This is a genomic window from Methylobacterium sp. Leaf93 (assembly GCF_001422345.1).
GTDB lineage: Bacteria > Pseudomonadota > Alphaproteobacteria > Rhizobiales > Beijerinckiaceae > Methylobacterium > Methylobacterium bullatum.
The window spans coordinates 114,455-156,317 of the sequence record NZ_LMMS01000002.1; the positions used below are offsets into that span (position 1 = coordinate 114,455).

Consider the following 41,863-nt stretch of genomic DNA (forward strand, 5'->3'; position numbering starts at 1 on the left):
GAGAGAGGTCGCGCACCACCCCGGAGCCCTTCTCGTAGAGGCCGCCGAGCTTGTACTGCGCCGGGGCGTAGCCGGCACCGGCCAGGGCCTCGAACAGCTTCGCCGCCACGGCGAAATCGCGCGGCATGCCGCGCCCTTCGAGGGCGCGGGAGGCGAGGTCGTAGACGGAGGCGCCGTCGCCTTCGAGGGCGGCCTTGCGAAGCTGCGCGAGCCCGGTGGGCACGGCGCCGAGATCGCCCGCCAGGTCGTGCAGCGCGGCGACCTTCGGCACGGTGCGCTGGAGCGGCCGAGAGGCGGCTTCGGCCGGAGCGGTCGCCGGGACGGTCGGCGGCGGCGCGACGTCGGAAATCGACTGGGTGGTCTCAGGGTCGGGCCGAGCGGTCGTTTCCGCGCCGGCCGGAGAAGCGCTGGCCGGAGAGGTGCCGGCCGTCGCGGTGCTGGAGGCCTTCTCCGGGCTCTCGGAGGGTTCGGCCGGAGCCGCCGTCGTCGCGGCGATTTGCGGCGCGGACGCGTCGGCACCGCTACGGCGGGTGTTGATGGCCTGCAGCGCTCCGAGTGCCAGGACGATGGCGGCGAGGCCGAGGAGCAGCGGCTTGCGGCGCTTGTCCAGTTCGGCGCGCAGCCGCGCGCCCCGCCCGGGGACGGGGGCTTCCGCGGCGTTGTCGGGTGAAGGCCGACCGCGCATCCCGGGCGAGCGGGCAGCCTCGGCCGCCTCGTTCTGCGCCGCCTGCGCTGCGCGCCGGGCGGCGGCGATGAAGCTCGTCTTGATGTCGCTCTCGGTCGGCGCGGCAGCATCCGTCGCGGCGTCCGCGGGACGATCCGGGCTCGGACGCCGGGTGCCGGGCTCCAGCGGCAGGTCCGTCACATGGCCGAGTTCGAAGGATTGCGTCGAGGGGCTCACCCGCAGGGGTTCGGGGCGCCGAACGCCGATTCCGCTCTGCATCGGCGCACGCTCGTCCACGCGGCCGGTAGCGACCGCGAGGCGCTCGGCGAGGTCATGGGTCGACCAGGCGTGGTTGGTGGGGAGCGCTCCGCCTTCCGCCAGGGCGCCGAGCTGGCCGACGAGCTTGTGCAGGGTCGAATGGACACCATCGAGGGTCGCCTGCATCCGCTGCTCGGAGGCGGCCTGATGCATGCGGAGGTCGGCGAGGCTGGCCTTGAGCAGTTCGAGTTCACCGGTATCGCCGGTGGTCCCGATGCTCTCGGCGACGGCGTTGCGCGCCGCCCGCTCCACGGCGGCCTCGATGGGAGCTTCGTCGCGCAGCGCCGATACCTGGGCCAGGAGGTCGGACATTGTCCGCTCGAGCCCCGCGAGGGCCGGGTCGGCGTCCCGCGTGTCGATACGGCTGGCAAGCGCCAGGACCTGCTTTTCCAGGGCATCCAGCCCCTCGGCGCGCGGCCCGACGGGGCCGCCCACACGGTCGAGCTTCTCGGCGAGGTCGTGGAGCATGCCGTGGATCGAGGCGAGGTCGCCGCCGGGGATCACCGGCCGGCGCAGGGTCTCGCCCAGGTCTTCGAGGCGGCCGATCAGGTCGCCGACGGGATTGACGCTGGCCCGCTCGACCTTGTCGGCCAGGGCGTCGATGCGCACGATGATCGCGTCCGAATTGCCGCCGCCGCCGGAGGCGCCTTCGCGCAGCGCGTCGAGCTTGGCGCCCATCGCCTGGATCTGTTCCTCGATCCCCCCCGATGGCGGGGTCCGCAATCCGGTGCGGATCTCTTCGAGCAGCGGCCGCAACTCGGCCATGTTGGTGCCTTCGCCGCCGACGCCGCCCTGCAATTCGGTGATCTGGGCGCTGATGGCCTGAAGCCCCTGCGCGAGGCTCTGGATCCGTTCCGGCCCGGCCAGGGCGGCGATCAGGCGGCGGATCTCGTCGAGCTCGCGGAACAGGTTGCCGAGCTCGTCGCGGTCGGCGAAGCCCGGCGTGCTGTTGCTGAGCGCACCGTCGACCTTCGCCGCGAGGCGCTCCACGTCGTTGGCGACGCGGGCATGGACGTTCTCGGCCACGTCGTCGGCGAGACGGGTGACCTGAACGCGGATCAACTCGATCGGGGCCGCGATGGCGGCGAGGTCGGCCGGCTCCTGGGCGCGCTGGACCCCGGTGACGAGGGAGCGCATGGCCTGTTCGAGGGCGCCGACGTCGCGACCCGTGGCGAGGCCGCCGATCGATTCGCGCAGGCGGCTCGTCTCGGCCTGCAATTCGGAAATGGCGGGAGACGGCATCCGGAGAGCGGCACCGCTCGCCTTGCCCTGGGCGGACGTCCCGTCGGAGTCGAGTTCGCGCTGGCGCTGGCGGATCTCGGCGACGGCGTCGCGGATCTCGGCCTCCGCCGGACGGCCGCGCCGGCCGATCGGCCGCGGGGACGCCAGCTGCTCGCCGAGCTCGACCATGCGGCGCTCGATCTGGCCCAGGCGCTCGGCCATCTGCGCGGCCGGGGACAGGCCGGCATCGAGCACGGTGCTGATCCGGGCCTCGATCTCCTCGATCGTCCGGCTCGCCGCCTGTTGCGAGGCCTGCTGGTCCTGACCGATCTTGAGGTCGATCCGGTCGAGACGCCGCATCATTTCGGCGATCGAGTTCGTGAACGGCTCGGCCGGGTCCGATGCGACGGCCGCGTCTTCGGTGGGGACAGCGACTTCGGTGACGGCCGCGTCTTCGGTGACGGGCGCGTCTTCGGTGACGGCAGCGATCTCGGCGGCGGGCTCGGCCTCCGGGGAAGATTCGGGAGCGGCGGCGGCCGCGACCACCGGTGCGGCGGCGGCCGCGACCACCGGTGCGGGTTCGGGAACGGCGGCGGTCTCCACAGGGGCGGGCGGCACCGGCGACGGGACCTGCCCCTCTGGGCGGGGGCGGGCCGGATGGTGCGTGGGCGAGGAGGTGCGGGAACGGCGCGCCTTGGGCTTCTGATCCGGCGACACGATCGACGCGATCCAGGCCTCAACCGGCACGCCGGCGCGGCGCGCCACGTCGCGCGCGGCGTCGAGGACTTCCGGGTCGAACTCTTCCAGGTTCAGCGTCGCGTTGCGTTTCATCGTCAAACCCGGGGCAGCGAGGTCCGTGACCCAATCCGACGTGTCGTTGTGCAACGTGGAGCTGTCGCAGCGGCAGGCAAACGGATCGATTGCCCACGACATTTGATACTCTTGGTAAACAGCGGGTTAAGCCCTGTGCCAAACTGATCATATCTCTCGGGAAAGGCGCCGGAAGGCGACCCCCCTTCCCCTCTCGGGCTCGATAGTTTATATGTGAACCATCAAGCGCGCCGTGGCCTGCGGGCCGAATCGAGCACGCGGTCGAACGGGTGGAGGACAGACGACATGCCGACGTACCGGGCACCTGTGGAGAACGTTCGGTTTCTCCTCGACGACGTCTTCGCGTTCCACGGCCGCAACAACCTGCGCGGGTTCTCCGATGCGTCGCCCGACCTGATCCAGGCCGTGCTCACCGAGGGCGCCAAGCTCGCCGAAGAGGTGCTGACCCCCCTCAACGCCATCGGCGACCGGCAGGGCTGCATCCGGCACGCCGACGGCAGGGTCACCACGCCGGAGGGGTTCAAGGCCGGCTACGACGCCTATGCCGCGGGCGGCTGGATGGGCATCGCCGTGCCGGAGGAATATGGCGGCCAGGGCCTGCCGCACACGATCAACACCGCGATCTCGGAATTCGCGTCGTCGGCCAATTTGGCGCTGACGATGTATCCGGGCCTGACGCAGGGGGCGATGGCCGCCCTTCTCGTCCACGGCTCCGAGGAGCAGAAGGCGACCTACCTGCCGAAGATGGTCGAGGGTGCCTGGACCGGCACGATGAATCTCACCGAGCCCCATTGCGGCACGGATCTCGGGCTCCTGAAGACCAAGGCGGTGCCGAACGGCGACGGCTCCTACAGCCTCACCGGCACGAAGATCTTCATCTCGGCCGGCGAGCACGACCTGTCGGAGAACATCGTCCATCTCGTCATCGCCCGGATCGAGGGTGCGCCGGCCGGCACCAAGGGCATCTCGCTATTCGTGGTGCCGAAATTCCTCGTCAACGAGGATGGCTCGGTGGGCGAGCGCAACGGCGTCTCCTGTGGCTCCCTCGAGCACAAAATGGGCATCCACGGCAATTCCACCTGCGTCATGAACTATGACGGCGCGAAGGGTTGGCTCGTCGGCCAGGAGAACCGCGGTCTCAACGCGATGTTCGTGATGATGAACGAGGCGCGCCTCGCGGTGGGCGTCCAGGGTCTCGCCCAGTCGGAGGTCGCCTACCAGAACGCCGTGGCCTACGCGAAGGACCGGCTCCAGGGCCGCTCGCTGACGGGGGCGAAGGCACCCGACAAGGTCGCCGACCCGATCATCGTCCACCCGGACGTGCGCCGGACCCTCATGGGTATCCGCGCCTTCAACGAGGCCGCCCGCGCCCTGGTGCTGTGGACCGCGCTCCAGGCCGACATCGGCCACCGCTCCGACGACGCGGCCGAGCGCCAGAAGGCCGAAGACCACATGGGCCTGATGACCCCGGTGGTGAAGGGCGTGCTCACGGACAAGGGGTTCGACAACGCGGTGGCGGCCCAGCAACTCTTCGGCGGCCACGGCTACATCGAGGAATGGGGCATGTCGCAATTCGTGCGCGATGCCCGCATCGCCATGATCTACGAGGGCGCCAACGGCATCCAGGCCATGGACCTCATCGGCCGCAAGCTGCCCAAGGATGGCGGCCGGGCGATGATGGGCTTCCTCGCCGAGGTCCAGACCTTCATCAAGGATCATGCCGAGGTGGAGGGCATGGCGCCGTTCACCGCGCCGCTCCAGGCCGGCCTGAACGACCTCCAGAGCGCCACGATGTGGTTCATGCAGAACGCCTTCTCCAAACCCGACAATGCCGGGGCCGGCGCCACCGACTACATGCACCTCCTCGGCCTCGTCGCCATGGGCTACATGTGGGCCCGGATCGCCAAGGCGGCGCTGGCCCGCATCGCGCAAGGCCCGTCGCCGGAGATGGACGACAAGCTCGTCACCGGCCGGTTCTACATGGAGCGGACCCTGCCCGAGACCGCCCTGCGGCTGGCGCGGATCAAGGCCGGGGCCGAAACGACCATGGCGCTCGGCGCCGAGGCGTTTTAGAGCGTCTCGACGAGTGTCCATCGCTTTCATCTAGGCTATCAGTTTCCCACACGAGGACGGGGGCTCTATCCTCGCTGGGACATCGAAAGCGGATCGCATCTGATCCGGTGGTTTGAGGCGCGACGGGCTCCCTCTCCTGGAAGGAGAGGGTTGGGGCGAGGTGTGTGACCTCTCCGGACAATCCACACACCTCACCCTGTCCCTCTCCTTCCAGGAGAGGGACCCGCTAGACCCTTGAAACCGATTGCCGCGCATGGCGGGGCCATGCCCAAGCCATTAGGGTCAAAAGAACAGGGAAGCGCATATGCCCGAGGCCTTCATCTACGATCACGTCCGCACGCCGCGCGGCCGCGGCAAGCCGGACGGCGCGCTGCACGAGGTGACGGCCCTGCGCCTCGCCGAGACGGCCCTGCGCGCCCTCAAGGAGCGCAACGGGCTCGACACGCGGCAGGTGGACGACGTCATCCTCGGCTGCGTCGATCCCGTCGGCGAGGCCGGCGGCGACATCGCCCGCGCGGCGGCCCTGGTGGCCGATTACGGCGACCACGTGCCCGGCGTGCAGATCAACCGCTTCTGCGCCTCCGGCCTCGACGCGGTGAACTTCGCCGCGGCCCAGGTCATGGCCGGCCAGCACGACCTCACCATCGGCGGCGGCGTCGAATCCATGAGCCGCGTCGGCCTCGGGGCCTCGGGCGGCGCCTGGCCGGTGGACCCCGCCATCGCGATCAAGTCGTGGTTCATGCCGCAGGGCGTCTCGGCCGACCTCATCGCCACGAAATACGGCTTCTCCCGCGACGAGTGCGACGCCTACGCGGTCGAGTCGCAGAAGCGCTCGGCGAAATCCTGGGCCGACGGGCTGTTCGGCAAGTCCGTCGTGCCGGTGCGCGACGTCAACGGCATCACCCTGCTCGACACCGACGAGCACATGCGCCCCTCCACCGACATGCAGTCGCTGGCCGGGCTGAAGGCCTCCTTCGTCCAGATGGGGCAGATGGGCGGGTTCGACGCCGTGGCGATCGACGCGCATCCCGACGTGGAGACGGTGAACCACGTGCATCACGCCGGCAATTCCTCCGGCATCGTCGATGGTGCCGCCGCCGTGCTGGTGGGCTCGAAGGAGGCGGGCGAGAAGGCCGGCCTCAAGCCCCGCGCCCGCATCCGCGCCTTCGCCAATATCGGCTCGGACCCGGCGCTGATGCTCACCGGCCCGGTGGACGTGACGAAAAAGGTGCTGGCGCGTGCCGGCATGACCATCGCCGATATCGACCTGTTCGAGGTCAACGAGGCCTTCGCCGCCGTGGTCCTGCGCTTCTGCCAGGCCTTCGGGCTCAACCCGTCCGAGGTGAACGTCAATGGCGGCGCCATCGCCATGGGCCATCCGCTGGGTGCCACCGGCGCGATGATCCTCGGCACGGTGCTCGACGAGTTGGAGCGCACCGGCAAGGAGCGCGCCCTTGTCACCCTCTGTATCGGCGCCGGCATGGGCACCGCCACGATCATCGAGCGGGTGTGATGGGGCGCCGTCCCTCCCAAACCCTTCGGAACGCTGCTAAACGGCGCACTCCCGCCGCCGATGCGGCCGGCGCAATCATAAACACCGGGAGACACGCCACGATGACACGCCTTCTCGCGACCCTGATGCTGACGACCGCGCTCTGCGCGCCGTTCGCCGCCCACGCGGACGACGCCACCGACCGCGTGGCGGTCGCCAAGGATCTGGTTCAGAAGACCCTGATCAAGAACCTCGAAACCGGCTTCACCGGCGCCCTGGAAAAGACCGTTCAGCCGATGCCCGAGGACAAGGCCGAGGCCATCCGCAAGGAGGTCCGTGCCGAGTTCGACAAGCAGCGCGAGGTGATGATCGAGGGATTGTCGAAGGCCTATGCCGAGAAGTTCAATCTCGACGAGCTCAAGCATCTCAGCGGCATCTACGACGACAAGATCTACCAGAAATTTCAGGCGATCAATTCGGACCCGGCCTCGACCGTCACCGTGATCTCGCAGGGCGCCGTCACCAAGATCCTGAACATGCTGGCCATCGCTTCGGCCGGCGACAGGCCGGCGGGCGCACCGCCGCTGCCGGGGACGGCGCCGGCCAAGTAGAATCCGATTGAAGTCGATCCGGCGGAGGATCGACGGCAGGGCCGCACCGCCTGGGGCGGGCGGCCCTACCATGAGACCGACGACGCGAACGTGCCGGAAGAGGCGCTACGACGCCAGGGCGGCGAGGCGCGGCTCCCGTGCCTCGAATCCGGCGACACTCGGGAGGGCTTCGAGTTGGGGGCGGGCGAAATGATAGCCTTGGAACAGCGTCGCCCCGAGCCCGCGCAGGGTCTCGAGTTCGCCCCGCGTCTCGATACCTTCCGCGATGACCGAGACGCCGAGCTGGCGCGCGATGGAGATGATCCCCGCCGTGATGATCTGACGGCCCTTGTCCGTGTCGATGCCGCGCAGGAGTTCCATGTCGATCTTGATCAGGTCGGGACGGAAGTTCGCCAGGAGGTTGAGGCCGGCAAAGCCCGCGCCGAAATCGTCCAGAGCCGTGAGGAAGCCCTGCTTGCGATACTCGGCGACGATGCGCTTCACATGGTCGATGTCCCGGAACTTCTCGTTCTCGGTGAACTCGAACATGATCCGGTCATGGGCGAATCCGGCCCGGCGCGCCGCCTCCAGGGAGGAGCGGATGCAGGCCGCCGGCTCGTAGACCGCGTTGGGCATGAAGTTGATGGACAGCTTGGTGTCGTCATCCACGGGGAACAGCCGGCCGGCCAGCTCGATGGCCCGCACCCGCGCGGCCTGATCGAAGCGATAGACCGTCTTTTCGGTGACGCGATCGAGGATCGAGGCCGCAGACTGGCCTTCGGGGCCGCGCACCAGCGCCTCGTATCCCCATACGCGCTGAGCGTCGAGATCGAGGATGGGCTGGAACGCCATGGTAAACGTAAAGTCGAGATCGGCGCCGTCGCGGCATCCCTGGCAGACGTTTCGCGCCAACATTCGATAAGTTTCCCTGTTCCACCTTTTTGATCCTGGGATTCTTTATCCAGCCCAAATTTTTAAAACGTCTTAATAGCCTCACGCCTTAAGCCGACTCCAAAGGATCAGACATGAATCTCACGAACTTCAGCTTCGAGGTCGATTCCGACGGTATCGCGCTGGCGACCTGGGACATGCCCGGCCGTTCGATGAACGTCTTCACCGAGGGGGTGATGAGCGACCTGCATCAGGTCATCGACGCCGTGGTGGCCGATGCGGCCGTGAAGGGCTGCGTCATCACCTCGGGCAAGGACAACTTTTCCGGCGGCGCCGACCTGACCATGCTCCAGGGCCTCGGCCAGGCTTACGAAAAGCTGAAAGCCGAGAAGGGCGAGGAGGAGGCCATGCGCCACTTCTTCGAGGAATCGCGCAAGCTCACCCTGGTCTTCCGCAAGCTCGAGACCTGCGGCAAGCCCTTCGCGGCGGCGGTGAACGGCATCTGCCTCGGGGGCGCCTTCGAGCTCTCGCTCTCCTGTCACCACCGGGTGCTGTCCGACGACCCGAAGACCCGCGTGGGCCTGCCCGAGATCAAGGTCGGGCTGTTCCCCGGCGCCGGCGGGACCCAGCGCGTGCCGCGCCTGATGCAGACCGGCGACGCCCTGCAGATGCTGTTCAAGGGCGAGCAGATCCGTCCGCTCATGGCCAAGAACATGGGCCTCGTCCACGAGGTCGCGCCGAAAGACGAGATCGTCGAGAAGGCCAAGGCCTGGATCAGGGCCGGCGGCTCGCCCGTGGCCCCTTGGGACCAGCCGAAGTTCAAGGCGCCCTCGGGCAAGGTCTATTCGCCCGCCGGCATGATGATCTGGCCCCCGGCCAACGCGATCTACCGCCGCGAGACCCACGACAATTACCCGGCGGCCAAGGCCATCCTCGCCTCGGTCTACGAGGGCCTGCAGCTGCCGATGGATCTCGCCCTGCGGGTCGAGAGCCGGTACTTCGCCAAGATCCTGCGCTCCAAGGAGGCGGCGGCGATGATCCGCACGCTGTTCATCTCCATGGGCGAGCTGAACAAGGGCGCACGCCGGCCGAAGGAGATCGCCAAGACCAGCGTGAAGCGGGTGGGCGTCGTCGGCGCGGGCTTCATGGGCGCCGGTGTAGCCTACGTCACCGCCAATGCGGGGATGGAGGTCGTCCTCCTCGACCAGTCCACGGAAGCCGCCGAGAAGGGCAAAGCCTACGCCCACAAGCTCGTCACGGACCAGATCAACAAGGGCCGCGCCAAGACCGCCGACCGCGAAGCGCTTCTCGCGCGGATCACCACCAGCGCCGATTACGCCGACCTGTCATCCTGTGATCTCGTGATCGAGGCGGTGTTCGAGGACCCGAAGGTGAAGGCCGAGGTGATCGCCAAGGTCGAGGCGGTGATCGGCGATGACGTGGTGTTCGCCTCCAACACCTCCACCCTGCCGATCTCCGGCCTCGCCAAGGCGTCCAGGCGTGCGGGCAATTTCGTGGGCATTCACTTCTTCTCGCCGGTGGAGAAGATGATGCTCGTCGAGATCATCAAGGGCGAGCAGACCGGCGATGCCGCGCTCGCCACCGCCCTCGACTATGTCCGGGCGATCAAGAAGACGCCCATCGTCGTCAACGACAGCCGGGGCTTCTTCGCCAACCGCTGCGTCGGCGCCTATCTCTACGAGGGCCACAAGATGCTCATCGAGGGCGTTCCCCCCGCCATAATCGAGAATGCCGGCCGCCAGGCGGGCATGCCGGTGGGGCCCCTCTCCCTCACCGACGAGGTCGCCGTCGACCTCGCCCTGAAGATCGTCAAGGCCACCGAGGCGCAGCTCGGCGCCGAGGCCATCGACCCAGCCCAGAAGGCTCTGCTCACGACCCTGGTGGAGGGCGAGGGCCGGCTCGGGCGCAAGAACCGGAAAGGCTTCTACGACTATCCGGAAGGCGCCTCGAAGAAGCTCTGGCCCGGATTGTCGGAGCTCCAGACGACGCGGATCGACCCCGACGAGGTCGATTTCACCGAACTGAAGCAGCGGCTCCTGGTGGTCCAGGCCCTGGAGGCCGCCCGCACGGTGGGTGAAGGCGTCATCACGGATCCGCGCGAGGCCGATGTGGGCTCCATCCTCGGCTTCGGCTTCGCCCCTTTCACCGGCGGCGCCCTGTCCTACATCGACTTCATGGGCGCGAAGGCGTTCGTTTCCCTGGCCCAGGGCCTCGAGGCGAGGCACGGGTCGCGCTTCGCGGTGCCGGAGAACCTCCTGCGCATGGCGGAGGCCGGCGGCACCTTCTACGGCGAGGCCGCAGCCAAGAAGGCGGCGTGAACGAACATCTTGGCTCGGGACATCCCCCAGCCTGGGTTAAATGACGGGAGGGAGCGTTCCATGAGCACGACCGAAGCGACCACCGCCGATCAGGTCGGCGCCGACGGAACGCCCCTGCGGGTCACGGCGACACCGACCGCCATCGCCCTGATCGAGGAATTGCGGGCCGAGCACGGGCCGGTGATGTTCCACCAATCGGGCGGGTGCTGCGACGGGTCCTCGCCCATGTGCTACCCGGTGGGCGACTTCCTCACCGGGGACAGCGACGTCCATCTCGGCCAGGTCGCCGGCGCCGATTTCTGGATCAGCCGCCCGCAATTCCAGGTCTGGAAGCACACCCACCTGATCCTCGACGTGGTGCCCGGCCGAGGCGGCATGTTCTCCCTGGAGAACGGCCGCGACCGGCGCTTCCTCATCCGCTCGCGGATCTTTACCGAGGCGGAGAACACGGCTTTGGAAGGGGCTTGCCGGATCTGATCCGGAGGCCCAGGGGCCTGACCACGTCCGGTGGCATCGTCACCGGATCTGGACCACAACCTTGCCCTTGGAACGGCCGGCCTCGAGCTCCGTCAGGGCCGCGTCCGTCTCGGCGAAAGAGACCACCCGGTCGATGACCGGGCGGATGGTCCCGGCTTCGATCAGCACCGCGATCTCCGCCAGCTGCGCCCCGTTCGCCCGCATGAACAGGAACGCGTAATCGACGCTGCGTGCCTTGGCCTTGCGCCGGATGCCGAGGCTCAGCAGGCGCATGACCTGCACGAGGAACCAGTTCAGCCCCTGAACCTTCGCAAAGGCCGGGTCGGGCGGGCCGGAGATCGAGATCAATCTTCCACCGGGCTTGAGCACGTCCAGCGACTTCCGAAGCGTATCGCCGTCGAGGCTGTTCAAGACGACATCGTAGCCGGACAGGACCGTCTCGAAGTCCTGGCGCTTGTAGTCGATGACGATATCGGCGCCGAGGCTCCTGACGAGGTCGGCATTCCCCGCGCTCGCCGTGGTCGCGACCGTGGCGCCGAGATCTTTGGCGAGCTGAATGGCGAAGGTGCCGACGCCGCCGGAACCGGCATGGATCAGCACCTTGTCGCCCGGCTCGACCTTGGCCAACTCGACCAGGGCCTGCCATGCGGTCAGGCCGACGAGGGGGATCGAAGCCGCCTCGGCCATCGACAGGTTCCGGGGCTTGAGCGCGACATCGGCCTCGGCGACGGCGATACGCTCGGCGAGGGTGCCGATGCGGCCATCGCGCGGCCGCGCATAGACTTCGTCACCCGCTTTGAAACGTCGAACCCCCCGCCCGACCCGGATGACGGTCCCGGCGAGATCGTGCCCCAGGATGAAGGGCGGCTTGTATGGCAGGAGCAGCTTGAACTCGCCATTGCGGATCTTGGCGTCCAGGACGTTGAGCCCGGCCGCCGCGATCTCGACCAGGACGTCGCCTGGTCCCATCGCGGGCTCCGGCGCATCGCCCAGGCGAAGCGGCTGCTTCTTCTTGTATCGATCGAGGAGGAACGCCTTCACGGGACTACGGTCTCCGAACGGGGGATGTGGGACCTGAACGGTTCATGCGGCGGGGGCGTAGCGCGGTGCGGGGAGAACCTGGGCGAAGCCCGGGATCATCGCCTGCCTAGCCGCCTGGAAGGCGTCCCATTGCCCGACGTCGTGAAGCGGCGGGATCGTGACGGGCTCCCGCCTGTCGAACCCCGCGAGAGCGGCGTCGACGAGGTCCCCAACCTCCATCATCGGCGGCAGCGACGCGGGATCGACACCTGAACGGCTCCAGATTTCGGTCCGGGTGGCAGCGGGCAGGACGGCTTGGACATAGACGCCCTTGGGCGACAATTCGTGGCTCAGGCCCTGGGACAGGAAGAGGACGAAGGCCTTTGTCGCCCCGTAGACCGTCATGCCGAATTCCGGGACCAGGCCGACCACGGAACCGATATTGACGATGGCACCCGTGCCGGCCTTGGCGAAGCGGGGCGCGACCGCGCTGGCGAGCCGGACCAGCGAGGTCGTGTTGAGGGTGACGAGCCGCTCGACATCGTCGGTGGCCTGCTCGACGAAGCTGCCGCCGACAGTGGCGCCGGCATTGTTGACGAGGATGCCGATGCGGTCGTCGTCGCGCAGCCGCGTCTCCACCGCCCGAACCTGATCCGAAGCGGTGAGGTCGGCCGGCAGGACGTCGACGGTGATGCCGTACTCACCGCGCAGGCGGCCGGCGAGGTCTTCCATCCGCGCCGTGTCGCGAGCGACCAGCACGAGGTCGTGCCCACGCCTCGCGAAGCGGTCGGCATAGGTCGCGCCGATTCCGGTCGAGGCTCCCGTGACGAGAACCGAGCTCTTGCTTGCCATGGGACATACCCCTTCCTGCGGGATCCATTATCATGATCGCTATCATGATTGAAACTAAATATGATCGCGATCATAATAGTGTCAACGGGGTCCATCGGGATTTTTCGAGATGCGTGTCACGCAGGAGCAGATGCGGGAGAACCGCCGCCGTATTCTGGACGCGGCGAGCCGCCTGTACCGCGAGAAGGGCTATGACGCGGTTGGAGTCGCCGAAGTGATGAAGGCCGCGGGCCTCACGCATGGCGGCTTCTACGGCCACTTCTCATCGAAGGAGGACCTCATGGCCCATGCCATTGCCCATATGACGAGCGAGGCATCGGGTAAGGGCAGCGACCTGTCGGCATTCGTCGCGACGTATCTGTCACCCGCCCATCGGGACGACGCCGCGAACGGGTGCCCGATGGCGGCCTTGGCCGCGGATGTCCGCCATCGCCCCCCAGCGACGCGTGCGGCCATGACGACGGGCATCCGCGCGCAGATCGACCGACTGGTTCAAGCACTTCCCGACAGCGTCGACACGGATCGACGCCGCGAGGCCATCGGCACCTACGCGGCCATGATCGGCGGACTGGTCCTGGCGCGGGCGGTCGACGATCCAGCGCTCTCGGAGGAAATCCTCGACGAGACACGCGCCTGGATGAACCCCGGCCCGTGACGCCGACGTTCCCCGATTCCACGCGGCGGGGCGTACGCCGCCGACGACCACCCGGCGACGCCGCGCGTCGCGAGCCTGACGGATGAAGACCCCATCCGAGGTCTTACCCGCAAGCGAAAGTCGGACGAGCCTCTCGGCTCACCCCACCTTCACCCGCCAGATGTCGTCGGCATATTCGCGCATGGAACGGTCGGAGGAGAACCAGGCCATCCGGGCGGTGTTGAGGATGGCCTTCTTCCACCAGCTCGCCTTGTCGACCCAGGCGGCGTCGATCTCGCGCTGGACGCGCCAGTAATCATCGAAATCGACGGTGAGCAGGTAGCGGTCGTTGTGGCGCAGGTCGTCCACGATCGGCTGGAAGCGGCCGCGCTCCTCCGGCGAGAAACCGCCCGCTTCGATGAAGTCGAGAGCGGCGGAAAGGCGCGGCGACGCCGCGATGGCCCGGGCGGCGTAATCCGGCTCGGCCGCCCGCTTCTGAACCCCGGCTGCGTCGAGGCCGAAGATGAAGATGTTGTCCGCCCCCACATGGTCGCGGATCTCGATATTGGCGCCGTCCAGCGTGCCCACGGTGAGGGCGCCGTTCAGCGCCAGCTTCATGTTGCCGGTGCCCGACGCCTCCATGCCGGCGGTGGAGATCTGCTCCGACAGGTCGGAGCCGGGGATGATCGCCTCGGCGAGGCTGACGCGGTAATTCGGCAGGAACACCACCTTGAGCCGGCCGGCGATATCCGGGTCGCTGTTGACGAGCTTGGCCACATCGCAGGCGAGCTTGATGATGAGCTTGGCCTGGACGTAACTCGGCGCCGCCTTTCCGCCGAAGATCTTGACGCGCGGCGTCCAGTCCTTGTGCGGCTCGGCCTTGATCGCCTGATACAAAGCCACGGTCTCGATCACGTTGAGAAGCTGGCGCTTGTATTCGTGGATGCGCTTGATCTGCGTGTCGAACAGGGCCGAGGGATCGATGACGATGCCGGTATTCTCGGCCACCACCTTGGCGAGCGCCTCCTTGCGGGATGTGCGCATGGCGGCGTAGCGGGCCTGGAAGCCGCTGTCGCTCGCATAGTCGGCCAGTCCCTGCAGCGCCTCGGGATCGTCGAGGACGCGCTCGCCCACCACCTCCACCGCGAGCTTCGTCAGCTCGGGGTTGCAGTTGTGGAACCAGCGCCGGAAGGTAATGCCGTTGGTCTTGTTGACGATCTTGTCGGTGTCGAGGGCGTGGAGGTCCTTGAACACTGTGGACCGCATCAGGTCGGTGTGGAGCGCCGAGACGCCGTTCACCCGGCGTGCGCCGAGGAAGGCGAGATGGCCCATCCGCACGCGCTTGCCGTTGGCCTCGTCGATGAGCGAGACCGAGGCGAGCTGAGCCGCGTCCGCCCTGCCGTGGCGTCCCTGCTCTTCGAGATGCATCCAGTTGATGAGGTAGATGATCTGCATGTGGCGCGGCAGCAGCCGCTCCATCAGCTCCACCGGCCAGGTCTCCAGCGCCTCCGGCAGGAGCGTGTGGTTGGTGTAGCTCAGCGTGTTGGTGGTGATGTGCCAGGCATCCTCCCAGGTCACGCCGTGATCCTCGAGGAGGATGCGCATCAGTTCCGGCACGGCGATGGCCGGATGGGTGTCGTTGAGCTGAATCGCCGCATGGTCGGGCAGCGAGCGCAGGTCGCCGCGCTCGGCCACGTGCCGGGAGACGAGGTCCTGCAGCGAGGCCGAGGTGAAGAAGTATTCCTGGCGCAGGCGGAGCTCCTGGCCGGTCTCGGAAGAATCGCTCGGATACAGCACCCGCGAGATCGCCTCGACCTTGGACCGGGCGGCCACCGCGCCCACATGGTCGCCACCGTTGAACTGCGCGAGTTCGAGGGGCGATTCCGCCTCCGCCTTCCAAAGCCGGAGGGTGTTGACGTGCTTGCCCCGCCAGCCGACCACGGGCACGTCATGGGCCACGGCCCGCACGGTCTCCGCCGGGTGCCAGTGCCGGCGGATCACGCCGTCCGAGATCGCCGACATGGTGACATGGCCGCCGAACCCGATCGTGTAGGTCGCCTCGGGCCGCACGAACTCCCAGGGATTGCCCTCGGCGAGCCAGGTTTCCGGCGCCTCCTTCTGCCAGCCATCCTCCAGGGATTGCTTGAACAGGCCGTGATCGTAGCGGATGCCGTAGCCGATGGCGGGGATCGACAGGCTCGCCATGCTTTCCATGAAACAGGCGGCGAGACGGCCCAGCCCGCCATTGCCGAGCGCCGCGTCCGGTTCGGCCGCCTCGACGTCGCCGAGATCGATGCCGAGATCGCGCAAGGCGCGGCGGGTCGTGTCGACGAGGCCGAGATTGTTCATGGCGTCGGACAGGAGCCGGCCGATGAGGAACTCGAGGGAGAGGTAATAGACGCGCTTGTTGGGGATGCTGGTGGACCTGCCGTCCATGCAGGCATCGACGATCCGGTCGCGCAGGGCCAGGGCGGTGGCGGCGAACCAGTCCCGCTCGCGGGCGGTCTCGGGGGTCTTGCCGATGGCATAGGCGAGCTTGGCGAGGATGGCTTCGCGCAGATCCGCCACGGGGTCGCCGGAGGCGGGCTTGGCCGGAGCGGTCCAGCCCGGCCGGGCGGGGGCGTCTACGGCGGCGGTACGCGTGCCGATGTCCTCGCTCCGAGCGGTGGCGGCCAGGATTTCGTTCAGCATGGTCTCATTCCCCCTCAGTGTCGCTGCCGCAGAGCGGTGTTCGGCACCCGCTTCTTCCGGCGGTGACCGTGCGGCGGCGTCGCTATGGACAGGTCGGACTTCCAGGATCGACCGATCCCGCTGGCGGTGACCGGTCCCCGCGATTCGCCTGTCTCCCATCCAAACCGTGCGGGAATGAGACCATTTAGCGCTGAAGGTTTCATGAATGCGGCGGAAGCGCGCTGGCGCGGCAGCGGGAAGGAGGCCCGGGGCGGGGTCGCTTGGTGCTCCGCCACAGGCTAGGCTGTGACCGGCATCGGGGTGTGAATCGGGGGACGGATGACGTCAGGCGAGACGACTGTTCCGGATCTGGCGAAAGCCGTCTGGTGGAAGCGGGGGACCGTCTATCAGGTCTATCCGCGTTCGTTTCAGGACACCAATGGCGACGGCGTCGGCGATCTTCCTGGCATCACGCGGCGGCTCGACTATCTCGCCTGGCTCGGCGTCGACGCCGTCTGGATCTCGCCGATCTATCCCTCGCCCATGGCGGATTACGGCTACGACGTCGCCGATTATTGCGGCGTCGACCCGCTCTTCGGCAGCCTGGCCGACCTCGATGAGTTGATCGCCGAGGCCCATGCCCGTCGGCTCAGAATCATCCTCGACTTCGTGCCGAACCACTCTTCCATCGCGCATCCGTGGTTCACGGAGAGCCGCGCCTCGTGCGAGAATCCGCGGCGGGACTGGTACATCTGGCGCGATCCGGCGCCGGATGGCGGGCCGCCCAACAACTGGCTGAGCAATTTCGGCGGCCCGGCCTGGACCCTCGACGAGGCCAGCGGCCAATATTACTACCACGCGTTCCTCGCCGAGCAGCCCGACCTGAACTGGCGCAATCCGGCGGTGCGGGAGGCGATGCACGACGTCCTGCGTTTCTGGCTCGACCGGGGAATCGACGGGTTCCGCGTCGACGTGATCTGGCACCTGATGAAGGACGAGGGGTTTCGCGACAATCCGGCGAACCCTGCCTTCCACCCCGAACAGCCGGAGATCAACCGGTTCGATCAGGTCTATTCCGCCGACCGCCCGGAAGTGTTCGACATCATCGCCGGCATGCGCCGCGTGCTCGACGGTTACGACGACCGGGTTCTGATCGGCGAGATCTACCTGCCGATCGAACGGCTGGTGGCCTATTACGGCCCCGGCCTGACCGGCGTCGACCTGCCGTTCAACTTCCAGCTGATCCAGACCCCGTGGCAGGCCGATGCCGTGGCGGCCCTGGTGGACGAGTACGAGGAGGCGTTGCCCCCCGGCGGCTGGCCGAACTGGGTGCTGGGCAACCACGACCAGCCCCGCATCGCGGCGCGGATCGGCGAGGCACAGGCGCGGATCGCCGCGATCCTCCTCCTCACCTTACGCGGCACGCCCACGGTCTATTACGGCGACGAGATCGGCCTCGCCCATGTGGAGATCCCGCCGGAGCGGATGCGAGACCCCTGGGGCTTCAACGAGCCGGGCCATGGCCGCGACCCGGAACGGACCCCGATGCAGTGGGACGACACCGAACATGCCGGCTTCAGCGAGGCCGAACCCTGGCTTCCCCTGAGCGCCGACTGGGACAGGCGGCATGTGGAGGCCCTGCGCGACGATTCCACCTCGATCCTCACCCTTTACCGGCGGCTCCTTCATCTCCGACGCGCCTATCCCGCCCTGGCGGTGGGAAGCTACCGCCGGCTCGATACGGACGGGCTCGAACACGTCCTGGCCTATGAGAGGATGGAGGCCGGCGAGACCGTGCGGATCGTGCTGAACTTCTCGGCGTCACCGGTCCGGTTCCTCATGGCGGGCGAATCAGGCTGGAGCGTTCTCCTTTCCACCCATCCCGGCCGAGCCGATATCGGTACGTCCGAGGTTCTCGACATGGCCGGAGACGAGGGCGTGATCCTGCTCCGGCACCCAGACTGAGGGCAGCAGAGCCGGGGGAGGCCAAAAAACTTTCGCGGCGCGACATTTTCCCCGCGCCGCAGCAAACTGAACGTAGTATTAACCGACCCGATGGCTTGAGTTGTGCATCGCGAAGAGCACGATCTGCCCTAGAGGTCTCCACAATATGCCGGCGACGACCACCTCCAGTGCCGACCTCGCCTCGCCGATTTTCGCCTCCGGCGAGGCCGATGCCGAGGTCATCCGGAGCGTCTCGCTCCAGCCGCGCATCCTCTACGCGACCCCGGAGATGGCGGATTTCGTCAAGACCGGCGGTCTGGGCGAAGTCGCCGGCGCCCTGCCCCGGTCGCTGCGCCGCCACTACGACGTCCGCGTGCTCATTCCCGGCTACCGCCAGGTGGTGGACCGGTTCGACCACATCCCCGTCGTCGCCCATCTGCGCGGCCATGCCGGCATCCCGCCCTGCGATCTCGGCCTCATCGAGACGGGTGACGGCCTCAAGGTCTACATCATCCTGAGTTCCGACCTCTACCAGCGGGACGGCACGCCCTATGGCGACGCGCAGGGCGATTTTCGCGACAACGACCTGCGCTTCGCGCGCCTCAGCCTCGCGGCTGCGGAACTGACCGGCGGGGTCGACCCGTCCTGGTCGGCCGACCTCCTCCACCTCAACGACTGGCAGACGGCGCTCGCTCCCGCCTATCTCGAATGGACCGGGCAGCGCGTCCCCAGCGTGCTGACGATCCACAATCTCGCCTATCAGGGGCTGTTCCCGAGCGATTCCCTCGGTCGCCTCGGTATCCCGGACGGCGCCTTCCAGATGGATGGCTGCGAGTTCTACGGACACCTCTCCTTCCTCAAGGCCGGCATCTACTACGCTTCGCACGTCACCACGGTGAGCGAGACCTATGCCCGCGAGATCATGATGCCGGAATCCGGCTGCGGCCTCGACGGCCTCCTGCGCACCCGCGCCGCCCAGGGGCGGCTGGCCGGCATCCTCAACGGGATCGACGAGAGTTGGGATCCGCGCACCGATCCCCACCTCGCCACTCGGTTCGAGGCGGACGATTGGAAGGGCAAGCGCGCCAATGCCGAGACGGTGCGCCGGAAGTTCGGCCTCGCCGTGTCGCGCGGCCCGCTCTTCGCCATCGTCTCGCGCCTCGTCCACCAGAAGGGCATCGATCTCAGCCTCAGCGCGGCCGAGACCATCGTGGCCGAGGGCGGCCAGATCGTCGTCATCGGTGAGGGTGAGCGCCGCTTCGAGACTGCGCTCAGCGATCTCGCCCGCCGCCATCCGGATGCCGTCGGGGTCCATGTGGGGTTCGAGGAGAAGGAAGCGCGGCGGATGTTCGCCGGAAGCGACTTCCTGCTGATGCCCTCCCGCTTCGAGCCCTGCGGTCTCGCGCAGATGTACGCCCAGCGCTTCGGCTCGCTGCCGATCGTGCACCGCACCGGCGGTCTCGCCGACACGGTGGAGGACGGCGTGACCGGCTTCACCTTCGGAGAAGCCTCGCAGAAGGGGTTCCTCGGCGCCGTCCGCCGCGCCCTCGACACGTTCGGCGAGAAGAAGCGCCTCAACGCCATGCGCCGCCGCGCCATGTCCCGTTCCTTTACCTGGGACGGCGCGGCCATGGATTACTCGGCGCTCTACGCCCGCGCGCTGGGCAATGGCGGCGGACTGCGCGCCCGGACTGTCTGAGAGTCGGCATCCGCCCGATCTTAGCGTCCGAACGGCCGATTTTCGTCGTCTTCCAAAGCTTTACCTCAACTTGAGGTGCCGCGCAGCGGCCTCGAAGGAGGGTTCCAGAAGCGACTGCGCGAACTGGAGGGCTCCTTCGAGGCCTCCGCTACGCTCCGGCACCTCAGGATCAGGTGGTCGGCTTGGATGATCAACCTGCCCATGAGCAGCCGCTGAGAAATCCGATCAAACAACCTCCAGAATAAAAGGGCGCCAGTTCATCGAACCGGCGCCCTTTCTCATGGCATCTTTGAAGCACGAGCCGATCTCAGCCCTCGCGCACGAAGATCATCGTTCCCAAAGGCGGTGCCGCGAGAACCAGCGAATAGGGCTGGCCGTGACTCTCAACCGGCTCCGCCTGGACGCCGCCCATGTTGCCGACGTTCGAGCCGCCATAGCGCTCGGAATCCGAGTTGATCGCCTCGCGGTAGAACCCCGCCTCCGGCACGCCGATCCGATATCCGTCACGCGGAATCGGGGTGAAGTTGGAGACGACGACGGCGACCTCACCCGGTGACGTGCCCTTGCGCGCCCAGGCGATGACGCTGTTGTCCTGGTCGTCGGAGACCAGCCACTGGAAGCCGGCGGCCTCGCAATCCCTGACGTGGAGGGCGGGCGTCGACGTGTAGAGGCGGTTCAGGTCTCGCACGAGATCCTTCACGCCGCGATGCAGAGGATCGTCGAGCAGGTGCCAGTCGAGGCTCTGGTTGTGGTTCCACTCTTTCTGCTGGCCGAACTCGCCGCCCATGAAGAGCAGCTTCTTGCCCGGATGACCCCACATGTAGCCGAAATAGGCGCGCAGATTCGCAAATTTCTGCCAGCGGTCACCCGGCATCTTGTCCAGCAGCGAACCCTTTCCGTGCACAACCTCATCGTGTGAGAGCGGCAGGATGAAGTTCTCGGAGAAGGCGTAGAGCAGGCCGAAGGTCAGGTCGTGGTGGTGATAGCGGCGATGGATCGTCTGCTTCGACATGAATTCCAGGGTGTCGTGCATCCATCCCATGTTCCACTTGAAGCCGAAGCCAAGACCGCCCGTATAGGTCGGGTGCGACACGCCCGGCCAGGAGGTGGATTCCTCGGCGATGGTCATCGTGCCCGGCGCGTGGCTATAGGTCGCCTCGTTGGTCTTGCGCAGGAAGTTGATGGCGTCGAGATTCTCGTTTCCGCCGTATTGGTTGGGGATCCACTCGCCCTGCCGGCGCGAATAGTCGAGGTAGAGCATGGAGGCGACGGCATCCACGCGCAGACCGTCGAGATGATAATGCTCGAGCCAGAACCGGGCATTGGCGGCGAGGAAGCTCGACACTTCCGTGCGGCCGAAATTGTAGATGTAGGTCCCCCAATCCTGGTGGAATCCCTGGCGCGGGTCGGCATGCTCATAGAGATGCGTCCCGTCGAACTGGCCCAGACCATGGGCGTCGAGGGGGAAGTGGCCCGGCACCCAGTCCAGCATCACGCCGATGCCGGCCTCGTGGGCCGTGTCGACGAAGGCCGCGAAGTCGTCCGGCGTGCCGAAGCGGCTCGTCGGTGCGAAGAGCGAGACCGGCTGGTAACCCCATGAGCCGTCGAACGGATATTCCGTGATCGGCAGCATCTCGATATGGGTGAAGCCCATCTCCTTGACGTAGGGGATCAGGCGCTCGCCCAACTCCTTGTAGGTCAGGTAGCGGTTGCCCTCCTCGGCGACGCGCGCCCAGGAGCCGAGATGGACCTCGTAGATCGAGATGGCGGTGTGGCGAGGGTCCTTCTCGCCCCGCGTCGCCATCCACTTGCCGTCGCTCCAGACGGGCGCGTTCGTGCCCTGGAGCACGGAGGCGGTCTCGGGGGGCTTTTGCGCCGCGAATGCGACGGGATCGGCCTTAAGCGGCAGGAGTGAACCGTCGGGTCCGCGGATCTCGAACTTGTAATGGACGCCCGCGCGCAGGCCCGGAACGAACAGCTCCCAGATGCCGCCGGTCTGCCAGAGCCGCATGGGGTGGCGGCGGCCGTCCCACTCGTTGAAATCGCCGACGATGCTCACCCGGCGGGCATTGGGCGCCCAGACCGCGAAGCGGAACCCATCGATGCCGTCGAGCACCATGGATTGGGCGCCGAGCACCCGATAGGTGACGTCGCTTCCGATCTCGCGCAGGTTGTCGATGTCCTGCTGATGCAGCGACGAGCCGAAGCTGTAGGGGTCGTGGCGCGTGCGCTCGGTACCGTCCCAGCTCTCCACCGCGAGTTCATAGAGCGGACGCCCCTCGCTCTGCACGCGGGCGACGTAGAACCCGTCCTGATGGCGCCGCTCGAACGGGATGCGCTTGCCCGCGGTGAGCAGGGACGCGGATTTCGCCTCCGGCAGGATGGCCCGCACCTCCCACAGGCCGGGACCGATCTGGTGAGGGCCGAGCACGGAGAACGGATCGCCATGATCCGCCCTCATCACGGCGGCGACCGCGTCCGGATGGACGCCCTGAACGGTCGACGTATCGGCATCGGCCTGGCGGGAACTCCCCGACGCGGCCGAGCGGTCCGCGATCCGTTCGGACCGCTTCCGCTCCTGCTCGGACGTCTTCGCCAGGCTCTCGTCGATATCCGTCATTCAAACGCCTCTCTTGGTGTCGTCCAGAATGGTGAGAACCCCACGGGCTGGGATTTCGATCCAATCCGGCCGGTTATTGGCCTCGTAATCGACCTCGTAGAGGGCCTTCGCCAGGAGCGAGAGCGCGAGCAGCCGCGTCTCGGTCTCCGGGTCCGTCACCGCGGCGCGGCTGGTGGAGGCCACGGCACGGTAGGCATCGAGGAACGCAGCATCGATCATGCCGCGCCAGGCGATGGATGCGCTGCGGGCGCGGCCTTCCGAATCCGCGAACCGGCCCGCGATCTCGCGGGTGACGGTCTCGGCGCCGTAGGCGAAGGACCGCAGCATCCCGGCGACGTCGCGCAGCGGCGTCGATTTGGCCCGGCGCTCGTCGGCGGGGCGAGCGGGCTCGCCCTCGAAGTCGATGATGATGAGGTCGCTCTCGGAGGCGAGGACCTGGCCGAGGTGGAAATCACCGTGGATACGGGTCTTGGTCGCCCCCACCGGCGCACGCGCCGTCATGTCCTCGATCAGAAGTTCGACCTCGCGGCGGCGACCGGCGAGCTCGGTGATCGCCGTGCTCGAGGTGCGTCCCGCCAGGGCGTCGAGGGCGCGGAACGCCCTCTCGCCGAGACGGCGCGCATCCTCCCCGAGGTCGCGCAAATCGTCATGCGTGAACGGCTCGGGCGCGAAGGCCGGATCGTCGGTGTCGATGGCGAAGGCGTTGTGGAGTTCGGCGGTGCGGCGCCCGAGAAGCTCGGCCCAGCGCAGGTGCGGAGCGAAGGCTTCGGTGGGGTCCGGTGCCTCGCTCTCGGGAGCGAGCACCACGGTGTCGAAGTCGCGGCGCAGGCCTTCCAGCATCAGGGTCCAGGCATCGCCCTGGTTCGGCACGAAGGCCTGGAGCACGGCGAGCGCCGTCCGCGTCCCGTCCTCGGCCACGTGCTCGACGACGCCGAGGAGAGCCGGCGTGTTGGCGAAACCCGCCTGCTCGGTGAGGAACCGGCCGACTTCGATCTCGGGATGGACGCCCGTCTGCATGCGGCGCAGCAGCTTGAGCATCATCTTCGAGCCGATGGCGATCGAGGTGTTGCTCTGCTCCGCGTTCAGGCTGCGGACTTCCGCCAAGTCCACGGCGACGTCGTGATCGAAGGCCGAGGTATGGGAGAAGACGAGCTTGCCGGTCTCCGTCGGCAGCTCGACGCCGTTGCGCATGCCGTCGATGAGGGCGACCGAGAAGGCGGGCGAGGCGGACGCTCCGAACAGGAGGCCCGTGCGCGGTCCGCGGCGAACGCGGGCGACCGCATGCGACAGCAGGGTCTCGTCCTCGCGGCCCTCATCGACCCCGAGGGGCACGAAGTAATCCTGGCGGTCGCCATTGGCGAGATGCACCGCCACGCGCGGCAGCAGGAAGCGGGTGGCGCCGCCGGCATCCTTCAAGGTGGCGCTGTCGATCACCGAGACCGACTTGATGCGGGTGCCCTTGGCGCCAAACCAACGGCGAGTGCCGATGAAGCGCGGCGCCACGGTCCGCTCGAAGGCGGTCCGCTCGCGCCCAGCCATGAGGGTCTCGACCCCGCCGGTGAGGACGAGGGTGAACAGTTCGGGGGTCTCCGGCTGCGGGCCGATCTGCCCGGCATTCGCGGCGTTGAGCGAGAACCAGTAGAACCCGTAGGAGGGGAGCGTCAGCAGGTAGGGCAACTCGCCGATGGCCGGGAATTCCGATCCGCCGGTGAGTTCGATCGGCACGGCGCTGCGGAATTCGGAGAGGTCGAGCTGAACCGCCTGCGGCGCGCGCGACAAGTTGGCGACGCAGAGCACGCGCTCGCCCTCGAACTCGCGGATCCAGGCCAGCACCTTGCGGTTGGTCGGATACAGGAACTGCATGCCGCCGCGACCGAGGGCGACCGAGTTGTTGCGGATCGCGATCATGCGGCGCGTCCAGTTCAGCAGGCTCGTCTGCGATTGGGTCTGCGCCTCGACGTTGATGGCGTCGAAGCCGTAGATCGGGTCCTGCACCGAGGGCAGGAAGAGCTTGGCCGGATTGGCGCGGGAGAAGCCGCCGTTGCGGTCCGGCGACCATTGCATCGGGGTGCGCACGCCGTCGCGGTCGCCGAGATAGATGTTGTCGCCCATGCCGATCTCGTCGCCGTAATAGAGCACCGGCGTGCCGGGCATCGACAGGACGAGGGACTTCATCAGCTCGATCTTGCGGCGGTCGTTCTCCAGGAGCGGAGCCAGACGGCGGCGGATGCCGAGGTTGATGCGCGCGCGCCGCTCGGCGGCGTAGAACGACCAGAGGTAGTCACGTTCTTCGGCGGTGACCATTTCCAAGGTCAGCTCGTCGTGATTCCGCAAAAAAATCGCCCATTGGCAGCCCTCGGGGATCTCCGGGGTCTGGCGCATGATGTCGGTGATCGGGTGCCGGTCCTCACGGGCGATCGCCATGTACATGCGCGGCATCAGCGGGAAGTGGAACGCCATGTGGCATTCGTCGCCGTCGCCGAAATACTGCGCGGTCTCCTCCGGCCACTGGTTGGCTTCCGCCAGCAGCATCCGGTCGGGGTAGCTCGCGTCGAGCGCGGCGCGGATCGCCTTGATGACCGTGTGGGTCTCCGGCAGGTTCTCGCAATTCGTGCCGTCGCGCTCGATCAGGTAGGGGATCGCGTCGAGGCGCAGGCCGTCGACGCCCATGTCGAGCCAGTAGCGCATGACCTCGATCACGCCCTCCAGCACGGCGGGGTTGTCGAAGTTGAGATCCGGCTGGTGGCTGTAGAACCTGTGCCAGAAATACTGCTTGGCGACCGGGTCCCAGGTCCAGTTCGAGGTCTCGGTGTCGAGGAAGATGATGCGCGTGTCGGAATACGGCGTGTCGGTGTCCGACCAGACGTAGAAGTCGCGCTCAGGCGAACCGGCCGGCGCCTCGCGGGCGCGCTGGAACCAGGGATGCTGATCCGAGGTGTGGTTGATGACGAGCTCGGTGATGACGCGCAGGCCACGGTCATGCGCCGCCTCCACGAACTTCCGGAACTCCTCCATCGTCCCGTAGGACGGATTCACGTCGCGGTAGTCGCCGATATCGTAGCCATCGTCGCGCAGGGGCGAGGGATAGAACGGCATCAGCCAGATGGCGGTGACCCCGAGGTCCCGCACATAATCCAGTTTTTGCGTCAGGCCCTCGAAATCGCCGATCCCATCGTTGTTCGAGTCGAAGAACGACTTGACGTGGATCTGATAGATGATGGCGTCACGGTACCATTGCGGATCGCTACGATCGATCATCGCGTCGTTGCCTCATGCGTCGGGTTCAAGGGCGTGTTCGGCGTCACAGCGGCACCGTTCGCGGAAGCGACCGGTGCCAGCCGCGTCGGCCGCAGCTTTGGCGCCATCTTCTGGGCGACAACGCGACGGACGGCTGAAAACTCGAAGTTTTGTGCTGACACGCGGGCCGCTACTCCGCAACCCGGCGGGGCGCGCGCAGACGCCAGATCACCGCGGAGCGCTCCGCCGGATCGAGGGCGATGCGGTGGGACTTGCCGCGCAACTCGAATTTATAGCCGAGCAGCAGGTCCTCCACCTCGACGGCGCCGTCATCGGGCTCTCCGAGGAGCCAGAGCGGCACCTCGTAAGTGCATTCCTGGCGGTTCTTCGGATCGAGATTGACCATCACGAAGATGCAGTTGTCGCCTTCCGGCGTCGTCTTGGCATAGGCGACGATCTGGTCGTTATAGGCCCCCGTGAAGGTGACGTTGCGGAAGTCCCAGAGCGCCGGGTTTTCCTGCCGGATGCGGTTGAGCTTGATGATATGCGAACGGATGTTGCCCGGCGCATGGTAGTCCCAGGCTTTCAGCTCGTATTTCTCGGAGTTGAGATACTCTTCCTTGCCCGGATACGGCGCCGCCTCGCACATCTCGAAGCCGTTATAGATACCGTAGACCGAGGACAGGGTGGCGGCCAGCGTCGCCCGCACGATGAAGCCGGCGCGGCCGCTGGTCTGGAGATAGACCGGGTTGATGTCCGGCGTGTTGGCGAAGAAGTTCGGCCGGTAATACTCCCCCATCTCGCCGGCGAGCTCGGTGGAGTAGTCGATGAGTTCCTGCTTCGTGTTGCGCCAAGTGAAGTAGGTGTAGCTCTGCTGGTAACCGGCCTTGGCGAGCTTCTTCATCATCTTCGGCCGGGTGAAGGCCTCGGCGAGGAAGATCACATCGGGATAGCGGGCGTTCACCTGCCCGATCATCCATTCCCAGAACGGAATCGGCTTGGTGTGGGGGTTGTCGACCCGGAAGATGCGGGCGCCGAGTTCAGCCCAGCCCATGACGATGTCGCGCAGCTCGATCCAGAGCGACGGCAGCGCGCCGCCATAGAAGTGGACGTTGGAGATGTCCTCGTACTTCTTCGGCGGGTTTTCGGCGAATTTCAGCGTGCCGTCCGGGCGCCACTCGAACCATTCCGGGTGGTTCTTGATCCAGGGATGGTCGGGCGAGCACTGGATCGCGAAATCGAGGGCGATCTCCATGCCGTAGGCGTGGCTCGCGGCGACCAGCCGGCGGAAATCGTCGAGGGTGCCGAGTTCAGGATGGACGGCTTCGTGGCCGCCCGCCTCCGAGCCGACCGCGTAGACCGAGCCGACATCGCCTTCGAGCGCCGTGAGGGTGTTGTTCTTGCCCTTGCGGTTGGTCTTCCCGATCGGGTGGATCGGCGTGAAATAGAGCACGTCGAAGCCCAGTTCGCGGATCTCGGGTAGACGCCGGATCACGTCGTCGAACGTGCCGTGGCGGTTGACGTCCATGGATTGCGAGCGCGGGAAGATCTCGTACCAGGCGGAGAACCGGGCGGCGAGACGGTCGGCGATCACCGGCACGTTCACCGGATAGCGCGAGCGGTTGACCCGCTCGGCATGCCTGCGGATCAGGGACGCGGTCTCGGGCGCGAGGATGAGGTCGAGCTGCGCCGCCGATCCGGTCTTCTCGGCCGCGAGAGCCGACACGATGGCCTGGAGCCGGGCCTTGTCCGGCCCGGTGGCGAGGTCCGCCGCCCCCTGCACGAAGGTGACGCCCTCGATGGTCTCGAGGCGCACGTCGACGCCCGCATCGCGCTTCTTCAGCGTGTCGCGGATCCAGGACGAGAAGGCATCGCGCCAGGCCTCGATGGTGAACTCGTAGCGGGCATTGTGTTCGAGGGGGAAGGAGCCGCTCCAGCGGTCGTTGTCCACGAACACCATGCGGTCTCGGCGCCACTCCTCCTCGCCGACCACGCGCGACAGGATCGCGGCGTCGATGATCTCGTGGCCGTCGCTGAAGATGTCGGCGGAGACCGCCACCTGCTCGCCGACCACGCGCTTGACCGGGGAACGGCCCCCGTCGATCTCGGGCGAGACCGCCTCGATGACGACGCGGCCTTCGCCGGACGGCGTAGAGGGAGCCGGCGGCTTTGCCACCACACGCCGTTCGGCGGCGAGGATGCGGATCTCGCCGGGGGCGAGATCGAGGCTCGTGCCGGGGAGGAAGTCGATGGGCTCCGCCTCGGGGGTGACATCCTGGAAGCGGTCGAGCATGCCGCCCGTCCGCGCCACCAGCGGCCCGGCCTCCACCGCCACCGCGGTGGGGCCGGGATTGAACAGGACGAGGGTGGCGTGGCGCGCGGACGCGCCGTGTCCGGTGTCGAATTTCAGTAGCGCCACGTAATCCGCGTCCGGCGACGAGATTCGGGTCTGCGCGCCCTCGACATTGGCGGAGGCGAGGCTGGCCTTCAGGGCATTGATGGCAGCCACATATCCCGAGATATCGATGCCGGTGTCGGTCTCGCGGGAATCCGGCGTGGTCTCGACCACGTGCAGGGCGCGGCGGTAGCCCCATTCGTAGCCGATGGGCAGGAGCACGCCGGCCGAGAAGAACGCGGCCAGGGCGTAGCGCGCCTTCAGGTGCCGCGCCACCGCCTCGGCCCCACCGCCGAGGCCGGCGGCGAGGCGGGGCATGTCGTGGTTCTCGGGGAAGGCGATGGAGGGGGCGATCACGCGCAGGCGGTCGTACTGCTCGAGCGCCCACGGCGCCTTGAGGTCCCACCAGGCGAAGGAATTGAACAGGTAGTCGAAGCCGGCACCCGCCGTGGCCTGGGCCTCCTCGAAGGTGCAGCCCAGGGTCTCGGCGGCGAACAGGCAGTCGGGCTCCAGGGCCTTGGCCGCGCCGATCAGGCCGCGCCAGACATCCGGCGGCACCTTGTAGGCGGCGTCGCAGCGGAACCCGCCGACACCGAGATCCTGCATCCGGTTGATGTAGCCGGCCCAGAGCTGGGTCAGTTCTTCCCTAGCATCGGCCGAATGGTAGTTCAGCTCGGCGAGATCGCCCCAGACCGTGCGGATCGACGGATCGTCCGGGTCGACGGCGGCCGGGCTCTCGATGTTGCCGGCCTCGTCGCGCAGGAACAGGTCCGGCCGCTCCCGCGCGAGGGGGCCGTCCTTGGCGGTGTGGTTGATGACGAGGTCGGTCATCACGCCGATGCCGTGCGCGGCGGCGGCGGCGCAGAAGCGGCGGATTTGCTCGTCGTCCGAGGTGCCATCATCGTCGCGGAACCGCTCGTCGAGACGGTCCGGATCGGAGACCGCGTAGAGGCTGCGCGAGCCGCCGGTCTGGTGGAACGGGTTCAGGTAGATCCAGTCGAACCCCATCCCGGCGATGCGCGGAAGCTCCGCCGTCCAGGCCGAGACCTTTCCGACGAGGAGGGGGAACAGGTTGTAAATGCGCGGCCCCTCGGCGCGGGGGGCGAGGCCCGCAGGCAGCGCCACGGTTCCGGCTTCGGTCCGCGCGGCGGAGATCTTGGCTGGGCTCGGCGCGTTCATGCGTACTCCGTTCTGATTTGGCGTTTCCCCCTCTCCCGTGGGAGGCCTCCCACGCAGGGGCGGACGAGGCGGGGACGGGCGATCCCTTGCGAGGATCGCCCTTCATGATTTGGCAGCCGTCCCGCGTGCGGGACTCAGGCGATCCGCTTCAGGACCGCGTAGGGCAAACGCGCGAACAACCGGCCGAGATCGATCGAAGTTCCCTCCGGCTGGACGTCGCCGCCCGTCATCAGGTCGATCCAGCGGCTCTCCTCTGCCACCGGCAAAGTGGTGCCGGCAAAGGCCTCCCCCGACCACGTCGCGTCGCCGACGAGGCCGGAGACGAGGCGCGGAACGGCGACGAGGAGATCGCCCTCCCCGCTTGTGGCATCGGAGCGTGTGAATGCGATGACATGGGTGCCGAGCCTGCCCTCGGCCGTCACCGCGATATGGTCCGCATCGGCGTAGAAGCTGGGTCGCTCCGCCCGGTCGGCGAGGAGACGCGCGAGCGTTGCCTGCTTCACCCGTCCGTCCGGCCAATGGTCGAGCAAGGCCGGCAGATCAGCCGTGTTGCTCAAGGCCTCCTCCCGCGCCGCGTAATCCACCGGGCGGCGGTTGTCGGGATCGACGAAGGAGAAGTCCCAGAACTCGGTGCCCTGGTAGACGTCGGGGAGCCCCGGCAGGGTCGCCTTCAGCACCGTCCGGCCGAGGCCGGCGATCATGCCGAGATGGGCGAGCCGCCGCGCGATCGGACGCATCAGCGTCATGAACTTCGAGCCCGGCGCGATCAGGCCGGCGAACAGACGCTTGACCGCGGCCTCGTACCGCTCGTCCACATTGACCCAGCTCGACCGGCGCTTGCCCTCGCGCAGGGCCTTTTCGGAATAGGCGTCGAGACGGTCGCGGAATTCCGCGATGGCGGCCTTGTCGTCCCCATCCAGCAATTCGAGGGGCCAGGCGCCGAGGATGGCCTGGAGGAACATCCACTGGTCGTTGGCGTCGGGCGCCGGGCCCTCCTCCATGGCGGTGAGGTGGGTGCGGGCCGACTGGCCGAGGATGGTCCAGGCCTCCGCCCAGACCTCCGGGATCTCGGACAGGGCCAGCAGGCGCGAGCGGGCGTCCTCGCCGCGCTTGGTGTCGTGGGTCGCCGTGGTGATCATGGCGTTCGGCCAGTCGCGCGCCCGCGCCGCCTGGAGCGCGTGGAAATGCTCCAAATCAATCCCGTATTCCCCCGGATCGCCGCCGACCTCGTTGAGGGCGAGGAGTTCCGAGAACCGGTAGAACAGCGTGTCTTCCAGGCTTTTCGCCATGACCGGACCGGTCAGCTGCTGGAACCGTCGGCGGAACCGCAGGATGACGGCGGGATCGGGACGCCCCGGCCCGCCGGCATCGATCCGCCCAAGGAGGGCCTTCGAGGCGAAATCGTGGACCGACCTGTCCGGCAGGGCGCTCCAGCGCTTGGCCTTGGCCACCGCGCCCTCGATGAGGCGGACGTCCTCGTCCTCGACGTCGCTCTCGTCGAGATCACTCGCCAGGTAGGAGCGGTAGGTGGGGAAGCGCGCGATGATCTCGATCAGCGCGCGGCGGATGGCATTGACCGAGAAGTCGCGCGTGCGCCGGTCGGCATCGGCGATCCGCTTCAGGTCGGCGGTGAGCACTTCGAGCTCGCTGGCGAAGCTGATCTCGAGGATCTCGGCCTTGGCCGCCCGGAGCTGCGCCTTGTAGGGCTCGTCCATGCCGGTGGCCCAGCGATAGAACCGGGTGATCCGCGTGTGCTTCTCCTGATCCACCAGGATGCCGTCGAGCTGGTTCAGTACGTCGTAGCCTGTGGTCCCGGCGACGGGCCAGGGCCGCAGCTTCTCGCCGGGTTCAAGGATCTTCTCGACCACGACATAGAAGCCAGGCCCCACCGCGCTCTGCAGGGCGCGGGCATAACCCTGCGGGTCGGCCAGACCGTCGATATGGTCGATGCGCAGCCCGTCGATCCGCCCCTCGGCAATGAGGCGGAACACCGTCTCGTGCGAGCGGTGGAAGATGTCGGATTTCTCCACGCGCAGGCCCGCGAGGCCGTTCACGTCGAAGAAGCGGCGGTAGTTGATGTCGCTCGCCGCCACCCGCCAATGGGCGAGGCGGTAGGATTGCTGCTCGAGGAGCCGGTGGAGCGGCCCGAAACTGTCGGGTCTTCCCTCGAAACCGTTGAGCAGGGTTAGGGTCCGGTCGATGGCCTTGGCGATGGCCGGCGAGGCCTCCACCGCGTCGGCGAGCCGGCGCTTGAGGCCGTCGGCCTCCTCCGGGAAGCCCCGGCGCCGCTCCGCATTCGTCTCCTCGCTCATGAGACGCAGGCGCTCGGAGACGGCCAGAACTTCGGCCGCCGCGTCGTCGCCGATCTCGCCATGCGCCGCCAGGGCGCGGTTGAGGATCGAGGGATATTGCAGCGGGCAAATCGGGAACTGATGCTCGTAATGCCAGACGCTGAAGGCGCCCGCCGCCGGGTCGTACTTCAGGTCGAGAGTGCCGTGTTCGAGGGCCTCACCGTAACGGTCGCCCAGGAACGGGATGACGAGGTTGTTGCGGGCGCCCTGGCGCTGCCAGTCGATGTCGAAGGCATGCGCGAGGGGAGAGAGATCGCCCCATTCGAGAACGGAAAGCCACCACGGATTGTCCGCTCCACCGACGCCCATATGGTTGGGCACGATGTCGAGGAGCAGCTTCAGGCCGTGCCGCTGCATCACGTCGGAGAAGCGGACGAAGCCCTCCTCGCCGCCGAGTTCCGGGTTGATCGTCGAATGGTCGACGATGTCGTAGCCATGGGTCGAACCCGGCCGCGCCTTCTGGATCGGCGAGGCATAGACGTGGCTGATGCCGAGCCTCGCCAGATACGGCACGATCCGCTCGGCATCGGCGAAGGTGAAGTCCTTGTGGAACTGCAGCCGGTAGGTGGCGCGCGGCGGCGTCGAGGCGAGGCGCGCCGCCCCCGAACGGGGACCGCGTTCCTCGGCCGAGAGGGCGGCGGCGAGCTTCGCCAGGGGACCGCCCGGCGCCGCGATGGCCTCCAGGCTGCGGTCGAGCTTGCGCCGCCAGTTTGGGTAGCCCTCGGTGGAGCCCGGCACGTTGGCCTGGCTCAATTCCGAGACGACATCCTCATACTGCACCGCCGTGAGCATGGACGGAGCACGGGCGAGGTAGCGCGCCGCCGCTTCGAACGGCGCCACTTCGGGCACGTCGTAGCTCGGCAGCAGCTGCTCGGATGCCAAAGCCTCGGTGAGGCGGGAGCGCTCGGTGACACGCTCCCGGCGCTCGGCTTCCGCCCGCTCGGCATCGTAGAGGCCGAGCGCTTGGCGGGTGTCGGTGTCGACGCCGCGCCACCAGCCGACGAAGGTCGGCAGGTCGTGGGTGGTGATGGCGGTCAGCGCATCGCGCGGATAGGCGCCGGGGCTCTTGAAGCGGCCGCCATGCTCGCGCTCGAAGGCGAGGATACGGTAGCTCAAGATACCGGCTTGCATCAGCGCGTCGGAGAAGCCCTCCGGCGCGGTGCCGAGATCCTCGGCGATGACGAGGCATTTCGCCCGATGGCTCTCCAGCCGCAGCACCGCGAGCATGGGCTCGAACGGCATGGCCACATAGGCGCCGTCCTTCGCCGATCCGGTGACTGGAATGAGGAAAAGGCGGGCAAGCTGGAACGCATGGTCGATGCGGATGGCGCCGGCATGGCGCATGTTCGCCTGGACCAGGGCGCGGAACGCCGCGAGCCCGTCGCGCTCCATTTCGAGCGGGTGGAAGGCCGGCAGGCCCCAATCCTGGCCCTTGGGCGCCAGCAGATCGGGCGGCGCACCGATGGAGACGCCATTGGCGAAGCGTTCGGGATGCGACCACACCTCCGACCCGCCCCGATCGGCACCGACCGCCAGGTCGCGGTAGAGGCCGAGGCGCATGCCGCTTTCGAGGGCCGCCTTCGACGCATCGGCCAATTGGCGATCGGCGAGGTATTGCAGCCAGATATGGTAGGTGACGGCCTCCGCATGGGCCAGCGCGAACGCCTCCACGGCCGGCGTCCCGGCGCGGCGCATCTCCTCCGGCCAGTCGCCGGACCAATGGGCGCCCAGCGCTTTGTAATGGGCGGACAGGGCCTCGAACGTCCCATGGGCTTCGAGATCCGCACCGCCCTCATCCCGGAAGGCCGAGAAGGCGGCGTCGTCACCCGCGCGAGCCTGGGATTCCTGCCAGAACGCCTCCAGCACGGGAGACAGAACGCCCCAGATGCCGGGATGGTCAACCAGCGTCGCAGCCTGGAGACCGGCGATGTCGGTGGCCTTCTCTGCCAGCAGGGCGGCGGCACGCGAGCCGGCAAAACCGGGCAACGCGCCGGGTTCGATGAACAGCGTCTCGAGGAACAGGCGCGAGGACGGCGAATAGGGCGAGATCTTGCTGCGGTCCGATTCGAACAGCGCGTGGACCGGGCTCAGGCCCAGGAACGAGGCGCCGCGAATGCCGGCATCCCGCGCGGCGCGGCCCGCATCGGCGTAGCTGCCGATGCCGAGATTGTGCGGCGAGCGCAGGCCGTAGAGCTGCGCAGCGAGGCCCCAATCCCGTGCGCCCTCGTCGGCATAGGCGGCGGGGCGCCAGCAGCGCTGCGGCGCGGAGATGACCCAGGCTTCCGATTTCCGCTCGCCGAGCGCCACGGTGAGCCGGTGGTAGCCCGGCGTCAGGGGCGGCAACTCGATACGGGGTTCGCCCGCCCCCGTGATCGACGCCCTCCCCTCCCGCGCGAGGCCGCGCTCGTCGACGACGCGCCACGACACGGCGCCGTGCGCGTCAATGGCCTGAACGGGGATCGTCGAGGCGCGCCGCGCCTCCACCGGAATCAGCGACGGGACGAGCCCGAGCCGCACGGATTCCACCTCCGCGAGGCTCTTCGCGATCTCGTCGTCGGTGCCGGCCGGGAAGCCGAGGGCGGCGACCATGCCGCGCCGGGTCTCGATATCGGTCGCCACGGGCTGGCCGAAGGCGTCGGTATAGCCCGATGCGATGCCGAGGAGGTCGGCCAAGCGTTCGAGGTCGCGGCTCATCGGGCGGCTCCCGTCAGCACGATGCCCGTCCAGGTGGGAAGCTCGATCTCGCTGCCCGTATGACCGTTCGACCAGATCACCTGACCTCCATTGGCATTTACGGCGAGGGGATCCGCGCCGAAATTGGCGACGAAGCGCAGGGTGCCCCCCGCGTAGCGCCACGTCACGTCGAGGGAATCCGGGGACGGCCGGGTCACGTCGGCCCCGAGATAGCGGGTCTTCGTCAGGGGCACGACGGATTGGTGCCGGATCTGGAGCAAGTTGCGGGTGTCGGCCCACACGCCCCGATGGGGCTGCCGCTCCGGCTCCGACCAGTCGAGCTTCGAATCGACAAAGGTCCGCTCGGCGGTCGGATCGGGGATGACCGAGGTGTCGTCGGCGAAAGCGGCGAAACTCTTGAATTCACGCCGGCGTCCCTCGCGCACCGCCTTGTTCAGCTCCTCGTCCGGCGCGAAATCGACGAAGAACAGGAACGGTGCCGTGGCCGACCATTCCTCGCCCATCCACAGCATCGGAATCTGCGGAGCAAGGAGCAGGCCGGCTCGCGCCAGGCTGAGCTTGTCCGGGTCGCTCAGCGCGCTCAGCCGCTCGCCCAGCGCCCGGTTTCCCACCTGATCGTGGTTCTGGAGAAAGGTGACGAAGGCCGAGGGCGGCAGATGAGCCGAGGGCTCGCCGCGCGGGTGGTTGTCGAGGCTCGGGAACGGCTCGCCCTGATAGGCGAAGCCTTCCGCGAGGCAGCGGGCGAGGTGGTCCACCGGCTTGTCGGCGAAGCTGACGTAATAGCCCGCGTCCTCGCCGGTCAGCAGCACGTGCCAGCAATGGTGGAGGTCGTCTGCCCATTGCGCCGTGTGCTGGACCGGCTGGGCGTGATCGTCGCGCTCGAGCCAACGGGCCTGGTTAGCCTCGTTCTCGAGGACGAGATGGATGTGCCGTCCGGGTAGCCGCGTACGGATGGTCTCCGCGAGCTCGCCGATGAAGTGCTTGGGCGAATCGTCCAGGATGGCGTGGACCGCGTCGAAGCGGATACCGTCGAAATGGTATTCCTCCAGCCAGTAGAGCGCGTTCTCGATGAAGTAGTCGCGCACGACCTTGCCGCTGGTCTCGCCGTCGAAATTGATGCCCGCCCCCCAGGGCGTCTGATGACGCTCGGTGAAGAAGGTCTTGGCATAGGCGTGGAGGTAATTCCCGGCCGGGCCGAAATGGTTGTAGACCGCGTCGAGGAAGACCATCAGGCCAAGCGAATGCGCCTTGTCGATCAGGTGCTTGAGCTCGTCCGGCCGTCCATAGACGGCATCCGGCGCATAGGGCAGCACGCCGTCATAGCCCCAGTTGCGGGTGCCCTTGAAGTCGGCCAGCGGCAGAAGCTCGATGGCGGTGACCCCGAGATGGGTCAGGTCTTCGAGCTTGGCCTCCAGAGTGGCATAGGTCCCCTCCGGCGTGGCGGTGCCCACATGCAGCTCGTAGAGGACGGCCTCTTCCCAGGGGCGGCCCGTCCATTCGCCGTCGCTCCAGTCGAACGCCTTCGGATCGATGACCTCGCTGAGGCCCGACACGTCGTCGGGCTGGAAGCGCGAGGCCGGGTCGGGCACGACGAGGTCGCCGTCGATGCGAAAACCGTAGCGGGCGCCCGGACGGACGTTCGGCACGGTGGTGCGGCGCCAGCCTTCGCCGGCCTCGGGGATGGGATGCTCGGCCCCGTCGACCACGAGGGCCACGTCCTTGGCCGTGGGTGCCCAGAGGGCGAAGCGCACGCCGTCCGCCGCGATCGCGGCACCGAAGTTCATGTCGTGTGTGCGCCGCATCAGACCGCCATCTCGCTCATCGGGAAACCTCGCGGCCGGGTCGCACCGGCCACGGGGGAGAAGGCCGTCCGCGAGGGTCTGGTTCCCTCGCCATACAGCTTCGCTTGCGACGTAATGCACGGGTCACGGTCGACAACCGCCGGGCGGACAAGTTTTGTGTGCGGCGCGCCATGGCGCCTCGATCCTGGGCAGTCCGGCGGCCCGATGCATCCCGCCGCGCCATAGGCACGTTGAGTGAGCGTCGCCTCGCCGATGAGCCGGCGGCGAACCTCAAGGGAGACAGCGCATGAGCCGCGGATATCCGTCCATGACCGCCCTGCTGGGTCTGCTCGCCGTAGCGGGTTACCAGAACAGGGACAAGATCGCCGAATTCCTGGGCGGTGCTACGAACAAGACGACGGCTCCGGGAACGCCGGGAGCCGCGACCGTCAACCAGGGCGGACTCGGTGGCATCCTCGGCCAGCTGGGAGGCGCCCTCGGGGGCGCGGGAGCCGGCGGTCTCCTCGGTGGGGGCTTGAGCGAGCTCATCGAGCGCTTCACCCAGAACGGCCACGGCGAGACGGCGTCCTCCTGGGTCAACCAGGGCCCGAATCAGGAGATCGCGCCGCAGAACCTCGAAAAGGCCATCGGCCCGGACATCCTGTCGACCCTCGCCCAGCAGACGGGACTGACCCGCGAGGAATTGCTGTCCCGCCTGTCGCGGGAGCTGCCGCAGGCCGTCGACCGCTACACCCCCGACGGCCGCGTACCGGCGTAAGGCGTCGTCTCCTCCCGGGCGCAGCCCGCCCGGGAGGATCGACGAGGGTCAGAGCAGCGTGCCGCGCAGGATCAGCATCGCCACCGAGAAGTAGATGACGAGGCCGGTCACATCGACGAGCGTCGCCACGAAGGGTGCCGAGGCCGTCGCCGGATCGAAGCCGAGGCGCTGGAGCACGAAGGGTAGCATCGACCCCGTCAGCGAACCGAAGGTGACGATACCGACCAGGGCGGCCCCCACCGTCGCCGCCACCAGCATCCAGTGCTCGCCGTAATCGTAGAGCCCCGCCTTCTGCCAGACGACGATGCGGACGATCCCGATAGCCCCCAGGATGGCGCCCAGCAGCAACCCGGTGGGCACCTCCCGCAGGGCCACCCGCCACCAGTCGCGCAGGCGGACCTCGTGGAGCGCGAGCGCGCGGATGAGGAGCGAGGTCGCCTGACTGCCCGAATTGCCGCCCGAACTCATGATGAGCGGGATGAACAGGGTGAGGACGATGGCCTTCTCCAGCTGCCCCTCGAACCCCTGCATCGCCGTGGCGGTCATCATCTCGCCAAGGAACAGGGCGCAGAGCCAGCCGGCGCGCTTCCGGATCATCGTGCCGAAGCCGATATCCATGTAAGGCTCGGGCAGGGCCTCCATGCCGCCGAAACGTTGCACGTCCTGCGTCTGCTTCTCGACCATGGCGTCGATCATGTCGTCCACCGTGACGATGCCGATGAGGTGGCCCACCGCATCCACCACCGGCAGGGCCAGCAGGTCGTATTTCGAGATCAGCCGCGCGGCCTCCTCACGGCTGGCGGTGGGCGAGACGGCGAGCGGCCGCCGGCCGGCGGCGACGCTGAGGACGTTGTCGCCAGGATTGCCGGAGATCAGCCGACGCAGGGGCACGGCCTTCGTCAGCGCCTGGGTGCGCGGGTCGAGGACGAAGATCGCGTAGATCGTCTCGCGGGTCTTCTCGACGGTGCGGACATGGTCGAGGGTCTGCTGCACCGTCCAGTTGCCCGGCACGGTGACAAATTCCGTGGTCATCAGCGAGCCCACGCTCTCCTCGCCATAGGCGCTGAGCCGGTCGATCGTCCCACGGGTCTCCGCATCGAGCCGCGCCCTCAGATCGGAGCGGCCCGGCTCCTCGATCTCGCGGAACACGTCCGTCACCCGGTCCGCCGACATGCCGGACAGGTAGGAGGCCACCCGGTCGCGCGGCAGCATCTCGATGATGTCGGCGGCCAGGTCGAGTTCCGGCTGGTCGAGCACCTCCACCGCCCGGTCGTGGGGCAGCCCGAGCAGAATCGCGGCGGCGACCTCGGGCGCCTCCTCGTTCAGCGCCTCGACGATGTCGGGCGCGCGTTCGTCCGACAGGCGGGCGGCCAGCACGGAGGGATCGATCTTGGTGGGAAAGGTGGCGATCGGGTTCATGGGCTCACCTCGCGGGAGGGTGGCGATCGGGCCGTGTTCGGCCGGATCGCGGTGAGCCGCGTGTGAACCCGTCAGGTCCTCAGGCGGTCAGAACGATATCGGCCGGGCGGGCTGGATCGGTGGGACTGTCGCTGGGCATGGATGGGGAATTCGGGCTCCAAGGCGTCCACCTGCGATCCGCACATGCGGATCGCGGAGGGGAAGCTGTCGGCGGCGCCCCCATGCGCTCCGCCACGGGGCGCGTCAAGATGAATTTCCTCCTGTCTTTCAGACCTGTCGGCGGGACGCGCGCCACAGCCGCGGGAGTCTTCGTTCCCACGTTCGGAACGGGCAGCGACGCGGCCGGGATCCGGCACTGACGGCGCACAATCCTGCATCATAGTTCCCTAATAGAGGAAAATTGTCCGCATATCGGGGCAAATTCGGCCCGGACGATGCATCATATGAAAAATATAAGTCTCGTGCCCGCTTGTATTGCGCCCAATGTATCACCTATCTTGAGGGCGTCGGACACGAAGGAGTTTTGCCATGAAATGGTCTGCCCCCGTTGTTCAGGAAGTTTGCGTCGGCATGGAAGTCACCAGCTACGAGTCGGCGGAAATCGATCCCTTCAACTAAGGGATCGGCGCCCTCACGGGCCCGTGTCACCAAGCCTCATAACCACCAACCAGGAGAAACGTCATGACGTGGTCTGCCCCCATCGTTCAGGAAGTGTGCGTCGGCATGGAAGTCACCAGCTACGAGTCGGCTGAGATCGACACCTTCAACTAAGTCGACTGCAACTAAGTCGATCGCTCGAAAGAGCGGCACGAAGGGGCGGCATTCCTGCGGGGATGCCGCCTTTTTCGTACTCGCTTGGGTTCGATGCCCAGCAGTTTCAAAGTTTTCGGAACCGTTCCGGCAAGAACTCTGCTAGAATTGACAAATCGGCTCATGAGATAGGGACACGTTCGGGTCTCTGCGGTGAACTCGTCATTCGAGAGAAACACCCCATGACCCACGAGATGCCAGCTATGGAATTCTCGGACCTGACCGGACGGGCGACGCAGAACGGCATCACGGTTACGGTGAACGTCTATCGCTTCGCTGGCACGCAGGACCCGTGGACGCTCGAAGTCATCGATCAGACCGGGTGGTCCACCGTCTGGGACACCACCTTCGCCTCCGACGAAGACGCCCTCGACGCCTTCATCGAGGCCATCGAGGACGGTGACGGCATGCGCGCGTTCCTCGAACCGTCGCCGACCTTGCACTGACGCATCCCCCATCGACTATCCGCCGCCGCACGCAGCAAGCGATGCTGTGGATCGCGGTGTCGTCGTGCCCCCCAATCCGGCCTCAGGGGGCGAGCACGCCGACGAAGGCCCAGCCCAAACCCGAGAACGCTTCGGTCGCCGCATGGAACATCGCAGGTCGATGCGCCCTGTCTATGCGAGTGGCCCGCCCCCCATCCCATTCACCGGAAAGCAGATCCATCATGAACAAGCCCGACATGCTCGCTGAGAACGTCTCCATCGCGGATCTCGCCGGACGGAGAGCGGACCGCCTCGAATATCTGAAGGGCGTCTATCTCAACATGGTCCCCGACCAGACCCGCAATCCGACCCTGCGCGTTCGCCTCAGCCGGCTCGGATCGGGCACCCAGCCGGCCTACCGGATCGAGGCCGAGGATACCGACGGCCAAACCGTCATCATGGGGTTCTATCAGGGTGACAAGCACAAGCCGCTCGCAAAACGCCTGCACGATTCCGACGGACCGACCTGGAGCAGCGAGACCATGAGCTATGTCGAGCTCCGCACGCTGCACAACAGCCAGATCGGGGCTTGAGCCGTCCATGATCGAGTTCTTCGACAGACAGGGCAGCGAGGCGGCGTACTGCCACGACGGGCACTCCCTCTACCTCTGGAACGGCCGAGCCGCGGCCTTCATCCATGACGACAAGGTCTACGCCTATGACGGCCGCTTCATCGGCTGGGCGGACCGAGGCTGGATCTCGGACGAGCACGGAGCCTGCCTCCTCTTCGAACACGACGCCGTGGGCGGCCCTCACAAGCCCGCGCGGCAGGCGAAGACGACGCCCGGCCCGAGGCGCGCAAAGCCCGCGCGCGCCGAACCGGGGCAAGCCCCGTCCCGCCCCGCCGCCTCCACGGCCTGGTCCGATCGCGTCTTTTCCGACCTGATCTGATCCACGACCGAACCCGTTCGCACGAGAGGGAATCCGCATGACACCGACGAAGAAGCTGGCCCGCGTCCTCACCGACGAGACGGACGGAGGCTATCGCCTGACCATCGAAACCGTGGACGGCGAGATCTTCCGCATCCTCGCCACGGAAGATCAGGTGAACGACCTCATCGACGAACTCGATGAGCTGGTCGGAGACGATGCCGACGAAACACCCCCTCTCACCGAGGAGGAAGAGCGAGTCGGCGAGGAGCAGCCCTCCTGAACCTGGCCGACCATATGGATGAGCCGAGACGGATCGGGGTCGTTCCTGACGGTCGATGACGAGCGGTTTGGCGGTGCGCGCTCGTCTAGCTCCGTCATCTGTTCGGCAATGGCAGCCTGATCGTCCCGGCCCAAACCGGCGATCGTGGTGCCTCGCTCGACGCTACACCGCACCAAGGGACACGAGTCGTCTCATAGGATGCGGTCCCTGTACTGCCTCGGGGCCGCCCAACACGTGTGCCGTCGGCCAAACAGACGATTACCAGTGACGGGCGACAACGCGATAGACCGGGTCGCGTATCGCGACGGGTACGAGCCGGAACACCCAGACGCGCGCCCAGGGAAAGCCGAGCGTTTCGTAGATTTTGAGGACGGCGTCGCTGTCTTGATGCGTCCGGTCTCCCTCCACAACGAGCGGGCCGGCGGGATCGCCCGGATCCATTCCGTATCTGCGGTAGAGGGATTGCCCGATCTCGTCCTGCATGGAGGCAAGTCGAAACACGGCGTTGCGGTCTCGTTTCGGAACAAACTGGGCGTTGGCCGAACACTGGTCGCATTCGGCATCGAACAGGATGATGGGGCCGGTCGAGGGCTTTGCCGAGTGGGGCGCGGTCATGGTGCAATCCTATCCGACGTCTACAACTCCGGGGAAGCGCGGCTCGAAGCATCGGCCTCTTGCACATCCATCACCCGAAACGGACCGTCCCGTCTTACGAGTCTAGGTCATGGCTCAGACTGTCTGTGTGCTTCTCCTTGATGCCACGACGTCACAGTTCGCCGGGATCGCCGGCGACCGATCTCACGCTCTCAAACAATCCTGCGCGCGGATTCGCCTGCTCTCAGCCTAGGGTCTGGACTCAATCAGCACCAGAAGGCGATGACAGCGGCGAGTGCGACGGCGGAGGCATAGTTGCGGGCCAGCTTGTCGTATCGGGTGGCGATACGACGGAAGTCTTTGAGCGAGTGCGACGGCGGAGGCATAGTTGCGGGCCAGCTTGTCGTATCGGGTGGCGATACGACGGAAGTCTTTGAGGCGGCAGAAGGTGGCCTCGACGCGCCRGCGCTCGCGATAGCGGCGCTTGTCGTGGCGGATCTTGCGTTTGCGGCTGCGTTTGCCTGGAATGACGGGRGTGATGCCCTTCTCCCGCAGATCGGCGCGCAGCCAGTCGGCGTCGTAGCCCTTGTCGGCGGTCAGGCGGCGGATACGGCCTGGGGCTTCGGCCAGCACGTCCGGGGCTGTACGGACG

At 67.3% G+C, this 41,863-nt stretch carries 26 protein-coding genes and 3 pseudogenes (1 of these 29 only partly in view); 15 read left to right on the forward strand and 14 right to left on the reverse strand.

The genetic code is table 11. From position 1 onward, the window contains the following. Nucleotides 1-3,034, reverse strand: the 5' portion of a protein-coding gene (locus ASF26_RS04215; protein ID WP_244475819.1) for a hypothetical protein. 488 nt of this gene lie to the left of the window's left edge; the window shows 3,034 of its 3,522 coding nt (coding positions 1-3,034); it begins with the start codon at nucleotides 3,032-3,034; the stop codon falls past the left edge of the window. Between the two features lie 285 nt (nucleotides 3,035-3,319). Here ASF26_RS04215 and ASF26_RS04220 point away from each other — a divergent pair, with 285 nt between their 5' ends. The 3 genes from ASF26_RS04220 to ASF26_RS04230 all read left to right on the forward strand — a co-directional run bounded on the left by ASF26_RS04220 (nucleotide 3,320) and on the right by ASF26_RS04230 (nucleotide 7,210). After that, entirely contained in the window at nucleotides 3,320-5,107 is a 1,788-nt protein-coding gene (locus ASF26_RS04220; protein ID WP_056250102.1) for an acyl-CoA dehydrogenase C-terminal domain-containing protein, read from the forward strand. A 304-nt stretch (nucleotides 5,108-5,411) separates the two neighbouring features. After that, on the forward strand, nucleotides 5,412-6,620 hold the full coding sequence (locus ASF26_RS04225) for an acetyl-CoA C-acetyltransferase (protein WP_056250105.1): 1,209 nt from the start codon (nucleotides 5,412-5,414) through the stop codon (nucleotides 6,618-6,620). Between the two features lie 101 nt (nucleotides 6,621-6,721). Next, complete coding sequence (locus tag ASF26_RS04230; RefSeq protein ID WP_056250108.1) at nucleotides 6,722-7,210, forward strand: hypothetical protein; 489 nt, start codon at nucleotides 6,722-6,724, stop codon at nucleotides 7,208-7,210. A gap of 105 nt (nucleotides 7,211-7,315) precedes the next feature. On the opposite strand, the gene ASF26_RS04235 is transcribed toward ASF26_RS04230, so the two are convergent. Further along, a complete protein-coding gene (locus ASF26_RS04235) occupies nucleotides 7,316-8,104 on the reverse strand; it encodes an EAL domain-containing protein (RefSeq protein ID WP_056250110.1) in 789 nt (262 codons plus the stop codon). Nucleotides 8,105-8,214: 110 nt separating this feature from the next. On the opposite strand from ASF26_RS04235, the gene ASF26_RS04240 reads away from it, so the two are divergent. Further along, nucleotides 8,215-10,419, forward strand: a complete 2,205-nt coding sequence (locus tag ASF26_RS04240) for a 3-hydroxyacyl-CoA dehydrogenase NAD-binding domain-containing protein (protein WP_056250112.1) — start codon at nucleotides 8,215-8,217, stop codon at nucleotides 10,417-10,419. A 60-nt stretch (nucleotides 10,420-10,479) separates the two neighbouring features. Further along, nucleotides 10,480-10,896, forward strand: coding sequence for a DUF779 domain-containing protein (locus tag ASF26_RS04245; protein ID WP_056250114.1), 417 nt, complete (start codon nucleotides 10,480-10,482; stop codon nucleotides 10,894-10,896). 39 nt (nucleotides 10,897-10,935) lie between these two features. Here the strand turns inward: ASF26_RS04245 and ASF26_RS04250 are convergent, their stop codons facing one another. After that, on the reverse strand, nucleotides 10,936-11,937 hold the full coding sequence (locus ASF26_RS04250) for an NADP-dependent oxidoreductase (protein WP_056250116.1): 1,002 nt from the start codon (nucleotides 11,935-11,937) through the stop codon (nucleotides 10,936-10,938). 42 nt (nucleotides 11,938-11,979) lie between these two features. Further along, entirely contained in the window at nucleotides 11,980-12,768 is a 789-nt protein-coding gene (locus tag ASF26_RS04255; RefSeq protein ID WP_056250118.1) for an SDR family oxidoreductase, read from the reverse strand. Between the two features lie 109 nt (nucleotides 12,769-12,877). Between ASF26_RS04255 and ASF26_RS04260 the strand changes: the two genes are divergently transcribed. After that, complete coding sequence (locus tag ASF26_RS04260; protein ID WP_056250120.1) at nucleotides 12,878-13,423, forward strand: TetR/AcrR family transcriptional regulator; 546 nt, start codon at nucleotides 12,878-12,880, stop codon at nucleotides 13,421-13,423. A 138-nt stretch (nucleotides 13,424-13,561) separates the two neighbouring features. Here the strand turns inward: ASF26_RS04260 and ASF26_RS04265 are convergent, their stop codons facing one another. Continuing rightward, a complete protein-coding gene (locus ASF26_RS04265; protein WP_056250122.1) occupies nucleotides 13,562-16,093 on the reverse strand; it encodes a glycogen/starch/alpha-glucan phosphorylase in 2,532 nt (843 codons plus the stop codon). A gap of 318 nt (nucleotides 16,094-16,411) precedes the next feature. Here ASF26_RS04265 and ASF26_RS04270 point away from each other — a divergent pair, with 318 nt between their 5' ends. Together ASF26_RS04270 and glgA are read left to right on the forward strand one after the other, a co-directional pair. Beyond that, nucleotides 16,412-18,037: an alpha-amylase family glycosyl hydrolase gene (locus ASF26_RS04270; protein ID WP_056250124.1), complete on the forward strand. Its 1,626-nt coding sequence runs from the start codon at nucleotides 16,412-16,414 to the stop codon at nucleotides 18,035-18,037. A gap of 145 nt (nucleotides 18,038-18,182) precedes the next feature. Then, nucleotides 18,183-19,715, forward strand: coding sequence for a glycogen synthase GlgA (glgA, locus tag ASF26_RS04275; protein WP_156462858.1), 1,533 nt, complete (start codon nucleotides 18,183-18,185; stop codon nucleotides 19,713-19,715). Nucleotides 19,716-20,022: 307 nt separating this feature from the next. On the opposite strand, the gene glgB is transcribed toward glgA, so the two are convergent. The 5 genes from glgB to treZ form a co-directional block, all read right to left on the reverse strand. Next, on the reverse strand, nucleotides 20,023-22,176 hold the full coding sequence (gene glgB / locus ASF26_RS04280) for a 1,4-alpha-glucan branching protein GlgB (RefSeq protein WP_244475824.1): 2,154 nt from the start codon (nucleotides 22,174-22,176) through the stop codon (nucleotides 20,023-20,025). A 159-nt stretch (nucleotides 22,177-22,335) separates the two neighbouring features. Beyond that, the gene (gene treS, locus ASF26_RS04285) at nucleotides 22,336-25,593 is read right to left on the reverse strand and encodes a maltose alpha-D-glucosyltransferase (RefSeq protein WP_056250128.1); all 3,258 of its coding nucleotides are present in this window, start codon (nucleotides 25,591-25,593) and stop codon (nucleotides 22,336-22,338) included. A gap of 169 nt (nucleotides 25,594-25,762) precedes the next feature. Then, nucleotides 25,763-29,146, reverse strand: coding sequence for a maltotransferase domain-containing protein (locus ASF26_RS04290; protein WP_056250130.1), 3,384 nt, complete (start codon nucleotides 29,144-29,146; stop codon nucleotides 25,763-25,765). A gap of 134 nt (nucleotides 29,147-29,280) precedes the next feature. Further along, nucleotides 29,281-34,191, reverse strand: coding sequence for a malto-oligosyltrehalose synthase (locus ASF26_RS04295; RefSeq protein WP_056250133.1), 4,911 nt, complete (start codon nucleotides 34,189-34,191; stop codon nucleotides 29,281-29,283). Then, nucleotides 34,188-35,993 carry a malto-oligosyltrehalose trehalohydrolase gene (gene treZ / locus ASF26_RS04300; RefSeq protein ID WP_056250136.1) on the reverse strand — a complete coding sequence of 602 codons (1,806 nt, stop codon included), beginning with the start codon at nucleotides 35,991-35,993 and terminating at the stop codon, nucleotides 34,188-34,190. The genes ASF26_RS04295 and treZ overlap by 4 nt, the downstream gene beginning before the upstream one ends. A gap of 286 nt (nucleotides 35,994-36,279) precedes the next feature. On the opposite strand from treZ, the gene ASF26_RS04305 reads away from it, so the two are divergent. Continuing rightward, the gene (locus ASF26_RS04305) at nucleotides 36,280-36,750 is read left to right on the forward strand and encodes a YidB family protein (RefSeq protein WP_056250138.1); all 471 of its coding nucleotides are present in this window, start codon (nucleotides 36,280-36,282) and stop codon (nucleotides 36,748-36,750) included. 48 nt (nucleotides 36,751-36,798) lie between these two features. Here ASF26_RS04305 and mgtE read toward each other — a convergent pair whose 3' ends face one another. Then, entirely contained in the window at nucleotides 36,799-38,169 is a 1,371-nt protein-coding gene (mgtE, locus tag ASF26_RS04310; RefSeq protein WP_056250140.1) for a magnesium transporter, read from the reverse strand. A gap of 528 nt (nucleotides 38,170-38,697) precedes the next feature. Between mgtE and pqqA (ASF26_RS04320) the strand changes: the two genes are divergently transcribed. The 6 genes from pqqA (ASF26_RS04320) to ASF26_RS04345 all read left to right on the forward strand — a co-directional run bounded on the left by pqqA (ASF26_RS04320) (nucleotide 38,698) and on the right by ASF26_RS04345 (nucleotide 40,617). Then, nucleotides 38,698-38,787 carry a pyrroloquinoline quinone precursor peptide PqqA gene (gene pqqA, locus ASF26_RS04320; protein ID WP_019902976.1) on the forward strand — a complete coding sequence of 30 codons (90 nt, stop codon included), beginning with the start codon at nucleotides 38,698-38,700 and terminating at the stop codon, nucleotides 38,785-38,787. Nucleotides 38,788-38,850: 63 nt separating this feature from the next. Then, the gene (gene pqqA, locus ASF26_RS04325; RefSeq protein ID WP_018042171.1) at nucleotides 38,851-38,940 is read left to right on the forward strand and encodes a pyrroloquinoline quinone precursor peptide PqqA; all 90 of its coding nucleotides are present in this window, start codon (nucleotides 38,851-38,853) and stop codon (nucleotides 38,938-38,940) included. Nucleotides 38,941-39,161: 221 nt separating this feature from the next. Then, nucleotides 39,162-39,425, forward strand: a complete 264-nt coding sequence (locus tag ASF26_RS04330; protein ID WP_244475820.1) for a hypothetical protein — start codon at nucleotides 39,162-39,164, stop codon at nucleotides 39,423-39,425. Between the two features lie 221 nt (nucleotides 39,426-39,646). Next, entirely contained in the window at nucleotides 39,647-39,997 is a 351-nt protein-coding gene (locus ASF26_RS04335) for a hypothetical protein (RefSeq protein WP_244475821.1), read from the forward strand. A gap of 7 nt (nucleotides 39,998-40,004) precedes the next feature. Next, entirely contained in the window at nucleotides 40,005-40,355 is a 351-nt protein-coding gene (locus tag ASF26_RS04340; RefSeq protein ID WP_056250147.1) for a 4-fold beta flower protein, read from the forward strand. A gap of 37 nt (nucleotides 40,356-40,392) precedes the next feature. Further along, the gene (locus ASF26_RS04345) at nucleotides 40,393-40,617 is read left to right on the forward strand and encodes a hypothetical protein (RefSeq protein WP_056250149.1); all 225 of its coding nucleotides are present in this window, start codon (nucleotides 40,393-40,395) and stop codon (nucleotides 40,615-40,617) included. A gap of 191 nt (nucleotides 40,618-40,808) precedes the next feature. On the opposite strand, the pseudogene ASF26_RS04350 reads toward ASF26_RS04345, so the two are convergent. From ASF26_RS04350 to ASF26_RS04355, 3 pseudogenes are all read right to left on the reverse strand, one after another. Next, nucleotides 40,809-41,232, reverse strand: a pseudogene (locus ASF26_RS04350) (DCC1-like thiol-disulfide oxidoreductase family protein). Between the two features lie 245 nt (nucleotides 41,233-41,477). Further along, nucleotides 41,478-41,576, reverse strand: a pseudogene (locus ASF26_RS23320) (IS5/IS1182 family transposase); the annotation flags it as partial. Beyond that, a pseudogene (locus ASF26_RS04355) lies at nucleotides 41,575-41,863 on the reverse strand (transposase); the annotation flags it as partial. The pseudogenes ASF26_RS23320 and ASF26_RS04355, both read right to left, overlap by 2 nt.

What these genes read in the sequence shown, in the direction of transcription:
- ASF26_RS04220 (WP_056250102.1), top strand. Translation starts at nt 3,320, where the DNA reads ATGCCGACGTACCGGGCACCTGTGGAGAACGTTCGGTTTCTCCTCGAC.
- ASF26_RS04225 (WP_056250105.1), top strand. Translation starts at nt 5,412, where the DNA reads ATGCCCGAGGCCTTCATCTACGATCACGTCCGCACGCCGCGCGGCCGC.
- ASF26_RS04230 (WP_056250108.1), top strand. Translation starts at nt 6,722, where the DNA reads ATGACACGCCTTCTCGCGACCCTGATGCTGACGACCGCGCTCTGCGCG.
- ASF26_RS04235 (WP_056250110.1), bottom strand. Translation starts at nt 8,104, where the DNA reads ATGTTGGCGCGAAACGTCTGCCAGGGATGCCGCGACGGCGCCGATCTC.
- ASF26_RS04240 (WP_056250112.1), top strand. Translation starts at nt 8,215, where the DNA reads ATGAATCTCACGAACTTCAGCTTCGAGGTCGATTCCGACGGTATCGCG.
- ASF26_RS04245 (WP_056250114.1), top strand. Translation starts at nt 10,480, where the DNA reads ATGAGCACGACCGAAGCGACCACCGCCGATCAGGTCGGCGCCGACGGA.
- ASF26_RS04255 (WP_056250118.1), bottom strand. Translation starts at nt 12,768, where the DNA reads ATGGCAAGCAAGAGCTCGGTTCTCGTCACGGGAGCCTCGACCGGAATC.
- ASF26_RS04260 (WP_056250120.1), top strand. Translation starts at nt 12,878, where the DNA reads ATGCGTGTCACGCAGGAGCAGATGCGGGAGAACCGCCGCCGTATTCTG.
- ASF26_RS04265 (WP_056250122.1), bottom strand. Translation starts at nt 16,093, where the DNA reads ATGCTGAACGAAATCCTGGCCGCCACCGCTCGGAGCGAGGACATCGGC.
- ASF26_RS04270 (WP_056250124.1), top strand. Translation starts at nt 16,412, where the DNA reads ATGACGTCAGGCGAGACGACTGTTCCGGATCTGGCGAAAGCCGTCTGG.
- glgA (WP_156462858.1), top strand. Translation starts at nt 18,183, where the DNA reads ATGCCGGCGACGACCACCTCCAGTGCCGACCTCGCCTCGCCGATTTTC.
- glgB (WP_244475824.1), bottom strand. Translation starts at nt 22,176, where the DNA reads ATGAGGGCGGATCATGGCGATCCGTTCTCCGTGCTCGGCCCTCACCAG.
- treS (WP_056250128.1), bottom strand. Translation starts at nt 25,593, where the DNA reads ATGATCGATCGTAGCGATCCGCAATGGTACCGTGACGCCATCATCTAT.
- ASF26_RS04290 (WP_056250130.1), bottom strand. Translation starts at nt 29,146, where the DNA reads ATGAACGCGCCGAGCCCAGCCAAGATCTCCGCCGCGCGGACCGAAGCC.
- ASF26_RS04295 (WP_056250133.1), bottom strand. Translation starts at nt 34,191, where the DNA reads ATGAGCCGCGACCTCGAACGCTTGGCCGACCTCCTCGGCATCGCATCG.
- treZ (WP_056250136.1), bottom strand. Translation starts at nt 35,993, where the DNA reads ATGCGGCGCACACACGACATGAACTTCGGTGCCGCGATCGCGGCGGAC.
- ASF26_RS04305 (WP_056250138.1), top strand. Translation starts at nt 36,280, where the DNA reads ATGAGCCGCGGATATCCGTCCATGACCGCCCTGCTGGGTCTGCTCGCC.
- mgtE (WP_056250140.1), bottom strand. Translation starts at nt 38,169, where the DNA reads ATGAACCCGATCGCCACCTTTCCCACCAAGATCGATCCCTCCGTGCTG.
- pqqA (WP_019902976.1), top strand. Translation starts at nt 38,698, where the DNA reads ATGAAATGGTCTGCCCCCGTTGTTCAGGAAGTTTGCGTCGGCATGGAA.
- pqqA (WP_018042171.1), top strand. Translation starts at nt 38,851, where the DNA reads ATGACGTGGTCTGCCCCCATCGTTCAGGAAGTGTGCGTCGGCATGGAA.
- ASF26_RS04330 (WP_244475820.1), top strand. Translation starts at nt 39,162, where the DNA reads ATGACCCACGAGATGCCAGCTATGGAATTCTCGGACCTGACCGGACGG.
- ASF26_RS04335 (WP_244475821.1), top strand. Translation starts at nt 39,647, where the DNA reads ATGAACAAGCCCGACATGCTCGCTGAGAACGTCTCCATCGCGGATCTC.
- ASF26_RS04340 (WP_056250147.1), top strand. Translation starts at nt 40,005, where the DNA reads ATGATCGAGTTCTTCGACAGACAGGGCAGCGAGGCGGCGTACTGCCAC.
- ASF26_RS04345 (WP_056250149.1), top strand. Translation starts at nt 40,393, where the DNA reads ATGACACCGACGAAGAAGCTGGCCCGCGTCCTCACCGACGAGACGGAC.